Genomic DNA, 57,671 nt, shown 5'->3' with positions numbered 1-57,671 from the left:
TTGAATAATTAACGAATTGATTGATAAGAAAAGTTGTTGCCAATCCTTTTCGCTAAGAGATTCATCTAAAATTTGGAATTTTTTCACGGAAGTAGGCAAGTCGAAAAAGGGATAATCTGAAATCACCAGGTCACAGTGTTTAAAGTTAGCAAATTCAAATTTTATTTTATCATTATTAAATGATTGTGTAATTTTAGAATGGATTTCTAAAATTACATTGAAATCTCGTGTATAATTAATCCCGATTAAAACGGGTGATGCTTCCGCAAATTTTAGATAGATGTGTGCGAAGAGCTCGACAATCCAAAAAATTTTTTCTGTATCTTGAAAATGACGAGAAAATTGTGTGTTTTGTTGTTTGTATTGATGGATAAAGTCTTGGATCTTTGCCTCTAACTCAGGATTATTAGACTGTGAAAAAGCATGTAAAGAAGTTGTTGGCTGATTAGAAACAAACAACTGAGTGTACATCAATAGTTTAAATAGCCAAAAGGTATAAAGTAATTGATTAGCATTATCCATTGTAATAGAAAAGCTAATGCAAAATTGAGTGAATAACTCAGTAACATAGTAATACTCGCTTACTTCACTTTTCTCTAAACAATAAAAGAGTTCAGTTACCGACTCAATGGTATCTAAATTTGCAATCGTCGTACGAGCCACAATATTAATAATAAAACGTTGCTCTTTACAAAGTGGTGTATCGGCTTGTGTAATATCAATTCCGTCATTGAGAAAGTAGGGAAGGTAAGGATAATTCCTGTAATCAATGTTAATATCCTCAATGCTAGAATAAGAAAAGCGATAGAGTGTGATTTTAATTAAAAAATTCAATTTTTCTTGAGAGGTTTTGTCTAATTGCTGTAAGATTTCTGGTCGAATAATTTTTTTTACAACAGATGGATAAAAAAAACTATTTCGTTTATTAATTAATGGTAAATTTAAAAAAATCGTCCAATAAAAATCTAAGAAAAAATAATGTAGTTGAAATTCCGTTCCTTGAATCACTCGTTCAGCAGAAGATGAAAAACTAATAGAAAGGCCATAAAGTTCTAATAACTGATTGAGATTGCGCATACGGGTATAAATATGTGAAGGGCTGTAGCTAGTAGCTTCACTAATCAAAGGAATAGAGGTATTGTCTTTGTGTAGAGAAGCTCTAAGTAAAATATAATCAGTAGAGTCTGTGCAGTATCGATTGAATAATAAATAATATTGTAAACCAAGATCAGGGGACTCTATCGAAATGTTTGTATTTCTTTTATAAATAATGAGCTGACTTTCTTTTATTTCACTAAAATCGGTTTGTAATTCTTGTAAACAAAGAGCAAGGTTTTTGGTGGAAATCTTAAAGTGTTCAGCTACTTCAATTGTAGTCACAGGTTGGTTTCGAATGATAAACAAAAAAATATCTAGTTTCTTAACAGATTTCTTCGGTAGAATATATGTTTTAATAGCATCATGTGTTTTTATAAAACTCACCTCAATTTTATCTTCAACCTGTTATTTTAATAAAAAAACGAAAAAAAAACCAGCAATAAACCTTACGTTCATTGAGGTAAGTACTAGGACAGAACAAAGTAAACATGTCTTCCTTTATCATAGTAAAATAAATTGTGTATATAGTTCAGTTGGGTTAACTGTGTACAACGCTTATTTTATAGAGGAGGAAAAGTGCATGAAAAAACTTATTCAAGTTTTAATGATTGCTTCTTTGGGAATTCAAACGCTAATGCCAACAATGGTCTATGCTGTTGAGACACCCGAGCAAGTAAGTACAACCAGTTCTTCATCTTTAGAAGAACAATCATCTTCAGTGGATAACACCAAGATTACTGAAGAACAGCAAAATCCAGAAGCTGGGTCAAGTAGCCAAGAATCAAGTGAAGTTATTCCCCAAAATACAGACACAGATTTAAAAGCAGAGAAACCAGCTACTGCCAATGATAAAAATGCTCCGCCATATGAGGAGAAAGTAGAAAATGAAAGGAAAGAACCGGTTCAACTGGATTATTCGATTCAAGGACCGAGTAAAAAAGTGTTAGCGGGAGAAACAGTGTATTTCAAAAACACTTTTCGCATTACAGGGCCCGAAACAATCGTCAAAGATGCACGCCTAGAAATCAGTTTAGAAGGTTTGAAAACAGAGATTGTTTTCTTCGATTCGTCACCAGAAGCATTAGCAAAATTAAGTATTGGTGGGGTCATTCCTAAATATGATGAGGATTCTAGACGTTTAATTTATTTATTTGAACGTATTACAGCTGGAAAGGCATATGAAACCTATATTCCAATTGGAACAAAAAACGGATTCATTAAAGAACACCGCGTAAAACTTGTTGGTAAGTTTTATATTGAAGGGCAAGAAGCCATTCACGAAGAATCTAACGGGGATATTATTGGGAATAATTCGATTGCTGTTAAAAAAACACATATATCCAAACCGCTTGTTGAAGGAGATGATATTCATTGGAAGATTGATATCACTGCTCCTAAAACAACAGGGATTCTGTATTTTCACCAAAATGGAACAATTAAAGTAACAGATAAATTACCAGCTAACTTAAACTATGTTTCATCTAAAGTAACTTATGATGGTCAGCAAATCACAGGAAGTTATGATATAAGTAGTCGAACAGTTACTTTTGAATTTCCAGCACCTAGTTATTTAGAACAAGAAGAAACTAAATCAAATGATAATTTATTAGAAAAGCTTTCCACAATTGAAATTGTGACGAATGTACCAGGTAAATTCAGTGGGACACGTGAATTCTCTAATGTGGCTAAACTTTCTGCAGTTGCTGCAACGGGTGATCCCTTAGATAAGGAATCTAATACACATACTGTCCCTGTAGTTGGAAGTGGCGGAACATCCAACAAACCTGCTGGATCTGGAGCTCCTATACATCGGCGAGCAACAGCTGCTAATACTTTGGCTAATGAGACAAAATATTTGGATGCAGAAGAACCATTAAATGTTTATCCAGGTGATAGTATTCGTTTTTCTAGTAATGTAAACTTTCATTCAGCAACAAGTGCAACACAAAGAATTGAATATATAAATAATATCTATAAACCAGACGGCAATAAATTAGAATTTAAAGACATAAGGATTGGGATGAGCCGTAGAAATAAAACAGATAATAATCGGGGACCATACGTGGCAGCTGAATTACGTATTCCAACATATGAATTTAGATTGACCGTCAATGGACAAGTCAGAAACTATGATGCTTTCCTCACTGATTTAATCAAAAACCAAGGTGTTTTAGATACAGAAGAATACGCTACTATTACTAGTGAAATGTTAGGTCTGACTCCTACAGATGTAATTACAGAAATTAAGTTCCAAGCTAAGAATTTAGAACCTATCACGTTGATTAATAGTTTCTATCATTTTAAAGTGAGAGAAACTGCAACGGGTGAAATAAAAAATAGAATGTATACTTCTTCGGCTGGAATTGATGGTAACAACAAACGTGTGACTAATAGTTACTCTTCAGAAGATCCAAAAGTATGGCATGGGCCAAGAATGTTGAACGTCGCAAATACATTTGGACAATCAGTATTAGTTGATAATTATATAGGATATAAAGAGATCGAACGTGGCGAAACAGTTAAAGCAGGCGAACAGTTCTTACGAGCAACCATTGTTACTGGAAAAAATCAACCTGCCTATGAAAACCCAGAATCCTATCTTTTATTACCTGTGGGTACAGTCTATGACTCGTCAAGAGAATTAATTTCACCAGAAGGACGCAAACTTTCTATCGAAGTTGTTTCTGATAATTACAATAATTCAGGACGTCAAATGCTCCGGTTAAATTGGGCAGGCAATGTTCAAGCTGGCAATAAAGTCATTGCTGACGTACCTGTAACTGTTTCAGATAAGTCACCAAATATCTTAGTGCCGAAAATTTTTACCTATGCTAAAAATAATAAGCTTAGCGTAACAGCTGGCGGTACAGGATCTACCCAATTAACTGACAATCAAGACTTGATGTCTGTAGATTATCCTGCAGATCATTCAAGAATTGAAAACAGTAATGAATACTATGTGAGAAACAAAAATAATTTAACCATTGAAAAAGCAATTAAAGCTTCTGATGATGCTGATTTCCAAATGTTTACAGGGGGCATGGTCAACCAAAAAGCACAATATCGTGTCAAAATCAGTAATGAAACAGGTAAAGATTTCCAAAATATTGCTGTGTTAGATGTTTTACCATCAATTGGCGATTTAGGAATTACGGATAATATTCAACGTGGTAGTCAATTTGAACCAATGTTAGCTGGTCCAATTAAAATTCCAGCGAGTTGGCAAGATGCGGTGACGGTTAGTTATAGTGAATCAAAAAATCCGAAACGTTCAAACATTCTTTATAACAAAGTGACACCAAACCATGGTTTAGCAGAGCCGAAAGATCCAGTTGATGCAGAAGATGCTTTCTGGGAAGAGAATCCTGCTGACTTTACTAAAATCCACAGTATCAGAATTGAATTAAAACCAGGGTATGAATTTGCAAATGGTCAAGATATTGATATTTATTATGATATTCAATTACCTAACCAAGAAACAGTCGAAAAATTAAATCTTGATTTTTCCCAAGAACCACAAAATAGAGCTGCTTGGAATTCAGCGGCAGTTGTAGCTGACGGCTTACCAGTTGTAGAGTCTTTAAAAGTTGGAGTTGCGTTAAATCCTTTACCAGGTAAATTAGAAGCAGAAAAATTTGTTTATAACCGTGAAGACGAAGACATTAATGGGAAAAGTATCAGCGTCGGTCAGACAGTCAAATACAAAATTGTTGCCAAAAATAGTGGTGCACCAAGCACAATTGTCAACGATGTAAAAGTACTAGATGAGATCCCAGAAGGGCTTATGTATAAGTCAGGAACACTGAAAGTCACTTATCCAGATGGACGAGTGGAACCATTAGAAGACAAGTATGTTCAAGGACAGTCATTGAAAACAGACTCTTTAGGTAGTTTATATGGTGGTCAGGAACTTTCGGTATCCTTTGAAGTGGAAGTAGCAAAAGGTGCTAAAGGAGATAAATCTAATATTGCAACGGTTGAAGGAACTACGCCACCGACAACCCCAGGTGAACCACATACACCAATTTCGGATGATGATAATAACAAAGTATCGATACCTGTTGTTTCAATTGAAAAATTTGTCGATGGTGTAAAAAGTAATCGAGCTTATGTTGGCGATACGATCACTTATTCTATACGAGTAAAACATGAAGAAGGTGGCGAATGGTACGGTCGTATTTTAGATACACTTTCAAAAGATGTTCTCTATGTACCAGGGTCAACAGAAATTTATTATAAAGGTACTACAAAAGTAGAGAAGTTAAGTGATGAATCTGTGTGGCAGGACAAACAATTTTCTTATAACGCACACTTAAATGAAGAGAATGATGAACTGTTCATCACATTTGAGGTTGAAATTTTAGACAGTGCCTTAGGGAAAAAAATTTTTAACAGCGCGATTTTAAAAGCACCAAGGGACGATTCAGATACTCCTGATGTAGTGACACCGCCTGTTACTACAGAAGTGTTGGAAACGCCAGGTAAATTAAAGGCAGAAAAAGGCGTCTACAAAGCGGATAAAGATATTAATGGTCAAAAAGTAAAAGTTGGCGATACGATTGAATATCGTATTTTGGTTACCAATACAGAAGACCCAACAACCATTGTGAATAACATTGTAGTAAAAGATTTGATTCCAGAAGGCTTACGTTATCAAAAAGGAAGCTTATCTGTGACGTATCCAGATGGAAAAACAGAAACATTGTCAGATGACTCTGTGGCTGGGCAACAGTTAACAACGAAGAATTTAGGGAAATTAAGAGGACAAGAATCAGTAGAAGTTCGTTTTGAAGTTTTAGTGCATCGAACAGCAACTGGTGAAAAAGTCAATATTGCTTCAGCAGAAGGAACCGTTCCTTCTGAGGATCCATCTATGCCAGATGAGCCGTTAACACCAGTGGAAGATTCAAAAGAAGTCGAAATTCCTGCTGAAATCGTCTTAAGAAAAACTGTTTTTGGTAAAGATGGCATCCAACATATAGATGCAACCAATGCTTATGTAGAAGATGAAATTTTATATCAAATTGAAGTAGAACACGTTCGAGGAACAGGACAATGGACTGGGACAATTCAAGATAAATTACCAGATTACCTTGAATATATTCCAGGATCAACGAAAGTCAATTCTGAAAAAACTGAAGATACCGTTTGGGATAATAATTTTTCTAAGTTGACGATTCCAAATGCTGTGTTAAATGAACGAGAGTCAAAACTTCTGATTACATTCCATGTACGTGTCGCAGAAGAAGGGCTTAATAAAGAAATCATCAACTTTGCTCAAGCAACGCCAGATGATCCTAATATACCACCTGTTGATGATCATGCCATTGTGCGCGTGAAACCTGCACCAGGACGTTTAGAAGCAGAAAAATCTGTGTATAAAAACGATCAAGATATTAACGGTCAAGATGTGTTAGTGAATGATCTACTTGAATATCGCATTACCGCAAAAAATCCTGAATCAGCAAATACAATTGTCAATAACGTGGTGATTAAAGACAATATTCCAGCTGATTTAATTTATGAAAAAGGGAGCTTGAAAGTAACATGGCCAGATGGCACTGAAAAAGCATTATCAGATGAACAAGTTACCGGACAAGAACTAGTTACAGAAAACTTAGGTAGCCTAAAAGGTCAAGAATCCTTAGTGATTTCTTTTAAAGTCAAAGTAGATAAAAAAGCTCGTGGCGAACGTGTCAATATTGCAACTGTTGAAGGAACACGCCCACCACTAGATCCAAATGATCCCAATGAACGTCCCCTACGACCAGAAAAGCCAACAACCAAAGTGAAAGTGCCAAGTGAAATTGAAGCCGTTAAGACGGTTGATGGTGTCAACAGTAATCAAGCCCGTGTTGGCGATAAACTAGTTTATCGCATTGAAGTTGGGCACAAAGAAAATACAGGTGAATGGACTGGTTCATGGCAAGGAGAAATCCAAGATATCTTGTCAGAACATGTGACTTATGTTCCAAGTTCAACGAAAGTCAATGGGAAAGCAATGGAAGATGAAAAACTGTTTCAAAATGCGCAATTAACCGTTTCCGATATTACCTTGAATAATGACGCACCGAAAGTCGTTGTTGAATTTGAAGTCACGGTCAATAAAAGTGGCTTAGGTCAGAAAATTGTTAATGTAGGGAAAGCTATTTCTAGCGATCCCAATACACCAGATATTGAAACACCACCAGTTGAAACAGAAATCTTACCAAGTCCTGGTCGTTTAGAAGCAGTGAAAGGTGCTTTCAACCAACAGGGTGAAGCCATCGACGGACAAGGAATTAAAGTGAATGACGTGATTGAATACCGGATTACTGCAAAAAATCCAGAAGCAGCACATACGATTGTTAACAATGTGGTGATTAAAGATAGTATTCCAGCTGATTTAATTTATGAAACTGGTAGTTTGAAAGTTACTTTACCAGACGGGACTGAAAAATTCTTGTTAGACGACCAAGTCAAAGGCCAAGAATTAGTGACTGAAAATCTTGGTAGTCTAAAAGGCCAAGAATCTTTAGTGATTTCCTTTAAGGTAAAAGTAGCGAAAGAAGCCAGTGGCGAACGCGTCAATATTGCAACTGTCGAAGGAACCACACCCGATCCAAACAAACCTGGTGCACCAGATGTTCCAGTAACCCCTGAAAAACCAATAACCAACGTCAAAGTACCAAGCGAAATTACTGGCAAAAAATTTGTTGATGAAGTAACGAATAATCAACGTTTTGTTGGTGATAGCTTAACTTATCGAATTGTTTATCAACATATCAAAGATACTGGACAATGGTTAGGAACGATTACGGATACTTTGCCAGCAAACGTTCGTTATCAACCTGAAACAACGACTGTGGATGGCAAAAAAGTTGAAGATACAGTTTGGCAAGGAGAAACACTACGTATTCCTGATGTTGTTTTAAACAATGAACAATCAAAAATTGTGGTGGAATTTAAAGTAACCATTCAAGAATCTGCCTTGGGAACCACGATTAAAAACCAAGCAACAGCCAAACCAACTGAAAATCCTAATTATCCAAATCAGCCAGAAGTACCAACCAATGAAGTCACAACCAAAGTGGTACCAAGTCCAGGAAAATTAGAAGCAAGTAAAGACGTCTTTAACCAAGCTGGCCAAGCCATTGTTGGAAAAGAAATTAGCGTCAATGATGTAATTGAGTACCGTATCACTGCAAAAAACGTAGAAGCAGCCCATACCATTGTCAATAATGTCGTAATTAAAGACAGCATTCCAGCTGATTTAATGTACGAAGCGGGTAGCTTGAAAGTGACGTTGCCAGATGGTACAGAAAAAGCCTTACCTGATGATCAGGTCAAAGGTCAAGAATTAGTCACCGAAAATCTGGGTAGTCTAAAAGGTCAAGAATCTTTAGTGATTTCCTTTAAAGTCAAAGTAGCAAAAGAAGCAAGTGGTCAGCGCGTCAATATTGCGACTGTCGAAGGAACCACACCAGATCCGAACAAACCTGGTGAACCAAATGTGCCAGTGACACCAGAAAAACCAACCACTAAAATTACGGTTCCAAGTCAAATTATTGGCGAAAAATTTGTTGACGACGTTCATGCAAATCAAAAGAATGTCGGCGATAAATTAACCTATCGTTTAGTGTACAAGCATGTGAAAGATACCGGTCAATGGGAAGGTGTCATTAAAGATACCTTACCGGCAAATGTTCGTTATCAAGCAGGAAGCACCAAAGTAGATGGAAAAGAAGTAGCAGATACCGTTTGGAATAAACAAGAGCTAACGATTCCAAATGTGTCATTAAATAACGAAAAAGACGAAGTTGTTGTAACATTTGAAGTTGTTCTCGAAGCAAGTGCTGTTGATACAACCATTAAAAACCAAGCAACAGCCAAGCCAACGGATAATCCTAATTATCCAAATCAGCCAGAAGTACCAACCAATGAAGTCACAACAAAAGTGGTACCAAGTCCAGGGAAACTGGAAGCAGCCAAAGAAGTATTCAATCAAGAAGGACAATCTATCAATGGCCGAAACGTTACAGTCGGTAGCGTGATTGAATACCGGATTACGGCTAAAAATCCAGAAGCAAGACATACGATTGTTAACAACGTTGTAGTTAAAGACAGTATTCCAACTGATCTACTCTACGAAAAAGGTAGTTTGAAAGTCACTTTACCAGATGGCACCGAAAAAGCTTTAGGAGACAAACAAGTTCAAGGGCAAGAATTAGTCACCGAAAAGCTTGGTAGCTTAAGAGGCCAAGAATCTTTAGTTGTTTCGTTTAAAGTGAAAGTCGGTAAAGCAGCCAATGGTGAACGGATTAATATTGCCACTGTTGTTGGAACAACGCCAACAGGAGATCCAGATCGTTCGACAGAGGAAACACCTTTAGAACCTGAAAAACCAAGTACCAAAGTCAAAGTTCCAAGCGAAGTAACTGTGAAGAAAACAGTTAATGCGACTAATAAAAACCGTGCCAACATTGGCGACACGTTAACGTACGAAATCGAAGTTGCCCATAAAGAAAATACGGGACGTTGGGAAGGAACTTGGTCAGGAAAAGTAGAAGATATGCTTTCTGAGCATGTCACGTATCAACCAAACAGTATTAAAGTTGATGGACAAGCAGTTGCTGACGAAGACGTTTGGAATGGCGGAAAAGTGGTTATTCCAAATGTGAAACTAGATAACGGCAAACCAAAACTAGTCATCACTTTTAAGGTCACAATCAATGAAAGTGCCTTGAACCAGACAATTGTTAACATTGCTAAAGGAATTTCTGATGATCCAAACGATCCAGAAATTGAATCACCACCTGTGACAACTGATGTTATTCCAAGTCCAGGAAAACTAGAAGCATCTAAATTTGTTTTAAACCAAGCACAAGCAGCCATTGACGGACAAACAATTACTGTTGGCGATGTCATTCAATATCAAATTAAAGTCAAAAATACCGAAGCGCCATACAGTATTGTCAATAACATTGTCGTAAAAGATGCCATTCCAGCTGATTTAACTTATCAAGCGGGTAGTTTAAAAGTGAAATTGCCTAATGGCGCTGAAAAACGCTTAGGGGATAGTCAAGTTAAGGGGCAACAATTGACAACAGAAAACTTAGGTAGTTTGAAAGGACAAGAAGAATTAGTTGTTTCTTTCGATGTAAAAGTCGATAAACAAGCCCGTGGTGAACGGATTAACATCGCTACCGTTGAAGGAACTACACCTGATCCTAATGAACCAGGAGCACCAGATCAACCACTTGAGCCAAAACATCCAGAAACCAATGTCTTTGTTCAAGAAGCTGGAAAAATTACTGCCGAAAAATTTGTTCGCAATGGTCAAGAAAAAGATACTCAAAGTAATCAAGCAAAAATTGGGGATGTCTTAACTTACACATTACGCTTCACTCATGTTCCAGGAACTGGCGAATGGGAAGGGGCTATCTATGATACGCTACCAGCTCACGTTCGCTACGTGAAAGGCTCAACTAAGATTAACGGCAAAGAATATCAAGACAATGTTTGGTCGAATAATCAACTAGGAATTGGTGAAGTAAAAATCAATCAAGATAATCCAGAATACATTGTGACCTTCAATGTAACAGTTGGAAAAACTGCCGAAACACAAATTGAAAATATTGCAGAAGCAGTGAGCAATAATACACCAAATGAGCCAATTTTAACAAATGAAGTTATAACTAAAATTGTCAAAGAAAACAAGAAAAAAATAGTTAAAACGAACAAACAAAACATTCAGTCACCAAAGGCACCGCAAATGACAAAACGTCCAATCGCTAAAAAAGCCTTGCCGAAAACAGGTAGTCAATCGGATATTCTTTTAATGAGCGTAGGAATGATTCTGTTAATCAGTGCGGGAAGCATCTATTTTGTAACAAGGAGGAAAGACAATGAAAAAAATCGCCACACTACTCCTCGCTAGTCTTTTGATTTTTTCTTTAAGTGGTTGTAAAGGAAAAGATAAGGAAAAAAGTGAGCAAAAGCAACAAACAACAGAAAAAGTGACCGAAAAGCAACGGGAAACAGTCACGAAAGAAAAAACAAATCCAGCAACGGTTACGATTGTGGGAGAAGACGAATCAAAATAGGTAAATAACAAAAACAACGACTTTCTTACGAAGAAAGTCGTTGTTTTTGTGTTTAAATGAAGATAGATAAAGAAACAATAGAATATATTTTTATAGAAAAATGTATCCACTTACAAAAAATAATGTATAATTAAATTATTCATTGTAATCACATAAAAGGAGGCTCTTATGTACAGTATAGGGTTAGATTTAGGGATTAGTAGCGTTGGTTGGTCAGTTATTGATGAAGAAACAGGGAAAATTGTGGACTTAGGTGTTCGCTTATTTAGTGCAAAAAATAGTGAGAAAAATTTAGAACGACGAACTAGTCGTGGTGCTCGTCGCTTAATACGAAGGAAAACAAATCGCTTAAAAGATGCGAAGAAATTACTTGAAGCGATTGGCTTTTATGAAGATAAGGCATTAAAAAATGTTTGCCCTTATCAATTAAGAGTAAAAGGTTTGACTGAGGGCTTAACCAAGGGAGAGCTTTACAAAGTTGTGCTTCATATTGTCAAAAAACGTGGGATTAGTTACTTGGATGAAGATGATGCTGAAGCCGCAAAAGAAAGCCAAGATTACAAAGAACAAGTCAGAAAAAATGATCAATTGTTAACAAAGTATACGCCTGGTCAAATTCAATTGCAGCGACTGAAAGAAAACAATCGAGTGAAAACAGGGATTAATGGTCAAGGTAATTATCAGTTAAATGTCTTTAAAGTTTCTGCTTATGCCGATGAATTGGCTACCATCTTGAAAACTCAACAGGCCTTGTATCCAAATGAATTAACAGATGATTGGATTGCGTTATTTGTGCAACCAGGTATTGCAGAGGATGCCGGGTTAATTTATCGAAAGCGTCCTTATTACCATGGGCCAGGAAATGAAGCCAATAATAGTCCTTATGGTCGTTGGTCTGATTTCCAAAAAACAGGGCAACCAGCAGCAAATATTTTTGATAAATTAATTGGCAAAGATTTTCAAGGAGAATTGAGAGCGAGTGGTTTAAGTTTATCTGCACAACAATATAATTTACTCAATGATTTAACTAATTTAAAAATTGATGGAGAACAACCACTTTCGCCTACACAAAAGGAATTCATTTTAACAGAACTAATGACGAAAGAATTTGCTCGTTTTGGTGTCAACGATATCGCTAAATTATTAGGTGTAAAAAAAGAGCAACTCAGCGGCTGGCGATTGGATAAAAAAGGTAAACCAGAAATTCATACATTAAAAGGCTATCGCAACTGGCGGAAAATTTTTGCGGAAGCAGGGATCGATTTGGCTACTTTACCAACAGAAACGATTGACTGTTTAGCGAAAGTGCTAACATTGAATACCGAACGCGAAGGGGTTGAAAACACATTAGCTTTTGAACTTCCTGAGTTAGCAGAACCGGTGAAGTCACTGGTTTTGGATCATTACAAAGAATTAAGTCAAAGTATTAGCACGCAAGCATGGCACCGTTTTTCTCTAAAAACGTTACACCTATTAATTCCAGAACTAATCAAATCCACATCGGAACAAAATACGCTCTTAGAACAGTTTCAGTTAAAAGCAGGTGTCAGAAAACGCTACAGTGATTATAAAAAGTTACCAACCAAAGAGGTTCTAGCAGAAATTTATAATCCTACAGTGAACAAAACAGTCAGTCAAGCCTTCAAAGTTATGGATGCTTTGTTGGAAAAATATGGCAAAGACCAAATCCATTATATTACCGTCGAAATGCCACGTGATGATAACGAAGAAGAAGAACGAAAACGGATAAAAGAGCTACAAACAAAGAATAGTCAACGAAAAAATGACAGTCAACAGTACTTTCTACAAAAGTCAGGTTGGAGTCAAGAAAAATTTCAAGCAACCATTCACAAAAATCGTCGTTTTTTAGCCAAATTGTTATACTACTATGAACAAGATGGGGTATGTGCCTATACAGGAAACCCTATTTCACCTGAATTATTAGTCAGTGATTCAACAGAAATTGACCATATTATTCCAATTTCGATAAGTCTAGATGATTCTATTAATAATAAAGTCTTGGTTTTAAGTCACGCGAATCAAGTCAAAGGACAACAAACACCTTATGATGCTTGGATGGCTGGCGCATTTAACAAGATTAATGGGAAATTTAGCAACTGGGATGAGTATCAAAAGTGGGTAGAAAGTCGTCCGTTCAGTCGTAAAAAAGCAAATAATTTATTGGAAACACGGAATATTTTTGACAGTGAACAAGTTCAAAAGTTTCTGTCACGAAATCTTAACGATACGCGTTACGCTAGTCGTTTGGTTTTAAATACGTTGCAAAGTTTTTTTGAAAATCAAGATACAATTGTTCGAGTGGTGAATGGCAGTTTTACTCATACATTGCGTAAAAAATGGGGTGCTGACTTAGATAAAACTCGTGAAACCCATCATCATCATGCCGTTGATGCGACACTTTGTGCAGTGACACCATTTGTGAAAGTCAGTCGTTATCACTATGCGGTCAACGAAGAAACTGGTGAAAAGTTCATGCGTGAAATTGATGTTGAAACTGGTGAAATTCTCGATGAAATTCCGTATAGAGAATACAAAAAAGCAAAACATTATGAACGAAAAACGTACCAAGTCAAATGGTCAAATTTTCGGGAACAATTAAAACCAATAACGATTCATCCAAAAATTAAATTTTCTCATCAAGTGGATCGCAAAGCTAATCGCAAACTCAGTGATGCAACCATTTACTCTGTTCGTGAAAAAACAGAAGTCAAAACACTAAAAAGTGGTAAAGAAAAAATAACGACAGATGAATATACCATCGGAAAAATTAAAGATATTTACACGGTAGATGGTTGGGAAGCATTTAAGAAAAAACAAGACAAACTATTAATGAAAGAGTTTGATGAAAAAACGTACGAATTATTAGTGACCATTGCAGCAACAACGCCAGATTTTCAAGAAGTGGAAGAAAAAAATGGCAAGGTGAAACGTGTGAAGCGCTCACCATTTGCTGTTTACTGCGAAGAAAATGGGATTCCAGCGATTCGAAAATATGCGAAAAAAAATAACGGTCCAGTTATCCGTAGCTTAAAATATTACGATGGCAAATTAAATAAACATATCAATATTACCAAAGACGAAAAAGGTCGACCAGTTGAACAAACCAAAAATGGTCGCAAAGTTACTTTACAAAGTCTAAAACCCTATCGTTACGATATTTATCAAGATTTAGAAACGAAGGCTTACTATACAGTGCAACTATATTATTCTGACTTGCGTTTTGTGGAAGGTGAGTATGGAATTACAGAAAAAGAATACATGAAGAAAGTCGCTGAGCAGACAAAGGGACAAGTCGTACGTTTCTGCTTCTCTTTACAAAAAAATGATGGTTTGGAAATCGAATGGAAAGATAGCCAACGCTATGATGTGCGTTTTTATAATTTCCAAAGTGCTAATAGCATTAACTTTAAAGGGTTAGAACAAGAAATGATACCAGCAGAAAATCAATTTAAGCAAAAACCTTATAATAATGGAGCCATCAATTTAAATATTGCTAAATATGGCAAAGAAGGCAAAAAGTTACGAAAATTCAATACAGATATTTTAGGAAAGAAACATCATCTATCTTATGAAAAAGAACCAAAGAATATTATTAAATAAAAAGGGAAAATAAAAAGAAAAGGGTTGCATGATTAGTGTTTTTGTAGTAATCTTTAATTGTAGTCGACGGACTACCGTGTTTGACGAAACACGTCTTTAATAATTTTACTGATAAGAAATTATTGAGAATCTACAAAAATAAGGCATTTTGCCGAATTTACCGCCCTACATATGTAGGGCGGTTTTTTTATAAAAAAGGAGGAAGCGTTGTTGGGATTTCGGACAGTTTTCGTTAAAAACGGAGAAAAGTTAAAAGTGAAATTAGATAATTTAGAAGTATTGAAAGAAGGACATACTTATATGATTCCTTTGGCAGATATAGAAAGCGTGATTTTAGAAGGGGATCAAACGGTTGTTACGACACGTTTGTTAGCAAAATTTGCTCAACATCACATTGATACAGTTATTTGTGATAATACCTTTATGCTTGCCGGTGTTTTTCTTGGTGTTGGTCAATACCATCGTAGTGCGAAACGCGCAATCTGGCAAAGCAATTGGACAGAAGAGCAAAAACAGTTGGCATGGTGTCACATTGTCACACAAAAAATTCAAAATCAGATCGCAGTTGCGAAATATTTAGGAACAGATGCCGAACGAATCGAGGTATTAGAAAAGCTCAGTGAAGGTATTTTACCAGGTGATACTACGAATCGTGAAGGTCATGTTGCAAAAGTTTATTTTAATTCATTATATGGCGTTGGGTTTACTCGTGAAGAGGAGTGTTTACCAAATGCATGTATGAATTATGGCTATGCGGTGATTCGGGCGCAAATGGCACGTTGCGTTGTAGCATTAGGTTTATTACCGATGTTAGGGATTTTTCATAAAAATGAATACAATTCGTTCAACTTAGTGGATGATTTAATGGAACCTTTTCGGCCATTGATGGATTGGTATATTCATCAAACCGTATTGAAAAATAAAGAAAAGTATTTAACTTATCATAGCCGTTTGACGTTGGTGGAGTTTTTACACCAAAAGATTAAAGTGAAGAATAAAAAAATCTATATGAACCAAGCGATGTCTGAGTATGTGGCTGCTTTTGTGAAAGCGATGGAAACAGCTGATTTTGAGAACGTTCAGAAAATTCATTTGGAAAATATGTTGGAGTGTGAGGGGAAGTGAGCTTAGGAATCGTGCGATTAATGTGTTTGTTTGATTTACCCTTTGAAACGAAACAAGAACAAAAAGAATACCGAATTTTTAGAAAACATTTGTTGGAAAATGGGTTTATTATGTTGCAGTATTCTATTTATTATCGAAGTTTGCCCAATCGTAGTGCGTTAAAAAAATACGAAGCGATTTTAAAGAGAAAAGTTCCACAAGGTGGCAATGTACGCTTGTTATATGTGTCGGAAACGCAGTTTCAAGATATGTTGTTATTGGCTGGTAGTCGAAGTTGTCAAGAAGAAGTGGTTGGTATTCGCCGATTGGTGGTGATTTAATGAAACAGATTCGTCTGGAATATCAATATCAACAATTTATTGAGTTTTCTTTAGAAGATTATTTATTTTTTTATGGAGGAGAAAATCAATGGCGTCGCAAAATATTACGAACACTTAAACGATTTGCGAAACAAAAAGCCTTAAATGATTTAGAGGAAACGGTTTATGGAGATAATGGGATTGAAATTTTTTTAGAAGAAAAAAAGGTAAAGGCTAAGGAAATGGATTTTTATTTTTTAGAAGACAATACCAGTATTTTTCAACAAATGGACTTCATAAAAAACACTTTACTTCATCAAGAATTACTTTGTTTACGGGATGATTTTGAGATTGCGATGCAGATGGAAAAATTAAATGATCAACTATTAAATTTAGAAAGTTTGATGAACGATAAGTTAAATCATTATTTAACGAATATTGAACCACATTTTTTAGAAATAAACTTTCAAGATTTATTAAAGCATCATTTGTCTTTAAACTATTTAGAGAACAGTCAGTCGCTACCTTTAGAAATGATGGATTCCGGAGAGTTATTGGACGAATTTATTTATCTATTGAAGCGAAGTATCTATCGAAAAGAACAGCCTGTTTGGGTAATTATTGTCAATCCTGAAAGTTTTTTGGAGACAAAGTCAATCCACTATTTATTTCAACAATTAAAAGAAATAGCACGGGAAACAAATCAGTTAAAGTTTTTTATTTTTAGTAATCGAAGTTTGCCTTTGGCTTATACAGAAGAAGATATTGAGAAAACGATTTTGTTATACGATCAGTACCAACAGTTGCCAGCCTTTGATATTTTTCGTCAAAGTATTGAGCGTCATTATCCCGATGAATTTGTTTGGACGAATCAGCAATTGGTTGATGCTTTTTATCGAGTCTGTCATTTTGTTGGTGATCAGTATACAAAAAATTATCTTTTACCTAGAGATATGATATTATTAAAATTGTTAAAAGAATTGTTAGATGACAATAGTGAGAGTGTCGAGACGTCGATGGGAAAGCTCACTGTGTTGGAAGAACAATATTTTCGTGAACGGTTATTGTGGAAAGAGTGAATCTGGGATTTTGACCGCGTAAAGTTATATTTTTTGTCAAAAAGCTTACTAATGAGATTTCAAATTTTAAATTTGAGGTTTTTGTACTCTCAATAATTTCTTATCAGTAAAACCATTAGGTCTGAAAATATCTTCAATTAAGTGTTTTTGTACTCTCAATAATTTCTTATCAGTAAAACTCAATTTGAGCATTTTTCAATCTAGCGGCTGTTTTTGTACTCTCAATAATTTCTTATCAGTAAAACTGTTTCCAGCAAAATACGCAGAAACATTAAGTTTTTGTACTCTCAATAATTTCTTATCAGTAAAACATGCAGTAAGTGATTTTAATTCTGGCCCTTGTTTTTGTACTCTCAATAATTTCTTATCAGTAAAACTTTAAGCGCATTTAACACCTCGCTGAACTTGTTTTTGTACTCTCAATAATTTCTTATCAGTAAAACGTTGTTGTATTTGTTATTTGTTGTTTAGTAGTTTTTGTACTCTCAATAATTTCTTATCAGTAAAACTGCATGTTCTATTGACGTCAAAATTTGTTTTGTTTTTGTACTCTCAATAATTTCTTATCAGTAAAACTGAGTTGGTAAAGATAAATCATATTCATCGGTTTTTGTACTCTCAATAATTTCTTATCAGTAAAACTGTAGGTTTGCTTTTTTGGGTTATGAAACAGTTTTTGTACTCCCAATAATCTTTTAAATAAAGCCATTCCCACTAAATTTCTAAATATATTCATCTTTCTAGCATAATTGTTTGTATCTGAAGCAACAGCCAAATTGGCTTCTTCAGATACTTTTTGTTATTTAATTTAAGAGTTTTCTCAGTTGTACCAACAAATTGATAACTTATAATTTTCAAGTCCTACATATAATGGTAAAATGGAATAGATTGAAATTAATTGGAGGAATAATGAATCGATGAAAAAAAGATTGCTATTATTTATTGGTTTGGCAAGTATACTTACTTTAACAGGATGTGCAAAATGGATTGATCGTGGTGAATCCATCACAGCGGTAGGCTCATCAGCTTTACAACCATTAGTAGAGACAGCGAGTGAGGAATATCAAAGCCAAAATCCGGGAAGATTTATTAATGTCCAAGGTGGCGGAAGCGGAACAGGTCTGAGTCAAGTCCAATCTGGCGCGGTAGACATTGGTAATTCTGATTTATTTGCGGAAGAGAAAAAGGGCATCAAAGCGGAAGACTTAATTGATCATAAAGTTGCTGTCGTTGGGATTACACCAATCGTTAATAAAAATGTCGGTGTCAAAGATATCTCAATGGAAAATTTAAAGAAAATCTTTTTAGGTGAAGTAACAAACTGGAAAGAACTTGGCGGAAAAGATCAAAAAATTGTTATTTTGAATAGAGCAGCTGGTAGTGGTACGCGTGCTACTTTTGAAAAGTGGGTCTTGGGAGATAAAACAGCCATTCGTGCGCAAGAACAAGATTCTAGCGGCATGGTTCGTTCCATTGTTTCTGATACACCAGGAGCGATTAGTTATACCGCATTTTCTTATGTTACTGATGAAGTAGCCACTTTAAGTATTGATGGTGTTCAGCCAACAGATGAAAATGTAATGAACAATAAATGGATTATTTGGTCTTATGAACACATGTACACTCGTAAAAATCCAAGTGATTTAACCAAAGAGTTTTTAGACTTTATGTTGTCAGATGATATCCAAGAACGTGTGATTGGTCAATTAGGGTATATTCCTGTTTCAAAAATGGAAATTGAACGGGATTGGCAAGGAAATGTCATTAAATAACTCTCTTAACACAAAATTTACAAACTTAACATAAAGTTTACATGTTATTAAAAACAAATTGATGTAAAAAAGGTACACTATTTTTATCTGTAAAAGTTGGATTGTTTGAGGAGGAAATATTCTTGGAAGATGTACAGAAAAAATTATTAACAAAATCGAAAAGAGCCAAGATGGAGCAACGAGGAAAATTTATTAGTTTCCTATGTATTGCCTTAATTGTAGCAGTGGTTGTTTCAATTTTCTATTTTGTTGCAAGTAAAGGACTTGCTACATTCTTTAAAGATAAGATTAACGTGTTTGATTTCTTATTTGGAACAAACTGGAACCCAAGTGATATCGGCGCAGACGGTAAACCCATGGTTGGAGCTTTACCAATGATTGCGGGTTCTTTTATTGTAACGTTTTTGTCAGCGATTGTTGCGACGCCATTTGCGATTGGAGCGGCTGTTTTTATGACAGAAATTTCACCTAAAAAAGGAGCGAAATTTTTACAACCAGTTATTGAATTACTTGTAGGGATTCCCTCTGTTGTTTATGGATTTATTGGTTTATCTGTCATTGTTCCTTTTGTCCGTTCAATCTTTGGCGGAACTGGCTTCGGTATTTTAGCTGGTACATTTGTGCTATTTGTCATGATTTTACCAACGGTTACTACGATGACCGTAGATGCGTTAAAAGCCGTGCCTAGACATTATCGTGAAGCGTCGTTGGCGCTTGGTGCTACGCGTTGGCAAACGATTTATAAAGTTGTCTTGCGGGCAGCTGTACCTGGTATTTTAACTGCGGTTGTCTTTGGTATGGCTCGTGCGTTTGGTGAAGCCTTAGCAATCCAAATGGTAATCGGAAATGCAGCTGTGATGCCAACTAGTTTGACAACACCAGCTTCGACACTAACAAGTATTTTGACAATGGGGATTGGGAATACAATTATGGGAACAGTTGAAAACAACGTTCTTTGGTCTTTAGCCTTGATTCTATTGTTGATGTCTTTACTATTCAACATTGTTATCCGAATTATCGGTAAGAGAGGAGCCTTAAAATAATGAATGCAAAAAAAGCAGATAAAATCGCAACAGGTATCTTATATGCCGTATCTGGCGTCATTGTTTTAATTTTGGCGGCCTTACTGATTTACATTTTAGCTAGAGGAATTCCACATATTTCGTGGGAATTTTTAACACAACCATCCAGAGCCTATCAAGTTGGTGGTGGGATTGGTATTCAGCTTTTCAACTCACTATATTTACTATTGATTACAATGATTATTAGTATTCCAATTTCATTGGGTGCTGGAATTTACTTATCGGAATATGCGAAAAAGAATTGGTTAACTGATTTAATTCGTACCTCGATTGAAATTTTAAGTTCATTGCCTTCAGTTGTTGTGGGGCTGTTCGGCTTCTTGATTTTTGTTGTACAAATCGGATATGGCTTTTCGATCTTATCTGGTGCGCTAGCATTAACATTTTTTAACTTACCATTATTGACTAGAAATGTTGAGGAATCCTTGAAAGCCATTCATTATACACAGCGTGAAGCGGGGTTAGCCTTAGGTCTTTCACGTTGGGAAACAGTTAAAAAAGTTATTTTGCCAGAAGCGTTACCAGGAATTTTGACAGGTGTTATTTTGAGTTCTGGTCGGATTTTCGGTGAAGCCGCTGCGCTAATTTATACAGCAGGACAAAGCGCACCTGCCTTAGATTTCAGTAATTGGAATCCATTGAGTGTTTCAAGTCCAATTAGTATTTTCCGTCAAGCGGAAACGTTGGCTGTGCATATTTGGAAAATTAATACCGAAGGAACGATGCCAGATGGCGCTGCGGTCTCAGCGGGAGCTTCTGCTGTGCTAATTTTAGTAGTTTTACTTTTCAATTTTGGCGCTCGTTTTATCGGCAACCGTCTTTATAAGAGAATGACATCAGCTTAATGTTAGGGGAATTAGCATGAAAGAATACAATTTAAATGATACCCATTTACTTCAACTAGATAGCCAAAAAGACCCGATTGCGTTACACACGGAAGACTTACATGTTTTTTATGGGGACAATGAGGCTATCAAAGGTGTTGATTTACAATTTGAAAAGAACAAAATAACCGCCTTAATTGGCCCTTCTGGTTGCGGGAAATCCACGTATTTACGTTCATTAAATCGTATGAACGATGGCATTGCCAATTCACGTGTTACTGGAAAAATCATGTATAAAGATGTCGATGTCAACACAAAAGAAGTTGACGTCTACGAAATGAGAAAACGCATTGGCATGGTTTTCCAGCGGCCCAACCCATTTAGTAAATCAATCTATGAAAATATCACATTCGCATTGAAACAGCATGGTGAAAAGGATAAGAAAAAATTAGATGAAATCGTTGAAACTAGTTTGAAGCAAGCCGCACTTTGGGATCAAGTGAAAGATAACCTAAACAAAAGCGCCTTAGCTCTTTCTGGTGGGCAACAACAACGTTTGTGTATCGCTCGGGCAATTGCGATGAAACCTGATATTCTATTGTTAGATGAACCAGCAAGTGCGTTAGATCCGATTTCAACAGGAACGGTTGAAGAAACCTTAGTGAATTTAAAAGATGATTACACCATCATCATTGTGACACACAACATGCAACAAGCGGCACGGATTAGTGACTATACAGCTTTCTTCTATATGGGCAAAGTCATTGAATACGACCATACAAGAAAAATCTTTACACGACCAAAAATTCAAGCAACGGAAGACTACGTTTCAGGACATTTTGGTTAGGAGGAGCAAGATGGGCAAAGAAATTATTTCATCAAAAGATTTACATTTATATTACGGGAAAAAAGAAGCATTGAAAGGCATTGATTTAACTTTTAATCAAGGAGAATTAACTGCCATGATTGGTCCTTCTGGTTGCGGGAAATCAACGTATTTACGTTGCTTGAATCGTATGAATGATTTAATCCCAGACGTAACTATTACTGGAAGTGTCGTCTACAAAGGAAAAGATATTTATGGACCGAAAACAGATAACGTTGAATTACGTAAAGAAATTGGGATGGTTTTCCAACAGCCAAATCCATTTCCATTTTCAGTTTATGAAAATGTGATTTATGGCTTGCGCTTAAAAGGAGTCAAAGACAAGCAAGTCTTAGATGAAGCAGTTGAAACCAGTTTGAAAGCAGCTGCCGTTTGGGAGGATGTCAAAGATAAACTTCACAAAAGTGCACTTTCACTTTCTGGTGGACAACAACAGCGGGTTTGTATCGCTCGTGTTTTAGCTGTGGAACCAGATATTATTTTATTAGATGAACCAACTAGCGCCTTGGACCCAGTTTCTAGTGGTAAAATTGAAAACATGCTGTTAACATTAAAAGAGAAATATACCATGATTATGGTGACACATAATATGTCGCAAGCATCACGGATCTCTGATAAAACGGCCTTCTTTTTACAAGGTGATTTAATTGAATTTAATGACACGAAAAAAGTATTTTTAAATCCAAAAGAAAAACAAACAGAAGATTACATTTCTGGTAAATTTGGTTAAAAGGGGGAAAAAGAATGTTACGGACACAATTTGAAGAAGAACTATTGAATCTGCACAATCAATTTTATGAAATGGGTATGATGGTTAGTAGTGCCGTCCATAAATCCGTGAAGGCATATATTAATCATGATAAAAAATTGGCTCAAGAAGTGATTGATCGCGATATTGAAATTAATGATATGGAAGTCAAACTTGAGAAAAAGAGTTTTGAAATGATTGCGTTACAACAACCAGTGACAACAGACTTACGTATGATTATCACTGTTATGAAAGCTAGTTCGGATTTAGAAAGAATGGCGGACCATGCCGTTTCAATTGCTAAATCAACGATTCGCTTAAAAGGAGAAACACGTATTCCTGAAATTGAAAAAGAAATTTCAGATATGTCTGATTATGTGAAAAAAATGGTGGATAATGTTTTAATCGCCTATGTTAAAACGGATCAAAAAGATGCACGAATGATTGCACAAATGGATGATCGTACTAATGAATATTTCGATAGTATTTACAAACATGCCGTAGAAGCAATGAAAGCTAATCCAGAAACGGTCATTAGCGGAACTGATTATCTACATGTGGCACAATACTTGGAAAGAATTGGCGACTATGTCACAAATATTTGTGAGTGGATTGTTTACTTGGCAACTGGTAAAATTACCGAATTGAATAGTAATCGTGATGAACAATTTTAAGAAAAACAAATAAAAAAACTAGGAGACGGCCTTTTTTAGACCAATTCCTAGTTTTTTTAGCGTAAAATGAACTGATTTTATAAAACTAGTCCTTACTAATGAGAAGAAATCGTTCTTAAGTCCTATGACAAATGATCAAAAACAAGGCATAATAATGCATGTAAGGAAAACACTATTGAGTGAAAAATTTGCTAAGGAGGCAATATCCATGAAAGAAAGAGAACGCGTATTAGAATTAGTGAAAAAAGGTATTCTAACGTCAGAAGAAGCGTTAATTTTATTAGAAAATATGGCAACTGAAAAAGATGAAAAACAAATCGAAAAAGCTGCTGAAAAAGTCGATACACAAAATATTGGAACAACAAATAAAGAAGATCAAGTCGCAGATTTAATGGATGCATTAGAAAAAGGCGAATCAGAAGGACCTACTGTTGATTCGTTTGAAGAAAATACACAGGACAGTGCAGAAAAAGATCGTGAAAACTTAGAAAGAATTCTTGATGAGTTAGCAACAAAAGCCAATCGTGCTTCGGCTGAATTGGACGAAGTCAACGCAGAAATTGCCGGCATCAAAGAAGAAATTAAAGAAGTCGCAGAAGAAATTGGAACATTAGATACGAAAGAAGAATTAGATGCATTAACAGAAGATGAACAAGTCCAACGAAAAGACTTGCACGTTTTACTTGCACAATTAGAAGAAAAATTAGCGACTCAAAGTACTGAAAAAACAGCACTGGAAGAAGAACTAAAAAACATTCGCAAAGAACAATGGAAAGGTCAATGGAATGATACAAAAGAAAAAGTTTCTTCTCAATTCTCTGAAGAGTGGAAAGATCAAGCCACAGACACCTTTAACCAAGTCGGCGGCAAAGTTGCCGAAGTTGGCGGCCAAGTGGGAGAATTCTTGAAAAAAACATTTAATTCTTTCAGTGATACCATGAATGATAATGTGGAATGGAAAGACATTAAAATGAAAGTTCCTGGTGTGGCAACAACTAAGTTTGAACATGAGTTTAACTATCCAAATCCCCAAGCAAGTTTAATTGATGTCAAGGTAGCAAATGGTACCGTGGCTTTCAAAACTTGGGATCAAGAAGATGTGAAAGTCGAAGCAAAAATCAAATTATATGGTAAAATGGCAGGAGATTCACCAATGGAAGCTTTCTTAGAACGAAGTGACATTGATGTGGATGATGAAACGATTTCTTTCCAAGTGCCAAACAAACGGGTGAAAGCAGATTTAACGTTCTATTTACCAAAACGCACTTACGATCATGTATCGGTTAAATTATTAAACGGAAATGTCTTAGTAGAAGAGTTAACAGCGAAAGATGTTTATACAAAATCAACGAATGGGACGATTACGTTTAAAAAAATTGATGCAACTATGTTAGAAATTGAAGGCGTGAATGGTGAAATTAAAGTCCTAGAAGGAACGATTTTAGATAACATTATTGAAACAGTCAATGGTGATGTGTCTATTTCCGCAGCACCAGAAAGTCTAAGTGTTTCTCTGATTAATGGAGATATCCGCATTACAGCTAAAGAAAAAACGCTTCGCCGTGTTGAAGCAAGCTCTGCAAATGGGAATATCAAGTTGGCCTTGCCAAATGACTTAGGTGTTGAAGGGCAAGTGAAAACGAATTTAGGTAGTATTAACAGTCGTTTAACAGATATTGAAGTTGTTCGTGAAAAGAAAGATCGCGGCAATCAACAATTACATTTTAGACGTGTACTGGAAGAATCAATGGCTCAAATTAACGCTTCTACAACAACGGGAAGTATTTTCCTAAAAGATACGGATAAATAATTAATAATTTTAAGCTAGATGGGCTGACGAATCAGCCTTTCTAGTGTAAAATTTAGTAGATGAGGTGAAAACATATGAAAAGAAAACTAACAAAATCTCCGAATAACGTGGTTTTAACAGGAAGCTTAGCTGGGATTGCTGATTGGCTAGGAATTGACCCAACAATTATTCGTGTCGTTTATGTCTTGCTTAGCTTTTTCTCAGCAGGATTTCCAGGCATTCTCTTATACATTGCCTTAGCAGTCTTGATCCCTTCTGGAAGAACAGGAAGCGATCGCGGCTACGGCCATCAAAATCCTTATAATAGAAATGTTCGCAATGAAAATCCTTATGCTGCCAATAAAAAGCAACGTAAAGAAGCGGAAAAAATTGATGATGACGAATGGAGTGACTTTTAATGACATATTTTCAGCGATTGGTTGTTAATACACTGACATTCATTTCTTTATCAGTTGTTTTTCCTGGCATGATTCATGTGAGAGGCATAATGCCTGCAATTATTGCCGCTTTTGTTCTCTCAATCCTAAATATGTTGGTGAAACCAGTCTTAACAATCTTGTCGCTCCCATTTACTTTATTAACGTTTGGTCTATTTAGCTTTGTTGTCAATGCAGCGATTTTACAAATGACCTCGTTTTTTGTGGGGGAAATGAACTTTGGTTTCTCAAGTTTTTGGGCAGCGGTGCTAATGGCTGTAATTATGTCAATTGTCAATACGATCGTTACGGATCACAATTTATCTAAATATGAATAAAAAAAGCCTGAAGAACGTAGCATAAAATGCGTTCTTCAGGCTTTTTCGATGGTTAAATTTTCTAGGTGACATTCTGGATGGCGGCTGATATAGCCATATAAAATGTTTAAAAAATCAACTTGTTGCTTCGAGTAATGCTCAATTGTTTTCGGTGGTTTTTTGGGCATGATTTTTTTTGCTAGTTCAAGCGGTGGATATTTTTGAAACGTTTGTTTAGTTACAACACGTGTTGCTACCACCAAGCCTTGGTAAATTAAATAGTATTTGATTTTTTTCTGATAAGGTAACCACATCAATTGCCAATCTCTTTGGTTAGCTTGACTAATTCGTTGATTTTGGTTTGCAAAACGTGTCAGAAAGAGCCAATCTTCTTTGAGTTTTGCCGCTTTTTCGAAGGCTTGTTTTTCAGCAGCTTCTTGCATTTGTTGAGCAATTCGTTTGATTGGTTCTCGTCCTTGATTATGGAAAAAGTCGAACAATTCTTGTTGAAATAGTTCGGTCGGAATGGCACTCTCTTTTTGAAAGGTTTGATGCCAATAGTTGGTTGGGACGAGATCGTAGATACTATCCAAAATTATTTTTAAACGGTTTAATTTTCGACGAATCGAATAAGGACCAAAACAGTTCTCTTTAGTGGGAATATTTAAGAGTTTAATCTCTAATTGCCGCTCATTAACGGCTACCGATACATAAGAATATTGTTCATAAGCATTCATTTGGCGATTGTAGCGCGGCCGATACTGTTGAATCAGTTGACATTCTAGAAGGAGCGCATCCAATTCTGTGTCAGTATGGAGAACATCGAAGTCTATAATTTGTTTGACTAAACGCATCGTCTTTCGAGAATGTTGATTACTATTGATGAAATAGCTCGACACGCGATTTTTTAATTTTTTGGCTTTGCCCACATAAATAATTGTGTCGGTTGCGTCTTTCATTAAATAAACACCCGGTGTTAACGGTAATTGATGGGCTTTTTCCTTTAAATATTCTTTCATAAGTTTCCTCTTTTCTTAAAAGGATCGGCTTCAAGTATACAAAGTTTTCTGAAATAGTCAAGTAACAGAAATAGCATGGGTAATTTCACTGAAAAATAGTTTCTTTTTTTTGAAATATGATAATTCTAGGAATTATCTAGTGAATAGCTAGAAACTTGTATTTTTAAATGATAAAATATAACAAGTAGCAGAAAGGACTGACATTCGATATGACAGAAGTGGTAAAGATTTATCAACTGGTAGAAAATCTTTCTTTAGAAGTAGTTTATGGAGATGAAGAAAGCTTAAATAGAACAATTAAAACTGGTGAAATTTCCCGGCCAGGTTTAGAATTAACTGGGTACTTTAATTATTATTCGCATGATCGTTTACAATTATTTGGGAGCAAAGAAATTACCTTTGCGGAACGAATGATGCCTGAAGAGCGTTTATTAGTGATGCGCCGTTTATGTGCGAAAGATACTCCAGCCTTTATAGTATCCAGAGGACTAGAAATCCCCGAAGAATTGATTACAGCAGCAAAAGAAAATGGGGTTTCTGTGTTACGTTCACCGATTTCAACTTCCCGTTTATTAGGGGAACTATCCAGTTATTTAGATGGCCGTTTGGCTGTTCGGACAAGTGTCCATGGGGTTTTAGTGGATGTTTATGGACTTGGTGTATTGATTCAAGGGGATAGCGGTATTGGTAAAAGTGAAACAGCTTTAGAGCTTATTAAACGTGGCCATCGGCTAATTGCAGACGATCGTGTCGATGTTTATCAGCAGGATGAATTAACCGTGGTTGGAGAACCACCAAAAATTTTGCAGCATTTAATTGAAATTCGTGGTATCGGGATTATTGATGTCATGAACCTGTTTGGTGCTAGCGCGGTCCGTGGCTTTATGCAAGTTCAATTGGTCGTTTATTTAGAGGCCTGGGAAAAAGACAAGAAATATGATCGCCTTGGTAGTGATGATGCAATGGTCGAAATAGCTAACGTTGATGTCCCTCAGATTCGCATTCCTGTTAAGACTGGCCGAAATGTGGCCATTATTATTGAAGTAGCAGCAATGAACTTCCGCGCGAAAACAATGGGCTATGATGCAACAAAAACGTTCGAAGAGCGCTTAACTCGTTTGATTGAAGAAAATTCAGGAGAATAGAAGGAGGAGATGTGATGATGTTAGCTCAAGTAAATTCAATTGCATTTCGCCTTTTCGGTATTCCCGTTTATTGGTATGCAATTATTATTGTTTCAGGGATTGCTTTAGCTGTTTGGCTAAGTAGTCGCGAAGCCGTTCGTGTTGGTTTAAAAGAAGATGATGTCTTTGACTTTATGCTCTGGGGATTACCTGCAGCAATTGTTGGCGCGCGCTTGTATTACGTCGCTTTTCAATGGCAAGATTATGTAGACAATCCGATTGAAATTTTCTTTACTCGAAATGGTGGCTTAGCGATTTATGGTGGTCTTATTGGTGGGGGACTGGCGCTGTTTTTCTTTACGCGTCATCGTTTCATTTCTACATGGACTTTTTTAGATATTGCCGCACCAAGTGTGATTTTAGCGCAAGCAATTGGTCGTTGGGGCAACTTTATGAATCATGAAGCCTATGGACCAGCGACCACCAGACAATTTTTAGAAAATCTCCATTTACCAAGGTTTATCATTGATAACATGAATATCAACGGAACGTATCATCAACCAACATTTTTATATGAATCTGTCTGGAATGTTTTAGGCTTTATCGTTTTAGTGCTATTACGCAAAAAGCCACACTTTTTAAAAGAAGGCGAAGTCTTTTTAGGTTATATAATATGGTATTCTTTCGGACGTTTCTTCATCGAAGGGTTACGGATGGACAGTTTGTATGCGTTTAGTAATATTCGTGTCTCGCAATTGTTGTCTTTAGTGATGTTCGTGGTAGCAATTGTTATTGTGATCGTTCGCAGAAGAAATCCCAATTTGAAATTTTACAATCGGGAGAAACAAAAGAAAAAAATAACAACTTCTTAATCCAACTTGATCGAAGAATATGGTAAACTAAAGAAGTAACGTTGTTTAGCGAAAGGAGAGTTTCACCGATGAATCAAAAAGTCGCTGTTTTAGGTCCAGGTTCCTGGGGGACAGCTTTAGCTCAAGTATTAGCCGAAAATGGACATGAGGTCTGTATTTGGGGAAATAAACCAGAGCAAATCGATGAAATAAATACAAAACATACCAACAAACATTATTTACCAGAACTAACATTACCTGCTTCAATTCAGGCAACCACTGATTTAGCCACTGCTTTAGTAGATGTTGATGCGGTACTGTTCGTGGTACCAACTAAAGCTATTCGTTCAGTAGCACAAGAAGTGGTCCAAAATTTAAAAACGAAACCAATTATTATTCATGCAAGTAAAGGGCTCGAACAAGGCACACATAAGCGAATTTCAGAAGTGATAGCGGAAGAGATTCCAGCAGAAAAACGGCAAGGGATTGTGGTTTTATCTGGACCAAGCCATGCAGAAGAAGTCGCTGTTCATGACATCACAACCATTACAGCAGCAAGCGAAAATTTAGCAGACGCTGTATATGTGCAAGAGTTGTTTATGAATGACTACTTCAGAATTTATACGAATGATGATGTGATTGGTGTAGAAACAGGGGCAGCCTTAAAAAACATTATTGCTTTAGGCGCTGGAGCGATTCATGGCTTAGGCTTTGGCGACAATGCCAAAGCGGCGATTATGACTCGTGGTTTAGCAGAAATTAGTCGCTTAGGGGTTGCGATGGGAGCAAACCCATTAACATTTATTGGTTTAAGTGGTGTTGGGGATTTAATCGTTACTTGTACAAGTGTCCATTCTCGAAATTGGCGTGCGGGTAATTTGTTAGGAAAAGGTCATAAGTTAGATGAAGTCTTAGAAAACATGGGCATGATTGTGGAAGGTGTTTCAACAACTAAAGCAGCTTATGAATTGGCACAACAACTAGAGGTTGAAATGCCAATCACAGAAACCATCTACAATGTCTTGTACAATGACGAAGATGTACAACAAGCAGCAAAAGAAATTATGTTGCGCGATGGCAAAACCGAAAACGAATTTACACTTGATTTTTAGGAGGAAAAAAGATGAAAGTTAAAAAGGCAGTTATTCCAGCAGCTGGGTTAGGAACACGTTTCTTGCCGGCTACCAAAGCGATGGCAAAAGAAATGTTACCAATTGTTGATAAACCAACGATTCAATTTATTGTAGAAGAAGCACTAGCTTCAGGAATCGAAGATATTTTAATTGTGACAGGCAAAGCCAAACGTCCGATTGAAGACCATTTCGATTCAAATGTTGAATTAGAAAATAATTTAAAAGAAAAAAATAAAACTGATTTATTGAAATTAGTCGAAGAAACAACGGATGTTAATTTACATTTTATTCGTCAATCCCATCCGAAAGGCTTAGGACATGCTGTTTTACAAGCGAAAGCATTTGTTGGCAATGAACCTTTTGTTGTGATGTTAGGCGATGATTTAATGGAAGATAAAGTACCATTAACGAAACAATTAATGGACGATTATGAAGAAACACATGCCTCGACGATTGCTGTAATGAAAGTGCCGCACCAAGATACTTCAAAATATGGTATTATCAATCCAGAAAAAGAAATCGAAAAAGGACTTTACAATGTCGAGAACTTTGTTGAAAAACCAAAACCTGAGGAAGCACCAAGTGATTTAGCGATTATCGGTCGTTATTTATTAACCCCTGAAATTTTTGATGTACTTGAAAATCAAAAACCAGGAGCTGGTAACGAAATTCAGTTAACAGATGCGATTGACACTTTAAATAAAACACAACGCGTTTTTGCTCGTGAGTTTAAAGGAGAACGTTACGACGTTGGCGATAAATTTGGGTTTATGAAAACAAGCATTGAATATGGTTTAACCCATCCAGAAGTAAAAGATAATTTACGAGAATATATTATTAAACTTGGCGCTCAATTAGCGAAAAAAGAGCAACCAAAAGAAAAATAAATAGAAAAAAGCGTAAAATTTCAATTCGTTAGAAAGAAATTTTACGCTTTTTTTCTTAAAGGAAAGGTCATGAGAATTTTATAAAATAAATTGTCATTCTTAGCTTTATGAGTTGTGAAAAATATAAGTTGGTGTTATCCTAAGATTATAAATAAAATTTCAGAGGGGAGTAATGATATGTCAGGTGGGGAAATTGCTGCCTTAATTGCAGCGGTGGCATTTGTTGTTTTAGTCATCTTTTTAGTACTTGTGTTATATAAAGTTTCTCAAGTTGTTTCAAAAATTGAAGATACGATTGATGAAACAAATACAACAATTAAAGTCGTGACTAGCGATGTGAATGTATTGAGTCGCCAAGTAGAAGGCTTGCTTGTTAAAAGTAATGAACTATTGACAGATGTGAATCAAAAAGTGGCAACGATTGATCCGTTGTTTACGGCCGTTGCTGATTTAAGCGAAAGTGTCTCTGAATTGAACACCTCAAGTAAACATTTGATTACGAAGGTAGGAACCGTAGGGAAAGGCACAGCGAAAGCTGGTTTAGTGAGTAAAGTAGGCGGTTCTGCTTTTAGAGCAATGCGTTCAAAAAATACAAAAAACAAATAATTAAATAATTAATTGGAGGAGATTTTTATGGCTAAAAAAGGCGGATTTTTCTTAGGAGCAGTAATTGGTGGAACTGCAGCAGCTGTTGCCGCATTATTACTTGCACCAAAATCAGGTAAAGAATTACGTGATGATTTATCAAATCAAACAGATGATTTAAAAAACAAAGCGCAAGATTACACAGATTATGCTGTTCAAAAAGGAACAGAATTAACAGAAATCGCAAAACAAAAAGCCGGCGTTTTATCAGATCAAGCCTCTGATTTGGCAGGATCTGTCAAAGAAAAAACAAAAGATTCATTGGATAAAGCACAAGGTGTTTCTGGCGACATGCTTGATAACTTTAAAAAACAAACAGGTGATTTATCTGATCAATTTAAAAAAGCAGCTGACGATGCACAAGATCACGCAGAAGATTTAGGTGAAATTGCCGAAGATGCAGCAGAAGATATCTATATTGACGTTAAAGATTCTGCGGCAGCGGCCAAAGAAACTGTTTCTGCTGGTGTCGATGAAGCAAAAAAAACAACCAAAGACGTTCCTGAAAAAGCTGCAGAAGCAAAAGAAGATGTTAAAGACGCAGCGAAAGACGTAAAAAAAGAATTTAAAGGGTAACAAGCGTTTAGCTTATGAAAGTTAGCAACGGATCGTGTTGCTTTTGTTCAGCGGCTTACCTTAAAATTTAGAAATGAGGCCATCAGTCCGGTTGACTGATGGCCTCATTTTATTTTTATTCTATTGGATAATTTGCAATTCTTTGGATGTCTTAGTGAATGGTTCGGAGCCTGTTTTCGTTACGTGTAAACAATCTTCGATACGAACACCTACTTTTCCAGGAATGTAAATACCGGGCTCAATAGAGAAACACATGCCTTCTTCAATGACTAAATCATTGCCATGAACCAGCGATGGGTATTCATGGACGGTGGTTCCAATGCCATGGCCTAAGCGATGGTTAAAGTATTCACCATAACCAGCTTTTGTGATTACACCTCGAGCAATATCATCTAATTCGCCTGCTGTAACACCAGGTTTGACCGCTTCAGTTGCTGCTAATTGTGCTTCTAAAACAATTCCATAAATTTCTTTTTGGAAATCAGAAGGTTCCAAGTAGCTGACTGTTCGTGTGGCATCACTACAATAGCCATTATGAACGACACCTAAATCAAATAGCACTAAGTCATGGGGCTCAATTTTTGTTTCGCCAGGTACCCCGTGAGGACTAGCTCCGTTTTTTCCTGTTAAGACTAACGTATCAAAACTCATCGAGCGAATACCTTGACGTTTTAATTGATACTCGATTTCTGCAACAATTTCTTGTTCCGCAACGCCTGCTTGAATTGCTTTGAAGCCAATCTCAAAAGCGACATCAGCCCAACTACCAGCTTCTAGTAAACGTTGAATTTCAGGTTCTGTTTTAATTAATTGAAGTTTTTCAATTAAAGGCGTAACATCATGCGAAAAATCGCTAGCTGGGAAATAGGTTTTCAATTGATCGAAACGAGCTAAAGAAAGAGCTTGTTTTTCTAAAGCAAAGCGTGGTGTGCCTTGTGTCCGTTTATTTAATAAAGCCGCAATTTTTTCCCAAGGATTTTCGCTATCTAAATAACCATAAACGGGATAAGTCCAACTACTATTTTCGGCATCTTCGACTTCTAATGCAGGTGTAAATAAAAATGATTGGTCGTCCGCAGCGATAAACAAAGCTAACACGCGCTCATGAGGTTCGCTTTCGTAACCGGAAAAGTAAGCGATATGACCAGGATCACTAATATAAGTGAAGTCAATCTTTTCTTGGTGCATCCAATTTTTTAAATCGGCAATTTTTTCTTGATTCATAAAACATCCTTCTTTCTTTTATTCTGAAGTGAATCACAGTACTATCATAACATGAAATGACAAAAAGTTCCTTTTGAAATGGAAAGTAAATTTTCATGAAAAAACGATAAAACGGTTGCAAAAATAGAAGAATTTTGATATTCTAGGCTAGGAAAGAAATGTAAACAGTGTTTTCAGAAAATGAGAACAAATTCATATTTATAGGAGAAGAAACATGGAAAAACAAACAATTACAATTTATGATGTTGCTAGAGAGGCAAATGTATCAATGGCTACTGTTTCTCGTGTTGTCAATGGTAATCCCAATGTAAAACCAGCAACACGTAAAAAAGTCTTAGAAGTGATTGATCGCTTAGATTACCGTCCTAACGCAGTCGCACGTGGTTTAGCAAGTAAAAAAACGACAACAGTGGGTGTCATTATTCCAGATGTTAGTAATGCATTTTTTGCTTCATTAGCACGTGGTATTGACGACGTGGCTACAATGTATAAATACAATATCATTTTAGCCAATTCAGATGGAGACGATCAAAAAGAAGTCACTGTATTAAACAATTTACTTGCCAAGCAAGTAGATGGGATTATCTTTATGGGTCATCGCATTACAGATGATATTCGTGGTGAATTTTCACGTTCAAAAACGCCTGTTGTTTTAGCTGGTTCAATTGATCCAGACGAACAAGTTGGTAGCGTTAATATTGATTACACGGAAGCAACGAAAGATGCAACAGCGACTTTAGCGAAAAATGGGAACAAAAAAATTGCTTTTGTCAGTGGTGCATTAATCGATCCAATTAATGGTCAAAACCGGATGAAAGGCTACAAAGAAGCTTTAGCAGAAAATGGCTTATCTTATAATGAAGGCTTAGTTTTTGAATCTGAATATAAATTTAAAGCAGGCATTAATTTGGCTGAGCGTGTCCGTAACAGTGGAGCGACAGCTGCCTTTGTTACAGATGATGAGCTAGCGATTGGTTTATTAGATGGGATGCTAGATGCTGGCGTGAAAGTTCCAGAAGAATTTGAAATCATTACAAGCAATAACTCATTGCTTACAGAAGTCTCTCGTCCACGTCTATCAAGTATTACACAACCTTTATATGATATCGGTGCCGTGTCAATGCGTTTATTAACAAAACTAATGAACAAAGAAGAAATTGAAGAAAAAACAGTTGTTTTACCTTATGGAATTGATCAAAAAGGTTCAACAAAATAAATTGAATTAAACGGCTAAACTAAGAGCGTTAACTCTTAGTTTAGCCGTTTTTTGATACCTAAAAATGAGCCAGAAAAATACGTTTTCTGGCTCATTTTAGCGAGTTAATTATTGTTCTTTTTATTATCGTTGTTTTTATTGTTATTATTTGTGGTAGCACGTGGAGCAAGATTTCCCCAGTAAGAAGCGTAATTGCTGTCTGTTCCACCGATCCCAAATTTATAAGTACTTTGTGGCGCACCATCTTTGGCATAGTATGAAGTCGTAGTTTTACCAGGTGTATTGAATTTGGCACCATTATAGGTAATTGAGCCAGGTTTTTCACCAGTAAATTCAGAAACTTTTGATTTAATGACACTTGGATCTAATTCAAATTTTTGACCAATACCAAACAATTCTGGATTCGCATAGTACAGCGCGTTGGCTAAGTTCGCCATATAGTTCCCGTTGTTGTCGCCGCTGGTCATCGTCATTGGCGCTGGTAGATCATGTCCTGCCCAAGAACTTAGTGTCACAGTTGGGGTAGAGACAATCAGCCAGGAATCTTTATAGTCATCAGTCGTCCCAGTTTTTCCGACCCAATCAGCACTAGCTAAATGAGGATTCAAGCCAGCTAATGTTGGTTTGAATTTTGTCGTATTTGCAGAATCCACCACTGAACGCAACAAGTCATTCATAATAGAAGCGGTCGCTGGTGAATAAACTTGCGTTCCTTCATCTTTGTGTTCGTAGACCACATGTCCGCTATTGTCTGTAATTTTTTCAATCATGTAGGCTTTTTGATATTTACCTTTGTTAGCAAGCGCTTGGAAGCCGTTTGTTTGAGTTACGACATTTGTTTCGACTGGACCTAAAGGCGCGGATTCGTAAGCCCAAGCATCTGAAGCTGGATAGTTCATTTTGCTTAAGTAGTGATTATAAGAAAAATTATCATCACCTTTTTTCTTTTTCAATTCTTCGTTCACATGATACACAGGAATGTTGAAAGACCAGTTTAAAGCGTTTCGAACGGTTACAAATTGATTTAAATCCACAGTTGTTGAGTTAGCAAAAGGAGTGCCATCTGAATAAGTAGTCGTGTAGTTGGCCAAACGACTTTCAGAACCAATGAGTCCTTGATCAATCGCAGGACCATAGACAGAAATTGGTTTAATCGTAGATCCAACTTGACGATCGGCATTAAAGGCATGATTGTTTTGATTAATATCGAAGTTTCTACCACCGATAAAGCCGAGGATCCGACCAGTAGCATTATCCATTAAAATATTCCCAGTTTCAATCATTGTATTTCCATTAACATCTGCAGTGCCATCATCAAGCAAATAACCATAATTTGCGACAGCGGTTTGCATCGTGTTGTAAATGTTCTGATCAATAGTCGATTGGATTGTATAGCCTTGCGACTGGATTTCACGACGTGCTTGTTCTTCATATTGATCTAAACCAACTTGATCTAAATCATCACGATTAACTTTAGCTTTTTTCATATCTAAATCCATGACAATCTCAACTGCTTTATCTAACACCGTATAGTATAGATAGCCTTCTGTATTGACATTGGCCTGCTCTGTTGGTAAAAAGTCTTTTTTCAAGTCGTAAGCTTTGGCTTCTTCATATTCCTTTTGCGAAATAGCTTTTTCTCGGTACATACTGAAAAGAACAAAATCTTTTCTCTTCATTCCTAAAGACAAATCGTCTTTCAAGGCACCAGTGTTAGTATAGGGCGTGTAAACAATGGGACTTTGGGGAAGTCCTGCGATAAAGGCCGCTTGAGGAAGATTCAAGTCCTTGGCACTTTTACCAAAGAGTCCTTTGGCTGCTTCTTCCACGCCTGCAATATTTTCACCTTTGTTATTACGACCAAAAGGGGAGACATTTAGATAAGTTGTCACGATTTCGTCCTTAGAAAAGTATTTTTCAATACGTAAAGCTAATAAAATTTCGTTGGCTTTCCGTTTAAAAGTCGTTTCGTCAGTTAAAATCTGTTGCTTCACCAATTGCTGAGTCAATGTTGAACCACCAGAAGAACCGCCGATGCCTGTCGCATCAGAAATCAGCGCTCGAACTAGCGCTTTCGGGACCACCCCATGATGTTCTTCAAAATATTCATCTTCTGTTGAAATAATGGCTTTTTTTAGTAATGGAGACATTTGATCGCCGTTAATTCGTGTCCGAATTAAATCTGATTTGATGTTAGCAATCGGAGTACCATCTGCGTAAGTCATTTTTGACACTTCGGTAATATCACTGATTTCTTTTTGCAATTCTTCCTTCGTTGGGGGCTGTGTATCTTCAACTAGAAAAGCAAAATAGCCCATTCCGATACCTAAGCCAAGAGAGCCACCTAAGACAATCAGAATAACCCCAAAAACCACTAATGACTGAAAAACGCGAATAATGACATTTAAAATAAGTAAAAAGACATTGCCGCCAGAAGAGGTCGTTGGTTTTTGCTTATTGTTACTTGAATTATTTTTCAAAAGCTTCACCTCAATAAAATGATACATTCTGTGTTATTATAGCAAAAAAAAGCTTCTATGAATAGTTTCTACACCAATTGCCATTTTTTGTTGAAAAAACTTAAGAGAAAATAGGGAAATCCCATTTTTTGACTTTTCAAGTGTGACAGAATCGGTTACTATGAATAGGGGAATTTGATCTATTATTATGTTTTACTATAGGAGGAAAATCATGAATTCAGCTTTTTTTGAAGAATTAAAAGCCCGTGGGTTGGTCTACCAAGTCACAGATGAAGAAGCCTTACAAAAACAATTAAATGAAGAATCTGTTAAATTATATATCGGCTTTGATCCAACGGCAGACAGTTTACACATCGGGCATCTACTGCCAATTCTTATGTTACGTCGTTTCCAACAAAATGGTCATGTGCCCATTGCTTTAGTTGGTGGCGGAACAGGCATGATTGGTGATCCATCATTCAAAGATGCAGAACGTAGTTTAAACACACTTGATACAGTGAAAGCTTGGTCTGAAAGTATTAAGGGTCAGTTGTCACGTTTTATCGATTTTGAAGATGAAAAAAATCCAGCGATTCTAGCAAACAACTATGATTGGCTTGGAGAGCTTTCTTTAATTGATTTCTTACGTGATGTTGGAAAAAACTTTACAATTAACTATATGATGAGTAAAGAAAGCGTGAAACGCCGAATCGAAACAGGAATTTCTTATACTGAATTTGCTTATCAATTATTACAAGCGTATGATTTCTTGAAATTGTACGAAACAGAAGGTTGTTTATTGCAATTAGGCGGCAGTGATCAATGGGGAAACATTACTTCAGGGATTGAATTATTACGCCGAGAACAAGAAGTTCAAGGATTTGGCTTAACCATGCCTTTAATTACAAAAGCGGATGGTACCAAATTTGGTAAAACAGAAGGAAACGCAGTTTGGCTAGATGCTGAAAAAACTTCGCCGTATGAATTTTATCAATTCTGGATAAACACAGATGATCGTGACGTAGTGAAATTCTTGAAATACTTTACTTTCTTACCATTGGACGAAATTGCAACAATTGAAGAAGAATTTACGGCGAACCCAGGTCAACGTGCTGCGCAAAAAGCGTTAGCAAAAGAAGTGACCATTTTAGTCCACGGTGAAGCAGCCTATCATCAAGCGGTTAAAATTTCAGAAGCTTTGTTCAGCGGGGATATCCAAAGTTTAACAGCAGAAGAAATTAAACAAGGCTTTAAAGATGTACCGACGTATGAGGTGCAACCAGAGGATCAATTAAGTTTAGTCGATTTATTAGTTACCTCAAAAATAGAACCATCAAAACGTCAAGCCCGTGAAGATGTTCAAAATGGAGCGATTTATGTCAATGGAGAGCGTCGACAAGATTTAGCAACTGAATTGACAGAAACTGATAAAATCGAAGGGCAATTTACTGTGATTCGTCGCGGTAAGAAAAAATATTTCTTGTTAAAATACTAAAACACTGTGAACTTCAATCTTATACGGTTTATAAATTAAAAATAATAGTTAACAGTTAATACTAGCTTAATATTTTGCTTTAGGAAGACTTGTTTACCTTAATGTAAGCAAGTCTTTTTATAAAGTTTTGCTTATAGTACTAGAATCAATAGTCACCAACATTATCTTGAACGGTTTATTATATAAAAATACCGACCAAGTTTCTCTGGTCGGTATTCTGTCTAATTTTTAAGTCTCACTACAGATAGCCAATCCTTACTTGTATAATATTACTGTATGGAAACCTTCCATAGATCCTGACAGACCTTGATTTTGTAGTGAATCAATTTTTATATCAACAATTTCATAACCATCTAACTGCATGGAAGATATTATTTCATCAATTTGCGTAGTGTATTTGTCCTCACAGCCAAAATTTTGATTAATCCATTTACTAAAACTATTTACCATAACTAGATGAGTTAAACCATCTTTAGGTTTTAAAAATTTTTTTATTTCTTTTTGATAAATAGATTCTGCAGCACTTTTTTGTCCTTTTGTAAACATTCCCACTCTATTTCACCACCTTTCCAGTAAAATTATTATTGCTAATATATTTATTGCTTCAAGCTTTTTGTGAATGTCCAAAGTGTTAATCACTAATAAAGTTAGACTATTATTCCTCTCTATGGTGATTCATTAAGGAAAAGTATTGGTTAAAGCATATAGACGATAAAGATAGTATATCAATGTTCACAAAAGTCTACAATAAAAATTCAAATTTGTTATAGACTATATTAGAAAAGTAATGGGTGGGTATTGTTGTATCAACAATAAGGAGGACTGTAAGAAAAGTCCTTTGTCAAGATAGTATTGAAATAAAAAGCTGAAAATCAAAAGGACAAATGTTACAAAAAACTCTTTTTTACTATTGGGCATATTCAATTACAGATAACTTGTGCTATGCTAGAATAAAAAGTGCAGTCGCTATAAGGAGTAGGTTATGAAATCAATTGTCGAAAAGTTAAACTTAACGAAGTATCAGCAACCAGTTATTTTAAATAGACCGCAGGCAGAGTATCTATCTGAATTTGCTTCAGCCGCGCAGCAATTACCCTCAGAACCAGTTGAGCTGATTTTTGCATTTGTGAAAACGATGGAGGAATTTCAAGAGATTGTTTCAATGGTGATTGAAGGTCAACATTTAGTAGAAAATGGGTTGTTATATGTGGCTTATCCGAAAAAAGGCAATAAAATGTATCAAACCTTTGTCCACCGAGATGAAATTTTTCCAACACTACAAGTAAACGAGGCAGATGGATATATTAAAGGCTCAACCTTAAAATTTAATCGCATGGTTAGTTTAGATGAGACTTTTACGGTTGTCGGCATGAAGAATGTTCTTAAAAAGCCAGCGAAGAATCAGACCAGTTCTGCTGTTGGGGATTATGTTCAATATCTACCAGAAATTGAAGCGTTGGTACAAACAGAACCAGCTGCTGCAGCGACATTCGCTGCATTAACGCCTGGTTATCAAAAAGAGTGGGCGCGGTATGTGTTTAGTGCAAAGCGAGCGGAGACACGGAAAAAGCGGCAAACTGAAATGTTAGTCATTTTAAAAGAAGGCTATAAAACCAAAGCTCTTTATCAGCAAAGGAAGAAATAATGGCGCAGTCAATTGAAACAGTTACAGCATACATCGAAACAGTTGAACCAAACTGGCGAATTGCTTATCAGCAAGTATTAGACGTCGTTTCGCAAAATTTGCCAGCAGGATTTGAATTAACGATGCAATATGGCATGCCAACCTTTGTTGTGCCGCTTTCAGTATTTCCAGAAGGCTATCTTAACCGTGTGGATGAACCGTTACCATTTATCAGCTTAGGCGCTACTAAAAGGCAAGTAGCTTTATATCACATGGGCTTAATGGGAAATGAAGCCGTCCGAAGTTGGTTTCAAGAAGCCTATCAGGAACAAGTGTCAACAAAGCTAAACATGGGAAAAAGTTGTCTTCGTTTCACTAATCCTAAGCGAATACCCTATGAACTAATTGGCGAATTAGTAACAAAAATCACGCTAGAAGAATGGCTGCAACAGTATCAACACCACCAAAAGAAAAAGAAGAATTATTAGGAGGAACCACATGTTATTAGGATCACACGTTAGTATGAGTGGCAAGAAAATGCTACTAGGCTCTGCCGAGGAAGCGGCTAGTTATGGCTCAACAACCTTTATGATTTATACAGGTGCGCCACAAAACACGCGCCGGAAACCGATTGAAGAAATGAATATTGAAGCTGGGCAAGCTTTTATGAAGGAACACAATTTAAGTAATATCGTCGTTCATGCCCCGTATATTATTAATTTAGGTAATACAATTAAAACGGAAAATTTCGGTTTTGCCGTAGACTTTTTGCGTCAAGAAATTGAGCGAGCACAAGCATTGGGAGCAACGCAAATCACGTTACATCCAGGTGCGCATGTTGGTGCAGGTCCAGAAGCCGGCATTAAACAAATTGTTAAAGGTCTAAATGAAGTCTTGTGGAAAGAGCAAATCCCGCAAATCGCTTTAGAAACAATGGCTGGTAAAGGAACCGAAATCGGCCGTACGTTTGACGAACTAGCTGCGATTATTGACGGAGTTACGCTAAATGATAAACTTTCTGTCACTCTGGATACTTGCCACATTAATGATGCAGGTTATAATGTAAAAGATGATTTTGATGGCGTATTAGTTGAATTTGATAAAATTATCGGATTGGATCGTTTAAAAGTTATTCATGTGAATGATTCTAAAAATCCTATGGGCTCACATAAAGATCGTCATGCCAATATTGGCTTTGGCACTATTGGTTTTGAAGCTTTAAACGGTGTGGTTCACCATGAAAAATTAACTGCTTTACCAAAAATTTTAGAAACACCTTATGTCGGAGAAGACAAAAAAAATAAAAAGGCCCCTTACGGCTTTGAAATTGCGATGTTAAAAAATCAAACATTTGATCCAGAATTATTGGAAAAAATTCAAGGACAAAACTAAAGCAAGAATCGCTCTTAAAGGTCCTATGGGCATTTAAGAGCGTATATTTTGACTTTTAATCACTATTTTGCAAAAAAATCAGACTTTTTTCATTATTTAAGAGAAATCCCGCAAAAAGAACTTTTCTTTTTTTGCTATTTCTAGTAAAATAATTCATTGAGAGCAAAACTATACGGAGAGGAGAGAGTTTCAATGGCAACAGGTTGGGTAGTATTAATCGCAGTAATCGCTTTATTAGTAGGCGCTGCAGGGGGCTTTTTCCTTGCACGCAAATATATGCAAGATTATTTCAAAAAAAATCCTCCCGTTAATGAGGATATGTTACGCATGATGATGGCATCAATGGGTCAAAAACCGTCAGAGAAAAAGGTTAGACAAATGATGCAACAAATGAAAAACCAAGGAAAATAGTAAAGGTTATTCAGGTAATCATGAATAAGTGTAAAAACGGGCTGATTTTCAGTCCGTTTTTTTGTTGTTTTGCGGGAGAATAGGATAATCTAGGAGGCAACGAGCGAGACGTTTAATCAAAAACAACAATAACGAAGAAACCTTCTAGCTCGAAAGTAGTCTTCGTAGAACAACAAAGTAAAAGGAGGGACAACTGAATGTCCATATTCAAAAAATTAGGCTGGTTTTTTAAGCAAGAGAAAAAAAGTTATATTATTGGGGTTTTCTCATTAATGATGGTCGCTCTTGTTCAATTAGTCCCGCCCAAAGTTATTGGCGTCGTTGTAGATGAAATCGTTAACAAAGAAATTCGCTTAACGAAAATTATCGTGTGGGTGGCACTCTTGATTGGTGCTGGGCTTGCCCAATATCTTTTTCGCTATATTTGGCGGATGCATATCTGGGGGAGTGCCGCTCGTTTGGAAAAAGAGCTACGGACTCAATTATTTCATCATTTCACAAAAATGGATAGTATCTTTTATCAGAAATATCGGACAGGTGACTTGATGGCGCATGCAACCAATGATTTAAATGCCATCCAAAATGTGGCTGGAGCCGGGATTTTAACGTTTGCCGACTCTGTGATTACGGGAGGCACAACGATTATCGCAATGGTTCTATTTGTCGATTGGCGCTTAACATTAATTGCTTTATTACCGCTGCCTTTATTAGCCGTCACCTCACGAGTTCTAGGTTCTAAGTTGCATGATGCCTTTCGAGATTCACAAGCCGCTTTTTCAGCGATTAATGATAAAACACAAGAAAGTATCACTGGAATTAAAGTCATTAAAACATTTGGGCAAGAACAAGAAGATCTTGCTGATTTTACAGAGAAAATTGATGATGCTATCGTCAAAAATAAACGAACGAACTTTTTAGATGCACTGTTTGATCCGTTTATTACGCTGATTATTGGTATTTCTTATGTTTTGACAATTATTATTGGTGGTCGTTTCATCATGGAAGGAACGATTAGTTTAGGTCAGTTGGTCTCTTTCATTGCCTATATTGGGATGCTAGTATGGCCAATGTTTGCGATTGGGCGCTTATTTAATGTGTTGGAACGTGGGAATGCTAGTTACGATCGTGTGAACGAATTATTGCATGAAAAAACGCATATTATCGAACGAAAAGATGCCATCAAAACGATGGCGCAAGGGACAATTTCAATGAAGATTGCTTCTTTTTCTTATCCAAAAGAAGAGGCAGTGGCATTGGAAAATATCCAATTTTCGTTGCAAGAAGGAGAAACCTTGGGGATTGTTGGTAAAACAGGCGCTGGTAAAACCACTATTTTGAAGTTGTTGATGCGTGAATATGACCAATATCAAGGAACGATTTCCTTTGGAAAACATAACATTAAAAACTACACATTAGATGCATTGATGGGTGCAATGGGGTACGTGCCACAGGACCATTTTCTCTTTTCCATGACGGTACGAGATAACATTCGTTTTGCTAAACCACACTTGGAACAAGCAGCAGTTGAACAAGCGGCAGCATTAGCATTTATTAACCAAGAAATTAAAACCTTTCCTGAAGGTTATGACACAATGGTTGGAGAACGTGGTGTCTCGCTTTCTGGAGGACAAAAACAACGGATTTCTATTGCGAGGGCCTTGATTGTTGAACCAGAATTGTTAATTTTAGACGATGCCTTATCTGCAGTCGATGCGAAGACTGAAGAGGCGATTTTATCAAATCTAAAAGAAACGCGCCAAGAAAAAACCACTATTATTACAGCGCATCGTTTAAGTAGTGTCATGCATGCAAAAGAAATCTTAGTGTTGGATGAAGGGAAAATTATTGAACGGGGGACGCATCAGGAGTTACTGGCTCAGAAGGGTTGGTATCAGCGGATGTGGGAAAAACAGCAATTAGAAGCGAAAATTGAAGGGAGTGAGAGTTAATGGAAGAAAAGTATCAATCCGAATGGTCCAGAGAGTTACCGATGAAAGAACAATTAACGATTGTTCAGCGTTTGTTTCGTTTTGCCAAACCTTTTCGACGCATGTTTTACACAGCCATTCTCTTTGCATTTGGCTTATCAATTATCAATATTCTTTTGCCTAGAGTCATTCAAGTTTTTATGGATAATTATTTAACGCCTAAAACTGCCACAATGCAAGTGATTCTAACTTTTGCTGCTATTTATTTTTTTGGTGTCATTGTCAAAAGTATTGTTTGGTTCTTTCAATGGTATTTGTATTCGATGGCTTCTTTAAAAACGTATCAATATATACGAGTGAAATTATTTGAAAAATTACACACTTTAGGTATGCGTTATTTTGATCAAACACCGGCTGGTTCGACGGTGTCTCGTGTTACAAATGATACAGAAACATTGTTTGAATTCTGGTATGTATTCTTAATGGTGATTACAGGAATTTTTGCCGTAATCTCGTCATTTTTTGCAATGTTTCAACTCAGTCCAGAAATTTCATTTTATTGTCTAATTTTCTTGCCAATTTTATTAGTTGTGATTTGGTATTACCAAAAATTTAGTTCAAAATTATACCGCAGTATGCGGGAAAAATTAAGTCAATTAAACACCAAACTAAATGAATACATCTCTGGGATGCAAATCATTCAACAATTTCGCCAAGAAAAGCGTTTGGAAAAAGAATTTGAAGAAACCAATGATGATTATTTAAAAACACGAGTAGCGATGATTCGCATGAATTCGTTATTATTAAGTCCCATCATTAATTTGTTGTATACATTGGCGATTGCATTGGCCTTAACTATGTTTGGCATCGATGCTTTAGATTCTCCTGTTGAAGCGGGGATGATTTATGCTTTTGTAACGTATGTCCAAGCTTTTTTTAATCCGATGACGCAAATGATGGACTTCCTAAGTATCTTTACAGATGGGATTGTCGCAGGCAGCCGTATTTTAAAAATTATGGATACGGAAGAATTAACGCCGCAACAATCAGTAGGTGCGAATGGGGAAATTATTCGCGGGAAAATTGAATTTCGCAATGTTACTTTTTCTTATGACGGCAAAAATGAAGTATTGAAAAATATTAGCTTTGTTGCAAATCCCGGAGAAACCGTCGCTTTAGTCGGTCATACAGGAAGTGGTAAAAGTTCAATTATTAATGTACTCATGCGTTTCTATGAATTTTATGAAGGGCAGATTTTAATTGATGATCGTGATATTCGTGATTTTCCCATGACAGAATTACGGGAAAAGATGGGCTTGGTATTACAGGACGCTTTCATGTTTTATGGAGATATTGCTGGAAATATCCGTTTACTGAATCCCAATATTACAGATGAGCAAATCAAACAGGCTGCGGAATTTGTTCAGGCGGATAAATTTATTCACACGTTACCCAATACCTATCATGCGAAAGTCATTGAACGAGGAGCGAGTTATTCTAGCGGACAACGTCAATTAATTTCGTTTGCGCGAACGATTGTGACTGATCCCAAAATTTTAGTTTTAGATGAAGCAACCGCTAATATTGATACAGAAACAGAAGGGTTGATTCAAGAAGGATTAGCCAAAATGCGTCAAGGGAGAACGACAATTGCGATTGCACATCGCCTTTCGACAATTCGTGATGCAAACTTGATTTTAGTTTTAGACAAAGGACAGATTGTAGAACGAGGAACGCACGAAACGCTATTGGCTGAAGGTGGTCTTTATGCGGATATGTATCAGTTACAAAGTACGGAAGTTTAATGTAACAACTGAAAAAGTTAAATAACCCAAACAAAGGCATTTAGTGTTAGGAAATTCCTAATTCTAGGTGTCTTTGTAGCTCTTTAAATTGCAAAAAAGAAGAGAAATGGTATGATATGAAGAGAGAAAAATAAACGAGGAAGTTAGGTGGAACTGTGAAGCCAGTTATAGTCAAACATGTGCGAATAGGTGAAGGCAATCCCAAAATTGTGGTGCCCATTGTTGCTCGAACAGCCGAGGATATTTTGGCCGAAGCAACGGCGAGCCAAACACTAGATTGTGATTTGGTGGAATGGCGTTTAGACTATTATGAAAATGTCGCTGATTTTTCCGATGTATGTAATCTTTCACAACAAGTAATGGAACGGTTGGGGCAAAAACCGTTATTGTTAACTTTTCGTACACAAAAAGAAGGCGGCGAAATGGCTTTTTCCGAGGAAAATTATTTTGCTTTGTATCATGAATTAGTGAAAAAGGGTGCGTTGGATTTATTGGATATTGAATTATTTGCGAATCCGCTGGCGGCAGATACGTTAATTCACGAAGCTAAAAAGGCGGGGATTAAAATTGTTCTCTGTAATCACGACTTTCAGAAAACACCGTCGCAAGAGGAGATTGTCGCGCGGTTACGCCAAATGCAAATGCGTCAGGCGGATATTTGTAAAATAGCTGTGATGCCACAAGATGCGACAGATGTACTTACGTTACTTTCAGCAACCAATGAAATGTACACCCATTATGCATCCGTTCCAATCGTTACTATGTCAATGGGACAGTTAGGGATGATTAGTCGCATAACAGGTCAACTGTTCGGATCGGCACTAACTTTTGGCTCAGCCCAGCAAGCGTCTGCACCAGGCCAACTATCCGTACAAGTATTAAGAAATTATTTAAAGACATTCGAACAAAACAAGTGATTCAGAAGGTGAAAGAAGTGGCAAAGAAAAAAACACAACAAAAAACGAATGCGATGCGCATGGTGGAACAACATAAAGTACCATATAAAGAATATGAATTCGCTTGGAGCGAAGATCATTTAAGTGCAGAAAGTGTCGCTGAAAGTTTAGGTATTGAAAAAGGACGAATTTTTAAAACCTTGGTTACAGTAGGTAATAAAACAGGTCCAGTCGTGGCTGTCATTCCTGGTAATCAAGAATTAGATTTGAAAAAATTAGCGAAAGCTAGTGGCAACAAAAAGGTAGAAATGCTTCACTTAAAAGATTTAGAAGCAACCACAGGCTATATTCGTGGGGGCTGTTCACCAATTGGGATGAAAAAGCAATTTCCCACCTATTTGGCTGAAGAAGCTCAACAATATTCTGCAATTATTGTTTCTGCAGGCAAACGTGGCATGCAAATTGAATTAGCGCCTGAAGCAATCCTTTCGCTAACCAATGGACAATTTGCGGGAATAACGACAGAAGAATAAGTGGTTATAAGAAGAGGTTGAGACAGAACCGTTTATCTGTTTTTAAGCGTGGAGCAAAAAACACTAGGGATTTTTGCTCCACGCTTAACTATCAAATTAATAAAGGAAAAACATTAACTAATCTGTGCTACTTTTTATTGGGATAAAATTTTTGTAATGCTTGCCGTGCAAGCATATCGGCTGCTTTGTTTTGACTTTCAGGTAGCCATTTGATTAAGAGCAAAGGAAAATTCTTTTCTAGTTGTTGATATTCTGCTAAATAAGGCTGGTACTTTTCATTTTTAGCATAGTTTTTTTCAATGGTTTGGACAACAATTTTACTATCTGAGTGGAGAAGAACTGTTTGTTGATTGTCTTCATTGGCAATCGCTTGTTTTAAAGCTTCCATCAGCACTTTAAATTCGGCTTCGTGATTACTAACAATGCCTAAAGGCACATGCAATTGTTGCCGCGATTGGTCAGTAAGGTAAACGATACCGCCGCCAGATTCACCTGGATTGCCTTTTGTTGCAGCATCTACATAAATTCTTAACATAAAATTACTCCTAATTTCTTTTTGTTCTTAAAAAAAGTATGTTACTATTATAACATATTTAAATTTAGTGGCGTTGATCCAGAAGTAGTGAGGGCACTTTATGAAAAAACAGAAATTCTATTGGCAGCCAGAATTAGCATCCGCAATTATTTACTGGTCTTGCACATTTTGTATATTATTTATTAGTTTAATTTTAGCATTGGAAAATAATGGTCCTTACTTGATTAGTAATCTGGTGATGGTTCCATTTTTTGTGTTTGCTTATCTAGGAATTGCGCGGTCTTTTAACATGACAGAAACATCTTTAATTGTCAGAGATGTTTTATGGTTTCGTAAAAAAGCACTTCCGCTTTCTCAGATAGAAAAAGTAACCTACAATGAAAAAAGCATCGAAATTTTTTCCTCAGAATTTAAGGAAGGCTCAAAAGTCTTTTTAATGAAAAAGAAAACGATTCCGTTATTTCTTGAGGCGCTTAAGGTAAAAAAGCCTGAATTGAAGGTAGCAGAAGATCATTCTTTGGGCCTTCATAAAAAAGAAGAAAAAAAAGAGTGAGTCATAAGTCGAAACGACTGGTGACCCACTCTCAAAATCTTAAAATAATCAGCTGAAACAAACGCTACGTTTACTTGCTTTTTGAAGTTAAGCGCTGTTGGTTCAGCTTTTTTAGTTATCTATTTTTTTGACATGTGCTGCTTGTAGCCCGCGATTGCCTTCCATTATCTCGAACTCTACAGATTGATTCTCATCAAGTGATTTGAATCCGTCACCTTCTATAGCAGTGAAGTGGACAAAAATCTCATCTTCTTCGTTGTAAACGATAAAACCATAACCTTTTCTGTTATCGAACCATTTGACAATTCCTTTTTGCATCCAATTCACGCTCCTTTTAGATTTGTAAAGACACTTTCATTATACGAGAAAAGGCTACCAAACGTCAATGGTTGGGTCGTTTAAAAAAGGTTATTCTAGCCATTCTATTCAATACAAGCTATAATTTAAAAGAAACAATGTGTCACAAAGACGATAAAGAATTGAAAAGGGGTCCGTTATGAAGACAGATATTAACATTGCACAAGCAGCAACATTAAAACCTATTCAAGAGATTGCCGAAACAATCGGTCTTTCAGAAGATTCGCTAGAACTTTATGGAAAATACAAAGCGAAAATAGATTTTCCAACGCTTCAATCCCTAGAAGCGAAGCCAGAAGGTAAATTAATCCTCGTTACGTCGATTAATCCAACACCAGCAGGAGAAGGAAAGTCAACCGTGACTATTGGTTTAGGAGATGCATTAAATCAAATTAATAAAAAAACAGTTATTGCCCTAAGAGAACCATCATTAGGTCCTGTGATGGGGATTAAAGGTGGCGCAACAGGTGGCGGGTACGCACAAGTATTGCCAATGGAAGAAATCAATTTGCATTTTACTGGTGATATGCATGCGATTACGACAGCTAATAATGCCTTAGCTGCGTTACTAGATAATCATTTACAGCAAGGAAATGAATTAAAGATTGATTCTCGGCGGGTGATTTGGAAACGCGCAGTGGATTTAAATGATCGTGCGCTCAGACAGGTCGTTGTTGGTTTAGGGGGTCCTTTCCAAGGTGTACCAAGGGAAGACGGTTTCGATATTACTGTGGCGAGCGAAATTATGGCGATTCTTTGTTTAGCGCAAAATTTAACGGACTTAAAAGAACGCTTAAGTCGGATTATTGTCGCCTATAATGACCAAAAAGAGCCGGTGACGGTTAAAGATTTAAACGTAGCAGGTGCGCTGACGTTATTATTAAAAGACGCCTTAAAACCTAATTTAGTTCAAACGATTGAAGGAACTCCAGCTTTTGTTCATGGTGGTCCTTTTGCCAATATCGCTCATGGGTGTAACAGTATTTTAGCGACAAAAACAGCTTTGCATCTGGGGGACTATGTCGTAACAGAAGCGGGTTTTGGTGGTGACTTAGGTGGCGAAAAATTTTTAGATATTAAAGTCCCTTCTTTAGGAAAAGCACCAGATGCCGTTGTGATTGTGGCAACGATTCGCGCGTTGAAAATGCATGGCGGTTTGGCAAAAGATCAGTTAGCGCAAGAAAACTTACCAGCGTTACAAAAAGGCTTTGCCAACTTAGAAAAACATATTCAAAACATGCAACGTTATGATGTACCAGTAGTCGTTGCGATCAACGAGTTTACGCAGGATACAGAGAAGGAAATTCAACTGTTGAAAGAAGCCTGCCAAGCGTTAGGCGTGCCAGTCGAGTTAACAAGTGTTTGGGCGCAAGGTGGTGCAGGTGGTACGAATCTAGCAAAAACAGTAGTAGCAGAGATTGAAGCCAATACAAAGCAGTTTCAACCTTTATATAATCCTCGCCAAACAATTGAAGAAAAAATTCAAGCCATTGTACAAACGATTTACGGCGGAGAACAGGCAATTTTTTCTCCGAAAGCCCAAAAACAAATTGCAGACTTTACAAAAAATGGTTGGGATCAATTACCAATTTGCATGGCGAAGACACAGTATTCACTTTCTGATGATCCTCAAAAATTAGGACGGCCAGAAGGATTTACGATTACGATTCGTGAACTAGTTCCAAAAATCGGTGCAGGGTTTATCGTGGCGTTAACGGGTGACATTTTAACGATGCCTGGCTTGCCGAAAGTTCCTGCTGCGTTAAATATGGATGTGGACGAAACGGGGCAAGCGAGCGGTCTCTTTTAAAGCCGCTCTTTCCTGAGACCTATTTTTAGTATATACTTGAAAGTAGCTCAATAAAAAAATAATGACGGAAATTTATTGCGTAGTTTATTATAAGGAGCAACGACTATGGGGGAACGAGCAGATACATTTATTGCACACTTTAATCGCATTGAAAAGTGGATGAGAGAGAGACTGAACAATCCTGTCAACATGGGATTCAGTGAAATGACAAGACGTCTTTCCCGAAAAGAAAAGGGACAGATTGCTCAATTTGAAGAGGATTTGCTTCAAATGGCTCAGTTAAGAAATGCCATCGTTCATGAGCGAATTGCTGATGATTTTGTCATTGCAGAGCCGAACGAATGGGCGGTTCAACGAATTGCAACGATTGAACAAGCTTTAACAAAACCAGAAAAAGTAGTGCCTAAATTTGCGAAACGTGTTACAGCTTTTGAAATCACCACATCTTTAGAAACGTTATTGACGATTATTGCAAAAAAACAATATTCTCAATTTCCAATTTATGAGAAAGGTGTATTTAAAGGATTAATCACGGTTCGAGGGATTGGTGTATGGTTTGCCATTGAGAGCACCAAAGGAGAAGTTCACATTGCCAACCGAACGGTGCGAGAATTGTTGGCATCAAATTATAAACGTAGCAACTATCAATTTGTTTCAATTGAAGCAACCGTCTTTGAAGTTGAACAAATGTTTCGGGAGCAGCCACGCTTGGAAGCCGTGCTTATTAGTAAAAGTGGCCATCCTAATGGTGAGTTAGTAGGCATTGTTCGACCAAGAGATTTAGCAAGTATTCATAGAGAAAAGGAATGACGCGATTGTTAGTAGTATATTTTTTAATCAGTGCCTTATTAGTAGGACTTGACCAATGGAGCAAATATTTGACGGTCCAAAACATTTCTTTGGGTGAAACGAAAGAATTCATTCCTGGATTTTTGTCGCTGACCCATTTAAGAAATACCGGAGCTGCTTGGAGCTTGTTAGAAGGGAAAATGATTTTCTTTTATGTCATCACAGTAATTGTTAGTGTCGTGATTATTTATTTATTAATTAAGAATTATAAAAAAAGTGTCTGGTATTCAGTAGGTTTATCTTTTGTCTTAGCAGGTGCCATTGGGAATTTTATTGATCGTGTACGTTTAGGCTACGTGGTGGACATGTTCCAAACGGATTTTATGAATTTTCCTATTTTTAACGTTGCAGATAGTACGTTAGTGGTCGGCGTTATTTGTATATTTATTTATTTGATTTTAGATGAAAAAGCAGCAAAGGAAGGCAAAAATGGAACAAATTAACGTAACGATTCAAACAGAAAAAGGCCGGATTGACAAAGTATTAAGTGAACATTTATCCAATCATTCCCGCTCGCAAATTCAACAATGGTTAAAAGAAAAACACGTGACAGTTAACGGTGAAACGGTCCGCGCCAATTACAAAGTTACAGCAGGCGACGAAATTGTGGTAACAATTCCTGAACCAGAAGTTTTAGATATGGTAGCAGAGGATATTCCTTTGACCATTGTTTATGAAGACAATGATGTGATTGTCGTCAACAAACCTCAAGGCATGGTTGTTCATCCTTCGGCAGGTCATCCTAATGGTACATTAGTGAACGCGTTACTTCATCATGCGGATCACTTATCGGCGATTAATGATGTGGTGCGACCGGGAATTGTTCATCGAATTGATAAAGATACTTCTGGGCTATTGATGGTGGCTAAAAATGATCAAGCCCATGAATCATTAGCTAAGCAGCTAAAAGAAAAAACATCGTTACGTAAATACGTTGCCTTGGTCCACGGTGTTATTCCTCACGATAAGGGAGAAATAAATGCGCCTATTGGTCGTTCCAAGATTGACCGCAAAATGCAAGCGGTCATTGAAGGCGGTAAAGAAGCAGTCACGCATTTTACTGTTTTAGAGCGCTTTGATGCATTTACTTTAGTTGAATTACAACTGGAAACAGGCCGGACACATCAAATCCGTGTTCACATGAAATATATCGGTTATCCATTAGCTGGAGATCCGTTATATGGACCGAGAAAAACATTACCTGGCAATGGGCAATTTTTACATGCGAAGTTATTAGGCTTTACACATCCTACGACAGGTGAACAATTAGTCTTTGAGGCACCTTTACCAGAAGTTTTTGAAAAAACTTTACGCCAATTAAGAAATAATCATTGATTTTTATCTGAAGAAGAGGTAAACTCTTTTTTAAGAAGAAAAATAACTAAATAACTGTAACCTTTAAGTTTAGTCCCGTGAGGCTAAGAAGGAATCATGCAAAAGAACACTAGGTGCGCTTAGTTAGTAAGTTGTGTGGGCTACATGGTACCCTTGTACCTTTTTAAACTGTAACCGACATCCTCCTATCCTCATACGGGTAGGAGGATTTTTTGTTGGAAAAAATAACAGGACAATTTCAATAAAAAGCCACTTATTTTTCAGCTGCTCAATTGAAGGAAGAATCGCTGACCCCAAGACAGCGAGGACGTAGATAAAAAAGAATGAGGAGGAAATTATTATGCCAAAGAAAGAAGTTGTTGACGCAGTCACAATGAAACGAGCGCTTACTCGAATCTCGTATGAAATTATTGAAAGAAACAAAGGAATCCAAGACATTGTTTTAGTAGGAATTAAAACACGTGGAATATACATTGCACAACGTCTAGCCGAACGCTTAAAACAATTAGAAGATATTGACGTGCCAGTTGGTGAATTAGATATTACTTTGTATCGTGATGATGTGAAAGATATGGAGGAACCTGAATTACATTCTTCTGACGTACCAGTCTCAATTGAAGGTAAAGAAGTTATTTTAGTAGATGATGTCTTGTATACGGGCCGGACCATTCGTGCTGCGATGGACGCTGTTATGGATTTAGGTCGTCCGAGAAAAATCTCTTTAGCAGTCTTAGTAGATCGTGGACATCGGGAACTACCGATTCGTGCCGATTATGTAGGAAAAAATATTCCAACATCAAAAACTGAGGAAATTATTGTGGAAATGGAAGAGCGTGACGGCGCAGATCGTATTATGATTAGTAAAGGAAACGAATAAAAAGGAGTGAACAACGTTGTCAGAAAAAGAATTTCGAAATGAGGATGCAGTCTTAGATATTAAAGATAGACCGCAAGCTTTTCACTGGGTTGGCCTAAGTTTACAACATTTATTTACGATGTTTGGTGCAACGGTTTTAGTACCAATCTTAGTGGGAATTGACCCGGGGATTGCGTTAGTCAGTTCAGGATTAGGAACAATGGTCTATCTGATTACTACAAAAGGAAAAATCCCCGCCTATCTTGGCAGTAGCTTTGCTTTTATTGCAGCGATGCAGATGCTAATGAAGAGTGATGGATATCCAGCCATTGCCCAAGGTGCTATGACAACCGGCTTGGTATACCTAATCGTTTCATTAATCATTAAAAAAATTGGTTCTGACTGGTTAGATAAAATTTTACCGCCTATCGTTGTAGGGCCTGTCGTGATGGTTATCGGTTTAGGCTTGGCAGCTAATGCCGCAAATAACGCAATGTATAACAACAACGTTTATGATTTTAAATATATTGCCGTAGCCTTAATTACTTTAGGCTTAACCATTTTTTACAACATGTTTTTCAAAGGCTTCCTAGGATTAATTCCAATTCTTTTGGGAATTGTTAGTGGGTACCTGGTTGCTTTAGCTTTTGGAATTATTGATTTAACCCCTATTAAAGAAGCTGCTTGGTTTGCTTTACCGAATTTTGAAGTACCTTTTGTTCAATATGAACCGAAATTGTATTTAAATGCTATTACAACAATGGCACCAATTGCTTTTGTAACAATGACAGAACATATTGGTCATTTAATGGTCTTGAATAAATTAACCAAGCGCAACTTTTTCCAAGACCCAGGCTTATCTAAAACTTTAATGGGAGATGGCTTAGCGCAAATTGTTGCAGGTTTTGTTGGTGGACCGCCAGTTACAAGTTATGGTGAAAATATCGGCGTGCTGGCAATTACAAGAGTGCACAGTGTCTTCGTGATTGGTGGAGCCGCGGTGTTCGCTGTAGCTTTAGGCTTTGTTGGAAAATTAAGTGCCTTGATTCTAAGTATCCCAGGACCAGTTATTTCAGGAATTAGTTTCGTCTTGTTCGGTGTGATTGCCGCAAGTGGTTTGAAAATCTTAATCGATAATAAGATTAATTTTGATAAGAAAAAGAATTTATTGATTGCTTCAGTAATTTTAGTCATCGGCATTGGTGGCTTAGTCTTCAAAGTAGGAACCTTTGAATTGTCTTCAATGGCATTAGCAACCGTCTTAGGAATTGTTTTGAATTTAATTTTACCGGAAAACGCACGTAGCGAAGAACAGTAGGAGGACTGGACGAATGATTATTACATCTGAACGAATTAGTTTAAAACATCTTTTAACTGCTGAGGCTTTAACCGACCGTGAAGTCATGGGGTTAATCCGTCGCGCAGGAGAATTTAAACAGGGGGCAAAATGGCACCCAGAAGAACGTCAATATTTTGCAACAAACTTGTTTTTTGAAAATAGTACTCGAACACATAAAAGTTTTGAGGTAGCTGAGAAAAAATTAGGCTTAGAAGTGATTGAGTTTGAAGCGAGTAGAAGTTCTGTTCAAAAAGGAGAAACGTTATACGACACAGTACTAACGATGTCGGCAATTGGTGTAGATGTAGCAGTCATTCGTCATGGTAAAGAAAATTATTATGATGAATTGATTCAAAGTAAAACGATTCAATGTTCTATTATTAACGGTGGGGACGGGAGTGGACAACACCCTACACAATGTTTATTGGATTTGATGACCATTTATGAAGAATTTGGTGGATTTGAAGGCTTGAAAGTGGCGATTGTGGGAGATATTACACATTCTCGTGTTGCTAAATCAAATATGCAGTTATTAAACCGTTTAGGCGCTGAAATTTATTTTTCAGGTCCAGAAGAGTGGTATGATCATCAGTTTGATGTCTATGGACAATATGTGCCGTTAGATGAAATTGTTGAAAAAGTCGATGTGATGATGTTGCTTCGCGTGCAACACGAACGTCATGATGGTAAGGAAAGTTTTTCAAAAGAAGGCTATCATTTGGAATATGGTTTAACCAACGAACGGGCAACTCGTTTACAGAAACATGCAATTATTATGCATCCAGCGCCAGTCAATCGGGATGTTGAACTGGCAGATGAATTAGTGGAAAGTCTGCAATCAAGAATCGTCGCGCAAATGAGTAACGGAGTCTTTATGCGCATGGCAATTTTAGAAGCAATTTTACATGGAAAGGCCTAGGTGGAGAAATGAAGACGTTAATTAAGAATGGAAAAATCATCAAAAAAGAGAATCAGTTGATTGAGGCAGCACTTTGGCTAGAAAATGGTGTGATTCACGCAATCGGGGAATCGTTTGACGAAGCAGATTTTGAGCAAGTTTTTGATGCGAAAGGGCAACTAATCACGCCAGGCTTGGTCGATGTGCATGTTCACTTTAGAGAACCAGGCTTTACGTATAAAGAAACGATTAAAACGGGTAGTAAAGCTGCTGCTCGCGGTGGTTTTACTACGGTTTGTGCAATGCCCAATCTGAATCCAGTACCAGATACGGCTGAAAAATTAAGTGAGGTTTACGATTTAATTCAAAAAGATGCAGTCGTGAAAGTTTTACAATATGCCCCCATTACAGAAGAGCTACGGAGTGAAGTTTTAACCAATCAGAAGGCCTTAAAAGAAGCGGGCGCCTTTGCATTTACGAATGATGGTGTTGGTGTCCAAACGGCAGGAACGATGTACTTAGCCATGAAAGAAGCGGCTGCATTAAATATGGCGCTTGTTGCGCACACGGAAGATGAATCTTTATTATTTGGTGGTGTGATGCATGAAGGAGAAGTTTCTAAGAAATTAGGCCTACCAGGGATTTTAAGTGCAACGGAAGCTTCACAAATTGCTCGGGATATTACTTTAGCAAAAGAAACAGGCGTTCATTATCATGTTTGTCATGTTTCAACAGAAGAAAGCGTGCGCGTTATTCGAGATGCTAAAAAAGCAGGGATTCACGTAACAGCCGAAGTTTCCCCGCACCATTTAATTTTAGTCGATGAGGATATTCCTGCTGACGAAGGGTTTTGGAAAATGAACCCGCCATTACGTGGTTTAGCAGATCGACAAGCATTGATTGACGGCTTGTTAGATGGCACGATTGACTGTATTGCTACCGACCATGCGCCCCATGGTTTAGAAGAAAAACAACAATCATTTTTAAACGCACCTTTTGGCATTGTCGGTAGTGAAACGGCCTTCCAATTGATTTATACGAACTTTGTCGAAACAGGCATTTTCACATTAGAACAAGTGATTGATTGGATGGCAGTGAAACCGGCAGAAATTTTTGGATTAAACGCAGGAACACTAACAATTGGTGCACCAGCAGATATTGCAGTTTTTGACTTAGCAACAGCTGCCCCAATTGATGCAGAAGCATTTGAATCAATGGCTGTCAATACACCATTTACAGGGTGGACAGTCAAAGGAAAGACACTTATGACATTTGTTGACGGAGCATTAGCTTGGTCGGAGGAGGCGCAGTAGGTTTGAAAAGGTTATTGATTTTAGAAGACGGAACAGTATTTGAAGGGAAAGCGTTTGGTGCAGAAGGCAATGTAGTAGGTGAAGTTGTTTTTACTACTGGCATGACAGGTTACCAAGAAGCAATTACTGACCAAAGTTTTAATGGACAAATGATTACTTTTACGTATCCATTAGTTGGAAATTACGGGGTCAACCGAGATGATTATGAATCCATTGCACCAACCTGTAAAGGTGTCATTGTTAAAGAGCATGCGCGGGTTGCTTCAAATTGGCGTCAACAAATGACCTTGGATGAATTTTTAAAGCGCAAAGGGATTCCAGGAATTTCAGGGATTGATACGCGTGCGCTGACTCGTAAGTTACGATCAGCTGGAACAATGAAAGGGAGCATCATTGATGCCGTGGATGATTTACCGCATGCGTTTGATCAATTAAAAGCGACGGTCATGCCGAAAAATCAAGTGGCACAAGTCTCCACCACTAAGCCTTATCCGAGTCCAGGTGTTGGGCGTAATGTAGTCGTCGTTGATTTCGGGTTGAAACATAGTATTTTGCGAGAATTATCAAAACGGCAATGCAACTTAACCGTGTTGCCTTATAATACAACGGCCGAAGAGATTTTAGAATTAAGTCCCGATGGTGTCATGTTGACAAATGGGCCTGGAGATCCCAAAGATGTGCCTGAAGCTATTGAAATGATTCAAGCAATCCAAGGAAAAGTTCCAATTTTCGGTATCTGCTTAGGTCATCAGTTATTTTCATTAGCGAATGG

At 36.9% G+C, this 57,671-nt stretch carries 48 protein-coding genes and 1 CRISPR repeat array (2 of these 49 cut by a window edge); of the genes, 41 read left to right on the top strand and 7 right to left on the bottom strand.

The window, feature by feature from the left end; genetic code table 11:
* Positions 1–1,482, bottom strand: partial view of a helix-turn-helix domain-containing protein gene (locus IGI87_RS08075; RefSeq protein WP_438736597.1) — the 5' portion only. The gene continues 54 nt to the left of window position 1, outside the view; only the first 1,482 of its 1,536 coding nucleotides appear in the window; it begins with the start codon at positions 1,480–1,482; the stop codon falls past the left edge of the window.
* 196 nt (positions 1,483–1,678) lie between these two features.
* Between IGI87_RS08075 and IGI87_RS08070 the strand changes: the two genes are divergently transcribed.
* The 15 genes from IGI87_RS08070 to IGI87_RS08000 all read left to right on the top strand — a co-directional run bounded on the left by IGI87_RS08070 (position 1,679) and on the right by IGI87_RS08000 (position 25,857).
* Positions 1,679–11,017: an isopeptide-forming domain-containing fimbrial protein gene (locus IGI87_RS08070; protein ID WP_438736596.1), complete on the top strand. Its 9,339-nt coding sequence runs from the start codon at positions 1,679–1,681 to the stop codon at positions 11,015–11,017.
* On the top strand, positions 10,986–11,183 hold the full coding sequence (locus tag IGI87_RS08065) for a hypothetical protein (RefSeq protein ID WP_104854016.1): 198 nt from the start codon (positions 10,986–10,988) through the stop codon (positions 11,181–11,183). The genes IGI87_RS08070 and IGI87_RS08065 overlap by 32 nt, the downstream gene beginning before the upstream one ends.
* A 168-nt stretch (positions 11,184–11,351) precedes the next feature.
* A complete protein-coding gene (cas9, locus tag IGI87_RS08060; RefSeq protein WP_438736595.1) occupies positions 11,352–14,804 on the top strand; it encodes a type II CRISPR RNA-guided endonuclease Cas9 in 3,453 nt (1,150 codons plus the stop codon).
* Between the two features lie 210 nt (positions 14,805–15,014).
* Positions 15,015–15,929 (top strand): type II CRISPR-associated endonuclease Cas1, encoded by a 915-nt coding sequence (gene cas1, locus IGI87_RS08055; RefSeq protein WP_438736594.1) that lies wholly within the window; start codon positions 15,015–15,017, stop codon positions 15,927–15,929.
* 20 nt (positions 15,930–15,949) lie between these two features.
* Complete coding sequence (gene cas2, locus IGI87_RS08050) at positions 15,950–16,249, top strand: CRISPR-associated endonuclease Cas2 (RefSeq protein ID WP_113794144.1); 300 nt, start codon at positions 15,950–15,952, stop codon at positions 16,247–16,249.
* Positions 16,249–17,307, top strand: a complete 1,059-nt coding sequence (csn2-St, locus tag IGI87_RS08045) for a CRISPR-associated protein Csn2-St (protein ID WP_438736593.1) — start codon at positions 16,249–16,251, stop codon at positions 17,305–17,307. Before cas2 ends, csn2-St begins: the two co-directional genes overlap by 1 nt.
* 77 nt (positions 17,308–17,384) lie before the next feature.
* Positions 17,385–17,949: a CRISPR direct-repeat array (repeat unit 36 nt; unit sequence GTTTTTGTACTCTCAATAATTTCTTATCAGTAAAAC).
* A gap of 275 nt (positions 17,950–18,224) precedes the next feature.
* Positions 18,225–19,079 carry a phosphate ABC transporter substrate-binding protein PstS gene (locus IGI87_RS08040; RefSeq protein WP_002357298.1) on the top strand — a complete coding sequence of 285 codons (855 nt, stop codon included), beginning with the start codon at positions 18,225–18,227 and terminating at the stop codon, positions 19,077–19,079.
* Between the two features lie 122 nt (positions 19,080–19,201).
* Positions 19,202–20,122, top strand: a complete 921-nt coding sequence (gene pstC / locus IGI87_RS08035; protein WP_002357299.1) for a phosphate ABC transporter permease subunit PstC — start codon at positions 19,202–19,204, stop codon at positions 20,120–20,122.
* On the top strand, positions 20,122–21,006 hold the full coding sequence (gene pstA / locus IGI87_RS08030) for a phosphate ABC transporter permease PstA (RefSeq protein WP_002357300.1): 885 nt from the start codon (positions 20,122–20,124) through the stop codon (positions 21,004–21,006). Before pstC ends, pstA begins: the two co-directional genes overlap by 1 nt.
* 16 nt (positions 21,007–21,022) lie before the next feature.
* The gene (gene pstB / locus IGI87_RS08025) at positions 21,023–21,832 is read left to right on the top strand and encodes a phosphate ABC transporter ATP-binding protein PstB (RefSeq protein WP_002357302.1); all 810 of its coding nucleotides are present in this window, start codon (positions 21,023–21,025) and stop codon (positions 21,830–21,832) included.
* Between the two features lie 10 nt (positions 21,833–21,842).
* A complete protein-coding gene (gene pstB, locus IGI87_RS08020) occupies positions 21,843–22,601 on the top strand; it encodes a phosphate ABC transporter ATP-binding protein PstB (protein ID WP_002357303.1) in 759 nt (252 codons plus the stop codon).
* Between the two features lie 14 nt (positions 22,602–22,615).
* Positions 22,616–23,293 (top strand): phosphate signaling complex protein PhoU, encoded by a 678-nt coding sequence (gene phoU, locus IGI87_RS08015; protein WP_002357304.1) that lies wholly within the window; start codon positions 22,616–22,618, stop codon positions 23,291–23,293.
* A 208-nt stretch (positions 23,294–23,501) separates the two neighbouring features.
* Positions 23,502–25,103: a daptomycin-sensing surface protein LiaX gene (liaX, locus tag IGI87_RS08010; protein ID WP_438736592.1), complete on the top strand. Its 1,602-nt coding sequence runs from the start codon at positions 23,502–23,504 to the stop codon at positions 25,101–25,103.
* 74 nt (positions 25,104–25,177) lie between these two features.
* The gene (locus tag IGI87_RS08005) at positions 25,178–25,501 is read left to right on the top strand and encodes a PspC domain-containing protein (protein WP_002357306.1); all 324 of its coding nucleotides are present in this window, start codon (positions 25,178–25,180) and stop codon (positions 25,499–25,501) included.
* Positions 25,501–25,857: a phage holin family protein gene (locus tag IGI87_RS08000; RefSeq protein ID WP_002357307.1), complete on the top strand. Its 357-nt coding sequence runs from the start codon at positions 25,501–25,503 to the stop codon at positions 25,855–25,857. The genes IGI87_RS08005 and IGI87_RS08000 overlap by 1 nt, the downstream gene beginning before the upstream one ends.
* 35 nt (positions 25,858–25,892) lie before the next feature.
* Here IGI87_RS08000 and IGI87_RS07995 read toward each other — a convergent pair whose 3' ends face one another.
* Positions 25,893–26,855 (bottom strand): GIY-YIG nuclease family protein, encoded by a 963-nt coding sequence (locus IGI87_RS07995; protein WP_280210643.1) that lies wholly within the window; start codon positions 26,853–26,855, stop codon positions 25,893–25,895.
* A gap of 209 nt (positions 26,856–27,064) precedes the next feature.
* Between IGI87_RS07995 and hprK the strand changes: the two genes are divergently transcribed.
* The 6 genes from hprK (at position 27,065) to IGI87_RS07965 (ending at position 32,071) form a co-directional block, all read left to right on the top strand.
* On the top strand, positions 27,065–28,000 hold the full coding sequence (gene hprK, locus IGI87_RS07990) for an HPr(Ser) kinase/phosphatase (RefSeq protein WP_002357309.1): 936 nt from the start codon (positions 27,065–27,067) through the stop codon (positions 27,998–28,000).
* 17 nt (positions 28,001–28,017) lie between these two features.
* On the top strand, positions 28,018–28,851 hold the full coding sequence (gene lgt / locus IGI87_RS07985) for a prolipoprotein diacylglyceryl transferase (RefSeq protein ID WP_162782584.1): 834 nt from the start codon (positions 28,018–28,020) through the stop codon (positions 28,849–28,851).
* Between the two features lie 68 nt (positions 28,852–28,919).
* A complete protein-coding gene (locus tag IGI87_RS07980) occupies positions 28,920–29,942 on the top strand; it encodes an NAD(P)H-dependent glycerol-3-phosphate dehydrogenase (RefSeq protein ID WP_280210640.1) in 1,023 nt (340 codons plus the stop codon).
* A gap of 11 nt (positions 29,943–29,953) precedes the next feature.
* Positions 29,954–30,850: a UTP--glucose-1-phosphate uridylyltransferase GalU gene (gene galU, locus IGI87_RS07975; protein ID WP_104854005.1), complete on the top strand. Its 897-nt coding sequence runs from the start codon at positions 29,954–29,956 to the stop codon at positions 30,848–30,850.
* A 177-nt stretch (positions 30,851–31,027) separates the two neighbouring features.
* On the top strand, positions 31,028–31,456 hold the full coding sequence (locus tag IGI87_RS07970; RefSeq protein WP_104854004.1) for a DUF948 domain-containing protein: 429 nt from the start codon (positions 31,028–31,030) through the stop codon (positions 31,454–31,456).
* A 27-nt stretch (positions 31,457–31,483) separates the two neighbouring features.
* Entirely contained in the window at positions 31,484–32,071 is a 588-nt protein-coding gene (locus IGI87_RS07965; RefSeq protein WP_104854003.1) for a YtxH domain-containing protein, read from the top strand.
* A 120-nt stretch (positions 32,072–32,191) separates the two neighbouring features.
* Here the strand turns inward: IGI87_RS07965 and IGI87_RS07960 are convergent, their stop codons facing one another.
* A complete protein-coding gene (locus IGI87_RS07960; protein WP_317095234.1) occupies positions 32,192–33,295 on the bottom strand; it encodes an aminopeptidase P family protein in 1,104 nt (367 codons plus the stop codon).
* Positions 33,296–33,509: 214 nt separating this feature from the next.
* Between IGI87_RS07960 and ccpA the strand changes: the two genes are divergently transcribed.
* Complete coding sequence (gene ccpA, locus IGI87_RS07955; RefSeq protein ID WP_002357319.1) at positions 33,510–34,511, top strand: catabolite control protein A; 1,002 nt, start codon at positions 33,510–33,512, stop codon at positions 34,509–34,511.
* Between the two features lie 104 nt (positions 34,512–34,615).
* Here the strand turns inward: ccpA and IGI87_RS07950 are convergent, their stop codons facing one another.
* Complete coding sequence (locus IGI87_RS07950) at positions 34,616–37,018, bottom strand: transglycosylase domain-containing protein (RefSeq protein ID WP_280210637.1); 2,403 nt, start codon at positions 37,016–37,018, stop codon at positions 34,616–34,618.
* A 184-nt stretch (positions 37,019–37,202) separates the two neighbouring features.
* Between IGI87_RS07950 and tyrS the strand changes: the two genes are divergently transcribed.
* Entirely contained in the window at positions 37,203–38,465 is a 1,263-nt protein-coding gene (tyrS, locus tag IGI87_RS07945) for a tyrosine--tRNA ligase (protein WP_438736591.1), read from the top strand.
* A 255-nt stretch (positions 38,466–38,720) separates the two neighbouring features.
* Here tyrS and IGI87_RS07940 read toward each other — a convergent pair whose 3' ends face one another.
* Positions 38,721–39,011, bottom strand: coding sequence for a hypothetical protein (locus IGI87_RS07940; RefSeq protein WP_002393362.1), 291 nt, complete (start codon positions 39,009–39,011; stop codon positions 38,721–38,723).
* Positions 39,012–39,447: 436 nt separating this feature from the next.
* On the opposite strand from IGI87_RS07940, the gene IGI87_RS07935 reads away from it, so the two are divergent.
* The 8 genes from IGI87_RS07935 (at position 39,448) to ybaK (ending at position 47,054) form a co-directional block, all read left to right on the top strand.
* Positions 39,448–40,110, top strand: a complete 663-nt coding sequence (locus IGI87_RS07935) for a YdeI/OmpD-associated family protein (RefSeq protein ID WP_113794131.1) — start codon at positions 39,448–39,450, stop codon at positions 40,108–40,110.
* The gene (locus IGI87_RS07930; protein ID WP_104853998.1) at positions 40,110–40,577 is read left to right on the top strand and encodes a DUF1801 domain-containing protein; all 468 of its coding nucleotides are present in this window, start codon (positions 40,110–40,112) and stop codon (positions 40,575–40,577) included. Before IGI87_RS07935 ends, IGI87_RS07930 begins: the two co-directional genes overlap by 1 nt.
* Before the next feature lie 10 nt (positions 40,578–40,587).
* Positions 40,588–41,481: a deoxyribonuclease IV gene (locus IGI87_RS07925; RefSeq protein WP_002357396.1), complete on the top strand. Its 894-nt coding sequence runs from the start codon at positions 40,588–40,590 to the stop codon at positions 41,479–41,481.
* A 192-nt stretch (positions 41,482–41,673) separates the two neighbouring features.
* A complete protein-coding gene (locus IGI87_RS07920) occupies positions 41,674–41,892 on the top strand; it encodes a YneF family protein (protein WP_002357397.1) in 219 nt (72 codons plus the stop codon).
* 197 nt (positions 41,893–42,089) lie between these two features.
* Positions 42,090–43,841, top strand: coding sequence for an ABC transporter ATP-binding protein (locus IGI87_RS07915; RefSeq protein WP_438736590.1), 1,752 nt, complete (start codon positions 42,090–42,092; stop codon positions 43,839–43,841).
* Positions 43,841–45,625: an ABC transporter ATP-binding protein gene (locus tag IGI87_RS07910; RefSeq protein WP_438736589.1), complete on the top strand. Its 1,785-nt coding sequence runs from the start codon at positions 43,841–43,843 to the stop codon at positions 45,623–45,625. Before IGI87_RS07915 ends, IGI87_RS07910 begins: the two co-directional genes overlap by 1 nt.
* A 155-nt stretch (positions 45,626–45,780) precedes the next feature.
* On the top strand, positions 45,781–46,542 hold the full coding sequence (aroD, locus tag IGI87_RS07905; protein ID WP_104853996.1) for a type I 3-dehydroquinate dehydratase: 762 nt from the start codon (positions 45,781–45,783) through the stop codon (positions 46,540–46,542).
* Positions 46,539–47,054, top strand: a complete 516-nt coding sequence (gene ybaK, locus IGI87_RS07900; RefSeq protein WP_025187416.1) for a Cys-tRNA(Pro) deacylase — start codon at positions 46,539–46,541, stop codon at positions 47,052–47,054. Before aroD ends, ybaK begins: the two co-directional genes overlap by 4 nt.
* 127 nt (positions 47,055–47,181) lie before the next feature.
* On the opposite strand, the gene IGI87_RS07895 is transcribed toward ybaK, so the two are convergent.
* Complete coding sequence (locus IGI87_RS07895; RefSeq protein ID WP_104853995.1) at positions 47,182–47,589, bottom strand: ribonuclease HI family protein; 408 nt, start codon at positions 47,587–47,589, stop codon at positions 47,182–47,184.
* 100 nt (positions 47,590–47,689) lie between these two features.
* Here IGI87_RS07895 and IGI87_RS07890 point away from each other — a divergent pair, with 100 nt between their 5' ends.
* Entirely contained in the window at positions 47,690–48,142 is a 453-nt protein-coding gene (locus IGI87_RS07890) for an EbsA family protein (RefSeq protein WP_438736588.1), read from the top strand.
* Between the two features lie 111 nt (positions 48,143–48,253).
* Here IGI87_RS07890 and IGI87_RS07885 read toward each other — a convergent pair whose 3' ends face one another.
* A complete protein-coding gene (locus IGI87_RS07885) occupies positions 48,254–48,460 on the bottom strand; it encodes a cold-shock protein (protein ID WP_002357404.1) in 207 nt (68 codons plus the stop codon).
* Between the two features lie 178 nt (positions 48,461–48,638).
* On the opposite strand from IGI87_RS07885, the gene IGI87_RS07880 reads away from it, so the two are divergent.
* The 9 genes from IGI87_RS07880 to IGI87_RS07840 form a co-directional block, all read left to right on the top strand.
* Positions 48,639–50,309, top strand: coding sequence for a formate--tetrahydrofolate ligase (locus tag IGI87_RS07880; RefSeq protein WP_113794115.1), 1,671 nt, complete (start codon positions 48,639–48,641; stop codon positions 50,307–50,309).
* Positions 50,310–50,414: 105 nt separating this feature from the next.
* On the top strand, positions 50,415–51,119 hold the full coding sequence (locus tag IGI87_RS07875; protein WP_104853992.1) for a CBS domain-containing protein: 705 nt from the start codon (positions 50,415–50,417) through the stop codon (positions 51,117–51,119).
* Between the two features lie 5 nt (positions 51,120–51,124).
* Positions 51,125–51,601, top strand: coding sequence for a signal peptidase II (gene lspA / locus IGI87_RS07870; protein ID WP_438736587.1), 477 nt, complete (start codon positions 51,125–51,127; stop codon positions 51,599–51,601).
* Complete coding sequence (locus IGI87_RS07865) at positions 51,588–52,493, top strand: RluA family pseudouridine synthase (protein WP_104853990.1); 906 nt, start codon at positions 51,588–51,590, stop codon at positions 52,491–52,493. The genes lspA and IGI87_RS07865 overlap by 14 nt, the downstream gene beginning before the upstream one ends.
* A gap of 337 nt (positions 52,494–52,830) precedes the next feature.
* Positions 52,831–53,370: a bifunctional pyr operon transcriptional regulator/uracil phosphoribosyltransferase PyrR gene (gene pyrR, locus IGI87_RS07860; RefSeq protein WP_301280621.1), complete on the top strand. Its 540-nt coding sequence runs from the start codon at positions 52,831–52,833 to the stop codon at positions 53,368–53,370.
* A 16-nt stretch (positions 53,371–53,386) separates the two neighbouring features.
* Complete coding sequence (locus tag IGI87_RS07855; protein ID WP_002357410.1) at positions 53,387–54,667, top strand: solute carrier family 23 protein; 1,281 nt, start codon at positions 53,387–53,389, stop codon at positions 54,665–54,667.
* 13 nt (positions 54,668–54,680) lie between these two features.
* A complete protein-coding gene (locus tag IGI87_RS07850; RefSeq protein WP_002357411.1) occupies positions 54,681–55,607 on the top strand; it encodes an aspartate carbamoyltransferase catalytic subunit in 927 nt (308 codons plus the stop codon).
* A gap of 8 nt (positions 55,608–55,615) precedes the next feature.
* Positions 55,616–56,899: a dihydroorotase gene (locus IGI87_RS07845; protein WP_010715248.1), complete on the top strand. Its 1,284-nt coding sequence runs from the start codon at positions 55,616–55,618 to the stop codon at positions 56,897–56,899.
* Positions 56,900–56,901: 2 nt separating this feature from the next.
* A protein-coding gene (locus tag IGI87_RS07840; protein ID WP_438736586.1) for a carbamoyl phosphate synthase small subunit crosses the window boundary here: on the top strand, positions 56,902–57,671 show its 5' portion. It continues 310 nt past the right edge of the window; only the first 770 of its 1,080 coding nucleotides appear in the window; its start codon is at positions 56,902–56,904; its stop codon lies beyond the right edge, outside the window.

This window comes from Enterococcus sp. DIV1444a (genome assembly GCF_051712125.1).
Classification (GTDB): domain Bacteria; phylum Bacillota; class Bacilli; order Lactobacillales; family Enterococcaceae; genus Enterococcus; species Enterococcus faecalis.
Note: the sequence above shows the minus strand (reverse complement) of the source record. Positions and strands in the feature narration are given on the sequence as shown.

Excerpts from the sequence above, each read along its gene's own strand:
- IGI87_RS08070 (WP_438736596.1), top strand. The coding sequence starts at position 1,679 with ATGAAAAAACTTATTCAAGTTTTAATGATTGCTTCTTTGGGAATTCAA.
- IGI87_RS08065 (WP_104854016.1), top strand. The coding sequence starts at position 10,986 with ATGAAAAAAATCGCCACACTACTCCTCGCTAGTCTTTTGATTTTTTCT.
- cas9 (WP_438736595.1), top strand. The coding sequence starts at position 11,352 with ATGTACAGTATAGGGTTAGATTTAGGGATTAGTAGCGTTGGTTGGTCA.
- cas2 (WP_113794144.1), top strand. The coding sequence starts at position 15,950 with ATGTGTTTGTTTGATTTACCCTTTGAAACGAAACAAGAACAAAAAGAA.
- csn2-St (WP_438736593.1), top strand. The coding sequence starts at position 16,249 with ATGAAACAGATTCGTCTGGAATATCAATATCAACAATTTATTGAGTTT.
- IGI87_RS08040 (WP_002357298.1), top strand. The coding sequence starts at position 18,225 with ATGAAAAAAAGATTGCTATTATTTATTGGTTTGGCAAGTATACTTACT.
- pstA (WP_002357300.1), top strand. The coding sequence starts at position 20,122 with ATGAATGCAAAAAAAGCAGATAAAATCGCAACAGGTATCTTATATGCC.
- pstB (WP_002357302.1), top strand. The coding sequence starts at position 21,023 with ATGAAAGAATACAATTTAAATGATACCCATTTACTTCAACTAGATAGC.
- pstB (WP_002357303.1), top strand. The coding sequence starts at position 21,843 with ATGGGCAAAGAAATTATTTCATCAAAAGATTTACATTTATATTACGGG.
- phoU (WP_002357304.1), top strand. The coding sequence starts at position 22,616 with ATGTTACGGACACAATTTGAAGAAGAACTATTGAATCTGCACAATCAA.
- liaX (WP_438736592.1), top strand. The coding sequence starts at position 23,502 with ATGAAAGAAAGAGAACGCGTATTAGAATTAGTGAAAAAAGGTATTCTA.
- IGI87_RS08005 (WP_002357306.1), top strand. The coding sequence starts at position 25,178 with ATGAAAAGAAAACTAACAAAATCTCCGAATAACGTGGTTTTAACAGGA.
- IGI87_RS08000 (WP_002357307.1), top strand. The coding sequence starts at position 25,501 with ATGACATATTTTCAGCGATTGGTTGTTAATACACTGACATTCATTTCT.
- IGI87_RS07995 (WP_280210643.1), bottom strand. The coding sequence starts at position 26,855 with ATGAAAGAATATTTAAAGGAAAAAGCCCATCAATTACCGTTAACACCG.
- hprK (WP_002357309.1), top strand. The coding sequence starts at position 27,065 with ATGACAGAAGTGGTAAAGATTTATCAACTGGTAGAAAATCTTTCTTTA.
- lgt (WP_162782584.1), top strand. The coding sequence starts at position 28,018 with ATGTTAGCTCAAGTAAATTCAATTGCATTTCGCCTTTTCGGTATTCCC.
- IGI87_RS07980 (WP_280210640.1), top strand. The coding sequence starts at position 28,920 with ATGAATCAAAAAGTCGCTGTTTTAGGTCCAGGTTCCTGGGGGACAGCT.
- galU (WP_104854005.1), top strand. The coding sequence starts at position 29,954 with ATGAAAGTTAAAAAGGCAGTTATTCCAGCAGCTGGGTTAGGAACACGT.
- IGI87_RS07970 (WP_104854004.1), top strand. The coding sequence starts at position 31,028 with ATGTCAGGTGGGGAAATTGCTGCCTTAATTGCAGCGGTGGCATTTGTT.
- IGI87_RS07965 (WP_104854003.1), top strand. The coding sequence starts at position 31,484 with ATGGCTAAAAAAGGCGGATTTTTCTTAGGAGCAGTAATTGGTGGAACT.
- IGI87_RS07960 (WP_317095234.1), bottom strand. The coding sequence starts at position 33,295 with ATGAATCAAGAAAAAATTGCCGATTTAAAAAATTGGATGCACCAAGAA.
- ccpA (WP_002357319.1), top strand. The coding sequence starts at position 33,510 with ATGGAAAAACAAACAATTACAATTTATGATGTTGCTAGAGAGGCAAAT.
- IGI87_RS07950 (WP_280210637.1), bottom strand. The coding sequence starts at position 37,018 with ATGTATCATTTTATTGAGGTGAAGCTTTTGAAAAATAATTCAAGTAAC.
- tyrS (WP_438736591.1), top strand. The coding sequence starts at position 37,203 with ATGAATTCAGCTTTTTTTGAAGAATTAAAAGCCCGTGGGTTGGTCTAC.
- IGI87_RS07940 (WP_002393362.1), bottom strand. The coding sequence starts at position 39,011 with ATGTTTACAAAAGGACAAAAAAGTGCTGCAGAATCTATTTATCAAAAA.
- IGI87_RS07935 (WP_113794131.1), top strand. The coding sequence starts at position 39,448 with ATGAAATCAATTGTCGAAAAGTTAAACTTAACGAAGTATCAGCAACCA.
- IGI87_RS07930 (WP_104853998.1), top strand. The coding sequence starts at position 40,110 with ATGGCGCAGTCAATTGAAACAGTTACAGCATACATCGAAACAGTTGAA.
- IGI87_RS07925 (WP_002357396.1), top strand. The coding sequence starts at position 40,588 with ATGTTATTAGGATCACACGTTAGTATGAGTGGCAAGAAAATGCTACTA.
- IGI87_RS07920 (WP_002357397.1), top strand. The coding sequence starts at position 41,674 with ATGGCAACAGGTTGGGTAGTATTAATCGCAGTAATCGCTTTATTAGTA.
- IGI87_RS07915 (WP_438736590.1), top strand. The coding sequence starts at position 42,090 with ATGTCCATATTCAAAAAATTAGGCTGGTTTTTTAAGCAAGAGAAAAAA.
- IGI87_RS07910 (WP_438736589.1), top strand. The coding sequence starts at position 43,841 with ATGGAAGAAAAGTATCAATCCGAATGGTCCAGAGAGTTACCGATGAAA.
- IGI87_RS07895 (WP_104853995.1), bottom strand. The coding sequence starts at position 47,589 with ATGTTAAGAATTTATGTAGATGCTGCAACAAAAGGCAATCCAGGTGAA.
- IGI87_RS07890 (WP_438736588.1), top strand. The coding sequence starts at position 47,690 with ATGAAAAAACAGAAATTCTATTGGCAGCCAGAATTAGCATCCGCAATT.
- IGI87_RS07885 (WP_002357404.1), bottom strand. The coding sequence starts at position 48,460 with ATGCAAAAAGGAATTGTCAAATGGTTCGATAACAGAAAAGGTTATGGT.
- IGI87_RS07880 (WP_113794115.1), top strand. The coding sequence starts at position 48,639 with ATGAAGACAGATATTAACATTGCACAAGCAGCAACATTAAAACCTATT.
- IGI87_RS07875 (WP_104853992.1), top strand. The coding sequence starts at position 50,415 with ATGGGGGAACGAGCAGATACATTTATTGCACACTTTAATCGCATTGAA.
- IGI87_RS07865 (WP_104853990.1), top strand. The coding sequence starts at position 51,588 with ATGGAACAAATTAACGTAACGATTCAAACAGAAAAAGGCCGGATTGAC.
- IGI87_RS07850 (WP_002357411.1), top strand. The coding sequence starts at position 54,681 with ATGATTATTACATCTGAACGAATTAGTTTAAAACATCTTTTAACTGCT.
- IGI87_RS07845 (WP_010715248.1), top strand. The coding sequence starts at position 55,616 with ATGAAGACGTTAATTAAGAATGGAAAAATCATCAAAAAAGAGAATCAG.